General features: G+C 38.1%; 36 protein-coding genes, 1 tRNA gene and 1 other annotated feature. Of the genes, 30 read left to right on the forward strand and 7 right to left on the reverse strand.

Translation table 11 applies throughout. The annotated features are described in order from the left end of the window. Positions 1 to 100 precede the first annotated feature (100 nt). From RDN22_RS03660 to tnpA, 4 genes are all read right to left on the reverse strand, one after another. Entirely contained in the window at positions 101 to 3,067 is a 2,967-nt protein-coding gene (locus tag RDN22_RS03660; protein WP_308556018.1) for a sulfatase-like hydrolase/transferase, read from the reverse strand. Between the two features lie 34 nt (positions 3,068 to 3,101). Beyond that, complete coding sequence (locus tag RDN22_RS03665) at positions 3,102 to 4,184, reverse strand: LCP family protein (protein WP_374043087.1); 1,083 nt, start codon at positions 4,182 to 4,184, stop codon at positions 3,102 to 3,104. Positions 4,185 to 4,345: 161 nt separating this feature from the next. Beyond that, positions 4,346 to 4,732 carry a glycerol-3-phosphate cytidylyltransferase gene (gene tagD, locus RDN22_RS03670; protein ID WP_308556020.1) on the reverse strand — a complete coding sequence of 129 codons (387 nt, stop codon included), beginning with the start codon at positions 4,730 to 4,732 and terminating at the stop codon, positions 4,346 to 4,348. A gap of 41 nt (positions 4,733 to 4,773) precedes the next feature. Beyond that, positions 4,774 to 5,238, reverse strand: coding sequence for an IS200/IS605 family transposase (gene tnpA / locus RDN22_RS03675; RefSeq protein ID WP_308556022.1), 465 nt, complete (start codon positions 5,236 to 5,238; stop codon positions 4,774 to 4,776). A gap of 97 nt (positions 5,239 to 5,335) precedes the next feature. Between tnpA and RDN22_RS03680 the strand changes: the two genes are divergently transcribed. From RDN22_RS03680 to RDN22_RS03785, 22 genes are all read left to right on the forward strand, one after another. Further along, a complete protein-coding gene (locus tag RDN22_RS03680; protein ID WP_308556024.1) occupies positions 5,336 to 6,652 on the forward strand; it encodes an RNA-guided endonuclease TnpB family protein in 1,317 nt (438 codons plus the stop codon). A 282-nt stretch (positions 6,653 to 6,934) separates the two neighbouring features. After that, positions 6,935 to 7,663 carry a WecB/TagA/CpsF family glycosyltransferase gene (locus tag RDN22_RS03685; RefSeq protein WP_308556026.1) on the forward strand — a complete coding sequence of 243 codons (729 nt, stop codon included), beginning with the start codon at positions 6,935 to 6,937 and terminating at the stop codon, positions 7,661 to 7,663. A gap of 7 nt (positions 7,664 to 7,670) precedes the next feature. Beyond that, positions 7,671 to 8,759 (forward strand): glycosyltransferase family 4 protein, encoded by a 1,089-nt coding sequence (locus tag RDN22_RS03690; protein ID WP_308556028.1) that lies wholly within the window; start codon positions 7,671 to 7,673, stop codon positions 8,757 to 8,759. 81 nt (positions 8,760 to 8,840) lie between these two features. Then, positions 8,841 to 10,319, forward strand: a complete 1,479-nt coding sequence (locus tag RDN22_RS03695) for a nicotinate phosphoribosyltransferase (protein WP_308556030.1) — start codon at positions 8,841 to 8,843, stop codon at positions 10,317 to 10,319. Further along, a complete protein-coding gene (gene nadE / locus RDN22_RS03700; protein WP_308556032.1) occupies positions 10,316 to 11,146 on the forward strand; it encodes an ammonia-dependent NAD(+) synthetase in 831 nt (276 codons plus the stop codon). Before RDN22_RS03695 ends, nadE begins: the two co-directional genes overlap by 4 nt. Before the next feature lie 207 nt (positions 11,147 to 11,353). After that, entirely contained in the window at positions 11,354 to 12,136 is a 783-nt protein-coding gene (locus RDN22_RS03705; protein WP_308556034.1) for a CPBP family intramembrane glutamic endopeptidase, read from the forward strand. 184 nt (positions 12,137 to 12,320) lie between these two features. Beyond that, on the forward strand, positions 12,321 to 14,990 hold the full coding sequence (locus RDN22_RS03710; RefSeq protein ID WP_308556035.1) for a calcium-translocating P-type ATPase, PMCA-type: 2,670 nt from the start codon (positions 12,321 to 12,323) through the stop codon (positions 14,988 to 14,990). Between the two features lie 90 nt (positions 14,991 to 15,080). Beyond that, positions 15,081 to 16,232: a CDP-glycerol glycerophosphotransferase family protein gene (locus tag RDN22_RS03715; protein WP_308556037.1), complete on the forward strand. Its 1,152-nt coding sequence runs from the start codon at positions 15,081 to 15,083 to the stop codon at positions 16,230 to 16,232. Position 16,233: 1 nt separating this feature from the next. Next, positions 16,234 to 17,670, forward strand: a complete 1,437-nt coding sequence (locus RDN22_RS03720) for an oligosaccharide flippase family protein (RefSeq protein WP_308556039.1) — start codon at positions 16,234 to 16,236, stop codon at positions 17,668 to 17,670. Then, the gene (locus RDN22_RS03725) at positions 17,667 to 18,365 is read left to right on the forward strand and encodes a glycosyltransferase (RefSeq protein WP_308556041.1); all 699 of its coding nucleotides are present in this window, start codon (positions 17,667 to 17,669) and stop codon (positions 18,363 to 18,365) included. Before RDN22_RS03720 ends, RDN22_RS03725 begins: the two co-directional genes overlap by 4 nt. After that, the gene (locus RDN22_RS03730) at positions 18,362 to 18,817 is read left to right on the forward strand and encodes a SprT family protein (protein ID WP_308556043.1); all 456 of its coding nucleotides are present in this window, start codon (positions 18,362 to 18,364) and stop codon (positions 18,815 to 18,817) included. The genes RDN22_RS03725 and RDN22_RS03730 overlap by 4 nt, the downstream gene beginning before the upstream one ends. Positions 18,818 to 18,898: 81 nt before the next feature. Next, positions 18,899 to 18,986, forward strand: a tRNA-Leu gene (locus tag RDN22_RS03735). An 84-nt stretch (positions 18,987 to 19,070) separates the two neighbouring features. Further along, positions 19,071 to 19,718: a glycoside hydrolase family 73 protein gene (locus RDN22_RS03740; protein WP_308556045.1), complete on the forward strand. Its 648-nt coding sequence runs from the start codon at positions 19,071 to 19,073 to the stop codon at positions 19,716 to 19,718. A gap of 182 nt (positions 19,719 to 19,900) precedes the next feature. Then, the gene (locus RDN22_RS03745) at positions 19,901 to 21,445 is read left to right on the forward strand and encodes a transposase (protein WP_308556047.1); all 1,545 of its coding nucleotides are present in this window, start codon (positions 19,901 to 19,903) and stop codon (positions 21,443 to 21,445) included. A 233-nt stretch (positions 21,446 to 21,678) separates the two neighbouring features. Next, positions 21,679 to 23,925 carry a DNA helicase PcrA gene (gene pcrA / locus RDN22_RS03750; RefSeq protein ID WP_308556049.1) on the forward strand — a complete coding sequence of 749 codons (2,247 nt, stop codon included), beginning with the start codon at positions 21,679 to 21,681 and terminating at the stop codon, positions 23,923 to 23,925. Positions 23,926 to 23,960: 35 nt separating this feature from the next. Beyond that, complete coding sequence (gene ligA, locus RDN22_RS03755; protein ID WP_308556051.1) at positions 23,961 to 25,964, forward strand: NAD-dependent DNA ligase LigA; 2,004 nt, start codon at positions 23,961 to 23,963, stop codon at positions 25,962 to 25,964. 13 nt (positions 25,965 to 25,977) lie between these two features. Then, positions 25,978 to 27,126, forward strand: a complete 1,149-nt coding sequence (locus tag RDN22_RS03760; RefSeq protein ID WP_308556053.1) for a CamS family sex pheromone protein — start codon at positions 25,978 to 25,980, stop codon at positions 27,124 to 27,126. 11 nt (positions 27,127 to 27,137) lie between these two features. Further along, on the forward strand, positions 27,138 to 27,446 hold the full coding sequence (gene gatC, locus RDN22_RS03765; protein ID WP_308556055.1) for an Asp-tRNA(Asn)/Glu-tRNA(Gln) amidotransferase subunit GatC: 309 nt from the start codon (positions 27,138 to 27,140) through the stop codon (positions 27,444 to 27,446). Continuing rightward, positions 27,446 to 28,885, forward strand: coding sequence for an Asp-tRNA(Asn)/Glu-tRNA(Gln) amidotransferase subunit GatA (gene gatA, locus RDN22_RS03770; RefSeq protein ID WP_308556057.1), 1,440 nt, complete (start codon positions 27,446 to 27,448; stop codon positions 28,883 to 28,885). The genes gatC and gatA overlap by 1 nt, the downstream gene beginning before the upstream one ends. Before the next feature lie 4 nt (positions 28,886 to 28,889). Continuing rightward, a complete protein-coding gene (gene gatB / locus RDN22_RS03775; protein WP_025005412.1) occupies positions 28,890 to 30,320 on the forward strand; it encodes an Asp-tRNA(Asn)/Glu-tRNA(Gln) amidotransferase subunit GatB in 1,431 nt (476 codons plus the stop codon). 25 nt (positions 30,321 to 30,345) lie between these two features. Further along, positions 30,346 to 31,266, forward strand: a complete 921-nt coding sequence (locus RDN22_RS03780; protein ID WP_308556059.1) for a diacylglycerol kinase family lipid kinase — start codon at positions 30,346 to 30,348, stop codon at positions 31,264 to 31,266. 60 nt (positions 31,267 to 31,326) lie between these two features. Further along, positions 31,327 to 31,992 (forward strand): TMEM175 family protein, encoded by a 666-nt coding sequence (locus tag RDN22_RS03785; RefSeq protein WP_308556061.1) that lies wholly within the window; start codon positions 31,327 to 31,329, stop codon positions 31,990 to 31,992. A gap of 21 nt (positions 31,993 to 32,013) precedes the next feature. Here RDN22_RS03785 and RDN22_RS03790 read toward each other — a convergent pair whose 3' ends face one another. Next, positions 32,014 to 32,460 (reverse strand): MerR family transcriptional regulator, encoded by a 447-nt coding sequence (locus RDN22_RS03790; RefSeq protein WP_308556063.1) that lies wholly within the window; start codon positions 32,458 to 32,460, stop codon positions 32,014 to 32,016. A gap of 120 nt (positions 32,461 to 32,580) precedes the next feature. Between RDN22_RS03790 and RDN22_RS03795 the strand changes: the two genes are divergently transcribed. Beyond that, entirely contained in the window at positions 32,581 to 33,543 is a 963-nt protein-coding gene (locus RDN22_RS03795; protein ID WP_308556065.1) for an alpha/beta hydrolase, read from the forward strand. Between the two features lie 55 nt (positions 33,544 to 33,598). Here RDN22_RS03795 and RDN22_RS03800 read toward each other — a convergent pair whose 3' ends face one another. Together RDN22_RS03800 and nhaC are read right to left on the reverse strand one after the other, a co-directional pair. Further along, on the reverse strand, positions 33,599 to 34,312 hold the full coding sequence (locus RDN22_RS03800; RefSeq protein ID WP_308556067.1) for a Bax inhibitor-1/YccA family protein: 714 nt from the start codon (positions 34,310 to 34,312) through the stop codon (positions 33,599 to 33,601). Between the two features lie 92 nt (positions 34,313 to 34,404). After that, complete coding sequence (gene nhaC / locus RDN22_RS03805) at positions 34,405 to 35,790, reverse strand: Na+/H+ antiporter NhaC (RefSeq protein WP_308556069.1); 1,386 nt, start codon at positions 35,788 to 35,790, stop codon at positions 34,405 to 34,407. A gap of 378 nt (positions 35,791 to 36,168) precedes the next feature. On the opposite strand from nhaC, the gene rlmD reads away from it, so the two are divergent. The 7 genes from rlmD (at position 36,169) to RDN22_RS03840 (ending at position 44,536) form a co-directional block, all read left to right on the forward strand. Continuing rightward, the gene (rlmD, locus tag RDN22_RS03810; protein WP_308556071.1) at positions 36,169 to 37,515 is read left to right on the forward strand and encodes a 23S rRNA (uracil(1939)-C(5))-methyltransferase RlmD; all 1,347 of its coding nucleotides are present in this window, start codon (positions 36,169 to 36,171) and stop codon (positions 37,513 to 37,515) included. Between the two features lie 47 nt (positions 37,516 to 37,562). Next, positions 37,563 to 38,048, forward strand: coding sequence for a GNAT family N-acetyltransferase (locus RDN22_RS03815; protein ID WP_308556073.1), 486 nt, complete (start codon positions 37,563 to 37,565; stop codon positions 38,046 to 38,048). Positions 38,049 to 38,248: 200 nt separating this feature from the next. Beyond that, positions 38,249 to 39,235 carry a zinc-binding dehydrogenase gene (locus tag RDN22_RS03820; RefSeq protein WP_308556075.1) on the forward strand — a complete coding sequence of 329 codons (987 nt, stop codon included), beginning with the start codon at positions 38,249 to 38,251 and terminating at the stop codon, positions 39,233 to 39,235. A gap of 69 nt (positions 39,236 to 39,304) precedes the next feature. After that, entirely contained in the window at positions 39,305 to 39,892 is a 588-nt protein-coding gene (locus RDN22_RS03825) for a sugar O-acetyltransferase (RefSeq protein WP_308556077.1), read from the forward strand. A gap of 194 nt (positions 39,893 to 40,086) precedes the next feature. Beyond that, positions 40,087 to 40,333, forward strand: a binding site (T-box leader). A gap of 76 nt (positions 40,334 to 40,409) precedes the next feature. Further along, on the forward strand, positions 40,410 to 42,041 hold the full coding sequence (locus RDN22_RS03830; protein WP_308556079.1) for a peptide ABC transporter substrate-binding protein: 1,632 nt from the start codon (positions 40,410 to 40,412) through the stop codon (positions 42,039 to 42,041). Between the two features lie 17 nt (positions 42,042 to 42,058). Continuing rightward, a complete protein-coding gene (locus RDN22_RS03835) occupies positions 42,059 to 43,306 on the forward strand; it encodes an amidohydrolase family protein (RefSeq protein ID WP_308556081.1) in 1,248 nt (415 codons plus the stop codon). A gap of 24 nt (positions 43,307 to 43,330) precedes the next feature. Further along, positions 43,331 to 44,536 carry an amidohydrolase family protein gene (locus RDN22_RS03840; protein ID WP_308556083.1) on the forward strand — a complete coding sequence of 402 codons (1,206 nt, stop codon included), beginning with the start codon at positions 43,331 to 43,333 and terminating at the stop codon, positions 44,534 to 44,536. The last annotated feature ends 53 nt before the right edge of the window (positions 44,537 to 44,589 follow it).

The raw sequence follows: 44,589 nt of genomic DNA on the forward strand, positions 1-44,589 counted from the left end.
TTGTTCTTTATTAAATTTAGTCATAATAAAAGACCCAAAAGTGTCTAACTTTTGGGTCTCACTTCAATTTGAGTGGGATTGGGGTATTTTTTTGTTTAACTTATTTATAAAATCCTGGAGCCTTTAAGCTATAAGCTTTGCCAGCTGTCATATCATATTGAACAATTTCATAATCTTTAAGTAGAGCCTGTTGAGATGAGGTTAAAGTCTTTGCATCGACTTTTTGGCCTTTTTGATTAATGAGTTCAAAGCCCTTGTTACCAGCGTAATTAATAGTAATTGCTGGTAATTTTTCATGGATTTCAGTTAATAAAGCCTGATATGGCGTAACTTTAGAATCAGTTTGTTCAAGCATCATCGCAATAAAGTCAGAGCTGTTCACATAAGCACTCTTACTATTTAGTTTAGTCTTAGCACCATGTTCACGGGCATATTTATTTGAATAAATAAAGTAGCGGGTAGAGTGCATTTGGACCGGATATCTGCTGGTGTAAGTTTGTGACAAGACATCAGGGTAGTGGTCACCATAAAAGACAATTGTGATTGGCTTTTTAATCTTATTGATTTGACCGATAAATTGCTTCACTGCTTGATCAGTGTATTGAACACCTTTAACGTAAGTTGCCATTTGTTGCTTAACTGAACCGCCTTTAAATAGATCACCAGAGATCTTGCCCATATATTCGTTATGTGGGTACCAATTGTTATAAGGCATATGGTTTTGAATGGTAATTAGGTTAATGAATTGACCACCTTTTTGACTATTGATTTGTCTTAAACCATTGTCATAAGCAGTAAAGTCAGAATTGTATGGATCAGATCCGAACTTCTTTTGATCAATGATCTTATATTTAGAACCTAAGTAAACGAATTTATCGAACTTAAATCTCTTGAAGTCTTCAATTCTTGAGTAGTAAGTGCCGATGAATGGGTGGACTGCAGACTTGTAATTAAAGCCCATTCCAATGGTTGGGTAGTACTTGTAATTAGGAACAATTTGAACATAAGGGGTCAAAGTGGTCTTGAACATCCCCATATTAAAGCCGGTTAAAGTCTCCCATTCCATATTGGCAGTGCCGCCACCGTAGCCAGCACTAAGCATATAACCGTAAGTTGATTTATTCTTTAAACTTTGAATATATTTGACTGGATTTGGAGCAGATTTATCAATCTTAATAGTTGGGAAAGTATAAGGATCGACAAAAGCTTCACTTAAGTTAAAAATGATCGTTTGCTTCTTTAAAGGAACCTTTCTTGTTTTATTAATTTCAGCCGCAACCTTCGTGTATTTTTGATCTATTTGCTTGATTGCAGTTTCAGAATAATTTTCTGGCTGATTCATGATTTGCAAATCAATATAATTCAAGAAGTTTAAAACTGGACCATTGATTTGAATATCACGCTCAGGATTTCTGAATGATTGAATATTGTCAAAACCGCGGTTGAGGTAGTAAATCACGCTGCCGTCATGATTAAAGCGCATTGGCGTTAAAAATAACAATAAGCTGAGTAAAGCCCATACACCTCTTTTAATCAGCGAACTTTGCTTTTTAATAGGAACTTTGACTTCTAAGAAGATGTCTAAAAGAATAACCGCAATTAAGATGATGCCAACTGTGATCAATAAGCTTTGCCCCACCATTGGAACTAGCGTCTTAAAGTTGGATGCCTCGGATAATTCACTAGGATAGATTGGCTCACCACGTAAATTCAATTTAACTTTGTTAGCAATAGCCCAGCCGATGATTAAAACGCTGACTAAAGTAATAGAGGTCCAGTAGCGAGTAGTTACAAAATAAAGAATAGTGAATAAGGCATACAAGAAAATTGTCGTAAGGATGATTGCAAAGAATTTAGTTCCTAATAAGAAGACAACAGCATTGATATTTTTAGCGGTTGAAATTTGAATCCGAAGATTATTTGATTCAATTAAAAATGAAGCAAAGCTTATTAGATAAAGCCATGTCCAGGTTAAGATGGTGACTTTATGCTTGTTAAGCCAAAGCCCCAATTTTAGCCAGCTATCTTCAATAATTTCAATTAGATTGTTATGACTCTCAAAATACTGAAGCTGAATTCGAAATGACTTGATCTTGAAGAGATAGCGTTTGTAGAGCTGGTTTAATAAGTAGCTAACAATCATCATAATGACGATCATGATGAACTTATTGATGCCGGCACTAGGAGTTATTCGGAAAGAACTCATGAAATGTGCTGAAATGGGTGCTTGCATGAAAATAATCACCGGAATAAAGTAGCGCATTTCATGATCTGTTAAAATTGCAATTACCTTTTTGAAGATTAAGAAGGCTGCTAAAACCATGATGAGCATCAATGGTGAAGTTGGATTATTCAAAAATTCTCTGTTCCAAGTTCCGCCACTTCTTTGTGATAAAGCTTGGTACCAGAAAACACCATTAAAGCCCGGAACACCAATGAAGATAGCGATAAAGGAGACAATGCCAGCAGGGATTAGCCACTTGGCAGTAATTTGAGTTTTAGCTAAGAACATTCCCCAAGCAAAATAGAGAATCAAATAAATTCCATAGATAGAATATCTAAATGACATCGTCCCTGCACTTGTGGCAAAGCCTAATGTAGTAAGTAGACTGAGCAGTAGAAGATTTTGACGTGTGGTCAATTTTTGCTGTAAGTCAAAGATGTAAGGTTGAACCAGCAAGCTGAAAATGATAGCTGATAATAATACGGAAGTGCTGGTCAAGATAGGGAAGAAAACGCCCCATAAGTCCCACGTATTAAAATCATTGAGGTTGTGGCAGAAGAAGGTTAAATAGTAGAGTACTAAAGTCACAACTGCAATTAGCCAAAGTTTAAAGCTTTCGGCGGGATGCACTTTTTTCTTGCTGTAAACCGCTCCGAATACCATTGGTACGAAGATCAAAGTGGCATTCTTAGCCATATTTGGAACAAACCTTAATAGACTACCTAGAGGAAGACGACTGAAGCTGGCACTAAAATCAAATGCTTCTGCAATCATGAAAAAGCTAGCCAGAAGTAGGCAAATTATTTTGAAAATTGATAAGCTCTTGGAATTTCTTTGATTCATTGATAATCAGGTCCTTAGTAAAAATGTTCTATATTTAATTCTCACTTTCATAACTGCTGTAAATATGGAAATCTTGTAATTGATCGCTGCCAAATTCAAAACCAGCTTTGATATTGCGCTGATTTTGGTAAGTTTCATTATTTTCGATCGTCTCAGGCTTTAAGCCTAATTCGCTTCTGCAGTAGTCAGACACTCGTTGCAATTCTTTAGTAGGTTGAATTTGGTAAGCGCCATCGCCAATCATCGCACTGTAGCCATGGAGATAATCATTTTTAACGTTGTTAGTGCAAGAGCGGTAATTAACGGCGATTTGCTCTAATGCATTAAAAGGTAAATTAGTCCGGACGTTGTTAGAAACAGAATCTAAAATAGGCTCTAAATTAGTTAAGGAATTAACTGAATCGGCTTTTTGGATTAGCTTAGTAATTACTTGGCGCTGTCTTTGTTCACGGCCGTAGTCGCCTAGCGGATCCTGATAACGCATTCGTGAATATGCCAGAGCAGCCTTACCGTTAAGGTGGGTTAATTGACCTTTTTTAAAAGAAAAGCCATCGTATTTAAAACTTAAATTAGGTCGTAAGTTAATGCCGTTAACATAGCTGACCATTTTGGTAATTCCGCCCATGTTGATAATGGCGTAGTATTTGATCGGAACGTTGATTAGTTTTGAAACAGAAGCCATCGACATCTTTGCACCACCAATTTGGTAGGCTGCGTTAATTTTTTGTACTTCAAAATTTTTAGTTCCAATCATTTGGGCCATACTGTCTCGTGGAATTGAAACCAAACTATATTGTTTTTTTTGCGGGTTAACAATTGCCAGGATAATCGTATCTGTATTGCCAAACTTATCTTTTCGATTCAGCGCACCAGTGTCAGTCCCCATTAATAAGACTGCAAACTTATGCTGGCCGTTGAATTCTCCGCGCTTAATTGTGGTTTTATTTTGTGAATCATAAGTTTTATTGACAGCGGATTTTGTCTTGGAATAAAGGTTATTAAAGAAAACACCAATTCCTAATAAAACTAGCATGACTGCAATGAAGCAAAACCATTTATGCTTTCGAGCACGCATTTTGCTTAATTGCACGCGACTCTGATTTGGTCTTTTCTCCATGTTTAACACCTCTTTCGTAATTCATTAGTACTATAGTGCCCTCATAAAAGAAGATCCAATACATTAATTACATGAGAGATATTAAAAAAATAGATAATTAAAGCCCGAGAATACAAAAAAGCTAATAGTCATACAAGAAAATGACTATTAGCTTTTAGGTTTTACTTCAAATCTTCTTTAATTTTGGTAGTAGAAATACCAGGTGTACGTGGCAGGTAAACCACATCGCAATATGGCTTTAAAAAGTCGAATTTGCCTTTCCAGTCGTCGCCCATCACGAAAGTATCAATATCGTATTTCTTCACATCGTCGATCTTTTGATCCCAATCTTTTTCAGGGATGACCTTATCGACGTAGCGGATAGCTTCCAAGATGTATTTTCTTTCTGGATAAGTGTTGTAGGCTTCCTTGTGCTTTTTGAATTCATTGAACTCATCAGTTGAAAGACCCACGATTAGATAGTCGCCTAATTCTTTTGCTCTTTTAAGAAGGCGCACATGACCATAGTGAAGCAGGTCGAAAGTACCATAAGTAATTACTCGTTTCATAATATCTCCTTTAATTAAATATACCCAAAAATCCTCTCATTTTAATGTGGGGATGGATAGAACTTGCTGTCTTTGACTGTATTATAAACTTGATCATTGATGTATTTTTCAACGATTTCTTTTGACATGTTTCCTATGCTACCAAAGTAGTAAGATGGTGACCATAAATGTCCGCCCCAACACTTTTGTTTTTTGATTTCAGGATGCTTTTTCAAAAACATCAGGGCGCTTCTCCCTTTGAGTGCCTTAACTACACTAGAACCTGCTTTTGAAGGTCGAAAACTAATCAGGAGATGAACATATTCAGGCATTACTTCCATCTTTTCAATTTTGATGTCATTAAGCTCCGCTGTTTCAAGCAAGATGTCTTTCATTTCATTAGCTAATTTCTCATTATTAAAGATTTGATTGCGATATTTAGTACACCAAATCAAGTGATAATGAGTGTTATAGACGTAGTGTTTTTCATAGCCTGCGTCTTTTATTTTTTCTCTCTTCTTTCTCATAGTCTTGTACTCATGTCCTTACTATAATAAATATATTAGTTGAACACATTATAGTCATAGTCTATAATTAAAGCAAATAAGAAAAGAGGTGAAAACTATGGGTAAATTAAAGAGAATGAGCCAGTTGGAATATCATTTTGGGATAAAATTACGGTTTTATCCTAGCGACAAGCAAAAAAGAATTATTAAGCATAATTATGATGCGCAACGCTTTGTTTACAATCAATATGTAGGAATTAATCGCTTAGCTTATCGAGTACATGCAACAAGCCGTGTTAAGCAGCTAAATGGCCCGTTGCCCTTTGTGATGGGACAAATGAATGCTTTTGAAACTGCACAGGTTAACAATATGCTTGAACTGAAAAGCTCAATCGTTACTCCTAAAGCTTTGCGAGATAAATTCGCTTTTTTGCGTGTAAAAGATATTGATAGTCTTTCTTTAGCTAATGCAGTACAAAACTACAATAAAGCTTGGAAAAACTATCATAAGATTGGATGCGGTATTCCTACTTTTCATAAAAAGAGAAGCGACTGGTCTTATCAAACTAATTGCCAGTATATTGAACAAGATCAAGCCTATCTTGATAATGGAACAGTAAGATTTATTGATTTAAAGCATGTTAGAGTTCCTAAATTGGGAATCGTTAGAATATCGGGCTTACGTAAACTAGTTAGAGAGCGATTCAAAGCCCAAATTCCAACACGCATTGGGACTGTCACAATCAAGAAAACCGCTGACAATCAATTCTATCTAGCAATGCAGCTAGGGAGTGATACCCAATTTGTTAAGCCAAAAGTCCAAACCGGCAAGCAACTGGGTATTGACTTAAACTTAGATAACTTCTTGACTGATTCAAATGGTGCTGTCGTGGCTAACCCGCGCTTTTATCGCAAGAACAAGCTAAGAATTGCTAGGTTGCAACGTGTTCTTTCTCGCAGACAGCGCAGAGCCAAGAGCGAGGGACGTGCCCTAAGAAATTCTAGGAACTATCAAAAACAGCGCCAAAAGGTTGCTAGTTTACAGGCGAAAATTAGACGCCAAAGACAAAACTTCTTGCATATTCTCTCTACTGCATTGATCGAAAACCAAGATCTGGTGGTAGCAGAAGAATTAAGAAGTAAAAATCTTATCAAAAACCATGCCTTAGCCCTGTCAATATCTGATGTTGGTTGGCGTACTTTCCTAAGTATGCTTGAGTACAAAGCAAACTTGTATGGTAAGCAGTTTGCCACGATTGACCCTAAATATACTACTCAAAGATGCAATAACTGTGGGACAATCATGGGACGAAATGGTTATCGTAAATTAAGCTTGCGTGATCGAGAATGGACTTGTCCGCTCTGTCATACAAAACATATTCGAGATTGGAACGCAGCTAAAAATATTTTAGAAAAATACCAAGGAACTTGGTAAAGAAAAAAGTCGTAGGCAACCCACGACTTATGGTTTTGGTAATTAGATAGGCCTCTGCCTGACTACAAAATCGGGTAAGCTATGTCTGTATCTAAACTAGTTGAGATTCAGACTGGTCTAAGTATTAGTCTGCTCTCAAGCCCTAGAATTTGTTCCGGGGTGGTTGACTTAAAACAATCTTATCATGTTTAAAGAAAATGTGAAACTTGAACATCATTTCCATGCTTGTGTTTTCAAATGGTAAAATAGATACTAGATGAGAATACGCGTGAGGTGCAAAAAATGGACAAAGTTAATGTTTTAGGCGTTGATTTTGATAATAAAACTTTTAATCAATTTCAAAATGAATTTATTAATCGATTAAATAATCACTTGTCTACTTTTATAGTAACTGCCAATCCTGAAATCGTGATGGCAGCTAATGAGAATCCCGAGTTTATGAAAATTTTGAAGAACGACACGGATTACATTACTGCCGACGGAATTGGCATCGTTAAAGCAGCTAAGATGCTTAAGCAGCCTTTGCCTGAGCGGGTAACTGGCTATGATCTGTTTACTTGGCTAATGGATGTAGCTAATGAGCGCGGCAGCCGAGTTTACTTAATTGGTGCTAAGCCTCAAGTAATCCATGCAGTTCAAGCTAAGATCGCAAAGGAATATCCTAATATCAATTTAGTTGGAGCAGAAGATGGCTACTTCAGAGATGATCTAGACTTAGTTGCTCGCAGAATTGAAAAGACGCAACCTGATATGGTATTTGCGGCACTAGGATTTCCAAAGCAAGAAAAGTTGCTCGCAATTTTGCGTAAGAATGAAACTCCAGCCCTAATGATGGGAGTCGGCGGAAGTTTCGATGTCTTTTCTGGTCTTGTCAAAAGAGCGCCAGAAGCGTTTCAAAAGACACATTTAGAATGGTTTTATCGTTTAATTACTAATCCATCTCGCTTCAAGAGAATGTTGGTTTTGCCGCAGTTCGTTGTACGAGTTGGAAAATCGAAGAGAGGAAAATAAGCAGATAATGAAGGTTTTGCATGTAAATGCTGGTCTTGAAAATGGTGGCGGTTTATCGCATATTGTAAATTTATTAACTGAGGCCAAACAGGAAGGCAAGGACTTCGAATTGTTAACTTTAGCAGAGGGGCCTGTAGCAGAAAAAGCACGTGAGCATGGAATTACTACCCATGTTTTAGGTGCAAATAGCCGCTATGATTTGGCTAGTTTGAAAAAGTTAACAAGATTTATCAATGATGGACATTATGACATTGTCCACACTCATGGAGCTAGAGCTAACCTTTTTCTTTCGTTAATTCATAAGAGAATTCATGCAATTTGGTGTATTACAGTGCACTCAAATCCTTACTTGGATTTTGAAGGACGCGGTTTATTGGGCAATATTTTTACCAAATTAAACCTTCGTGCCTTAAAGAAGGCGGATTGCGTCTTTGCAGTTACTGAACGTTTTGCCAGATTATTAATCGACAAGACAAAGCTAAATCCTAAAAAGGTGCATGTCATTTACAACGGAATTGTTTTCCACAGCGATAGTGAAATTCCTGCTAAGTATGAACACACTTATTTCAACATCATTAACGTTGCTAGAACCGAAAAGATTAAGGGACAAGAACTTTTACTTAAGGCGGTTAAAAGGCTGAATGACCAACATATTCGCTTGCATATTGCAGGAGACGGTAGTCAGCTTGAACCACTTAAGGCCTTAACTAGACAATTAAACATGGCTCCACAAGTTACCTTCCACGGCTTTATGACTCACCATCAATTGAGCGGCCTTTACAAGCGAATCGACCTTGCCGTTTTGACTTCATATTCTGAAAGTTTTCCACTTGTGCTTTTAGAAGCAACCGACAATTTGATTCCAATTTTATCCACAGATGTTGGTGATATTCATAAGATGATTCCTGGGCCTGAATATGGCTTTATTGCTAAAGTCGGTGATATTGATTCAATTGCCGAACAAATTAGCTTAGCTGTAAACAAATCTAGTCAGGAATTACGTCAGATGGCTAATGCCGAAAAGCGCTACGCAGAGGGACATTTCTCAGTTAAGAATCAATTAGATGCAATTGAAGCAGTGTATCGCACTTTGTAAAGTTGGATTGTGGTCATCTACTGCTGATGGCTGTATAATTAAAAACGAAAATGTAATTTTTAATTAACAGAAAGAGAAACAATGTTTTACCCAGAATTAGACAAAGACGATTCTTTGGCATTACATACTGATTTATATGAAATTAATATGATGTACACCTACTTCAAGAAAGGTATTGCAGACCGCAACGCCGTTTTTGAAGCATTCTACCGCAAGGAGCCATTTGGCAACGGTTATGCCGTTTATGCGGGACTTGAACACATCATTGACTATTTGAAGAATTTAAAATTTAAAGAAAGCGACCTTCAATACTTAAAAGAAGAAGAAGGCTACGATGATGACTTCATTGATTATTTACGTAATTTGAAGTTGAAACTTTCAATTCGCTCAATGAAGGAAGGGGAGTTGGTCTTTGCTAACGAACCAATCCTTCAAGTTGAAGGACCACTTGCTCAATGTCAATTAGTTGAAACTGCTATTTTGAACATCCTTAACTTCCAAACTTTGCTTGCTACCAAAGCTGCAAGAATTAAGTTGGCTGTTAAAGATGATGGCTTAATGGAATTCGGTTCTCGTCGTGCTCAAGAAACTGATGCTGCTATTTGGGGTGCACGTGCCGCTTATATCGGTGGTTTTGATTCAACTAGTAACGTACGTGCTGGTAAGTTATTTGGTATTCCAATTTCAGGTACTCACGCTCACGCATTGGTTGAAGCTTTTGGTAGCGAATACGATGCCTTTAAGGCATATGCTGAAACACACAAGAACTGTGTCTTCTTAGTTGATACTTACGACACTGTAAGAAGTGGTGTGCCTAACGCAATTAAGGTTGCTAATGAAATGGGTGACAAGATTAACTTCTTGGGTGTTCGTATCGACTCTGGCGACATGGCTTACATTTCTAAGCAAGTTCGTAAGGAATTAGACGATGCTGGCTATACTGATGCTAAGATTTTTGCTTCAAATGACTTGGACGAAAACACCATCACTAACTTGAAGATGCAAGGTGCCAAGATTGATGTTTGGGGTATTGGTACTAAGTACATTACTGCTTATGACCAACCAGCACTTGGTGCAGTTTACAAGTTGGTTGCTATGGAAGATGAAGTTCATGCAATGCGTGATACTTTGAAGATTTCTTCAAACGCAATTAAGGTTTCTACTCCAGGTAAGAAGCAAGTATGGCGTATCAGCGCTAATACTGCTAAGAAAAATGAAGGTGACTGGGTATCTCGCTATAACGAAGACCCACGTAAATTTGACGCATTATTTATGTTCCACCCTCAATACACTTACATCAACAAGGTAGTTACTGACTATACTGCTATCCCACTTTTGCATGATATCTTTAAAGATGGTAAATTGGTCTACAAACAACCAAGTCTTGATGAGATCAAGAAGTTCTGTGCTGATAACTTGGACGGCTTATGGGATGAATACAAGCGTAGCTTGAACCCACAAGAATACCCAGTAGACTTGTCACAAAACTTGTATGAAAGTAAAATGGACCTTATTCAAGACATTCGTCGTAAGATTAGAGAAAGAAGCATTGGTCGATGAGAGAATTACAAAAAGAAATTATTGCCTATGAACATGTTTTACCTGAAATTGATCCTAAGAAAGAAATCAGACGTTCAATCGATTTCTTAAAGGATTACTTAAAGGCTAATCCATTCCTTAAGTCATACGTTTTGGGTATTTCTGGTGGTCAAGACTCAACTTTAACTGGAAAGCTTTGCCAAATGGCTATCGAAGAAATGCGTAAGGAAACTGGCGATGATTCTTACCAATTTATCGCTGTTCGTTTGCCTTACGGCGTTCAAGCTGATGCCAGCGACGCTGCAGATGCTGTAGCTTTCCAACACCCTGACCAAGATTTGATCGTTAACATTAAGGAACCAGTTGATGCAATGGTTAAGGTAGTTGAAGCAACTGGCCAAAAGATTACTGACTTTAACAAGGGTAATATTAAGGCTCGTCAAAGAATGGTTGTCCAATATGCTATTGCTGGTGCAAATAATGGTGCCGTTGTAGGTACTGACCACGCCGCAGAAAACTTCAGTGGTTTTTACACTAAGTATGGTGATGGTGCAGCTGACCTTACTCCATTGTTCCGTTTGGACAAGCGTCAAGGTAAGATGCTTCTTAAGGAATTGGGTTGTCCTGAACACCTTTATGAAAAGGCTCCAACAGCTGACCTTGAAGAAGAAAAGCCAGATTTGCCAGATGAAGTTGCACTTGGCGTAACTTACGAAGAAATCGATGACTACCTTGAAGGCAAGGAAGTTAGCGACAAGGCTGCTGAACAAATTGAAAAATTATGGAACAAGAGCAAGCACAAGCGTCACTTGCCTGTAACTGTTTTTGATGACTTTTACAAAAAGTAAAAAATTAAATAGATGTAAAAAAGCCTCACTGTTCGTACCAGTGAGGCTTTTTGAGTATAGTGTATAACTAATCTTCACAATTTTTGTCGCAACCTTAGTATACCATATTTGAATTAGTGAAATAGTTAAACCATAATTGGTCTCTTATATTACAAAACTAGTATAATTTGAATTAATAAAGCGCTTTTTTGTATTAGGGGTGTCGATATGAAAGACAATATTGAGCTTTACAGTAAAAAATATTCAAAACTTAAAATGCTGCTGGCATGGGCCATTTTGATGTTGGTCTATACTTATGTCGGATTCTTTTTCTCAACCACAGATGTTTTTAGAATTCCTAAGCCATGGAATACGGTCGTTGGATTAATCGTTGTCATTATAGTAGCCGTACTGTGTGTGCGTTTTAGCCAAACAACTAAAGTATTTTTTAGGCGGCCTAAATTGAAGAAGTCTACTCGGGCAATAGCCATTATTCTTTTGGCTTTCTTCGGCTTTATCGTAATTTTTGGCAAACTGGGCAACTGGATCGCAGTTTTCAAATTATCTAGCACGCCAATGATCATGACTTTTTGTGTAGCGTTATGCGCCGGAATTGGCGAAGAATTCTTGATGCGGAATTTAGCGTTTAATACTTGCTTAGCCTTTTTGAAAAATAGTCGCTATTCCATTTTCTGGAGCAGCGTAATTAGCTCTGCTGTATTTGGCTTAATTCACTTAGTTAATTTAACTCACCAAAGTTGGAACGCAACTGGTCAGCAGGTCTTCTATGCCTTTGCTTTAGGACTAATATTTATGTTGATTCACGTTTTGACCAACAACATGAAAGTTACACCGATCGTTCACTTTTTGTTTGATTTACAGCCTGCAATTCGTTCAATGTCAGTTGGAGAAAGCAGCTGGTCGAATATTTTAATTTTTTGGGGAATATTGATCGTTTTGTCACTAATTTCACTATGGCTGATTAACCGCGACTATCTTAGAAATAACTAGAAGAATTAACTTGTGAAACGATATAAAATTATCTATAATGAACTTGTCGTAAGGGAGTAACAGCAAGATGCTTGCGATAGGCTCAACAACCGAAGCTAATAACTTCTGGGCTTATCTTAATTAGTGAGACTTATGTGCGAGTGAGCATATGAGTCTCTTTTTTATTACTAAGGAGGAAAATAAATTGGCTGAAAAATATTACACCGAGTCGATACCCGATGTGGAAAAAGAGCTAAAAACATCCCTCGATACTGGATTGAGTGATAGCGACGCTAAAGCCAGACTAGAAAAGTATGGCCAAAATGCCTTAGCTTCCAAAAAGAAGCAAAGCATGTTCATGCGTTTTGTCGATCAATTCAAAGATTTCATGATTATCGTTTTGATTATCGCAGCTATTTTATCAGGGGTGGTTGCTAACGAATGGACTGACGCAGCCATCATCATGATCGTTGTTATCTTGAACGCCATTTTAGGTGTTTTCCAAGAAGCAAGAAGTGAAGCTGCTATTGAAGCATTGAAGGAGATGGCGACGCCAGATGCGCATGTAAGGCGTAACGACGCCATCGTAACGATTCCAAGTACTGAACTGGTGCCAGGCGACGTCGTTTTGCTTGAAGCCGGCGACGTTGTGCCAGCCGATTTGCGTTTGACCTTGGCTAGCAGCTTAAAAATTGAAGAATCAGCTTTAACTGGTGAATCTGTTCCAGTTGAAAAGAAGGTCGAAACCTTAACTGGCGATGACATTGCTTTGGGTGACCGGGTAAACATGGCCTACTCTAACACCAATGTTACTTATGGACGTGGTGAAGGTATTGTTGTGGGTACTGGGATGCACACTGAAGTTGGTAAGATCGCCACAATGCTTAACAATGCCGATGAAACTGATACTCCTTTGAAGCGCAACTTGAATCAACTTGGTAAGACTTTAACCATCATGATTTTGGCAATCTGTGTGATCGTCTTTGCCGTCGGCGTTTTGAAGGCTTCTCCAGCCGACCGTAATTCAACTTTGATGATCAACATGTTCTTGGTTGCCGTTTCACTTGCCGTGGCCGCAATTCCAGAAGGACTTCCAGCTATTGTAACGATTATCTTGGCTTTAGGTACACAAACGATGGCCAAGCATAAGGCGATCGTTAGAAAATTACCTGCCGTTGAAACTTTAGGTGCTACTGACATCATTTGTTCAGATAAGACTGGTACTTTAACCCAAAATAGAATGACCGTTGAAAAGGTCTTCTATGACGGTTCAGTACATGATGACAGTGAAAAGATTTCTGATACTAATCCTGCACTTTTATCAATGGTTTTGGCTAACGATACCAAAATTGAAAACGGTGGGGACTTGTTAGGTGATCCAACAGAAACAGCCTTAATTCAATTCGCATTTGATCAAAGTATCGATGTTGAAAAGATGCTTGATGAATACAAGCGTGTTCAAGAAGTTCCATTTGATTCAGAGCGTAAGTTAATGAGTACCGTAAACAAAGACGGCGATCAATATTATGTTGCCGTTAAAGGTGCTCCTGACATGCTTTTACAAAGAATCACTAAGATAGAAAAAGATGGCAAGGTCGAACCAATTACGGATGCACAAAAGCAAGCTATTCTTGAAAGTAACAAGAATATGGCTAAGCAAGCTTTACGTGTATTGGGTTTGGCATATAAGAAAGTTGATCAGCTTTATGATGATCCAAGTACTGACAATGTTGAGCAAGATTTGATCTTTGCTGGACTTGTCGGCATGATCGACCCAGAACGTGGCGAAGCTAAGGCCGCTGTTGCCGAAGCTAAGAGTGCCGGAATTAGAACCGTTATGATTACTGGTGACCACCAGACTACGGCTCAAGCTATTGCCGAAAGACTGGGTATTATCGACAAGGGTCAAGACAAACGCGTTTTAACTGGTGCTGAACTTGATAAATTAAGTGATGACTACTTTATTAAACACGTAGGCGACTACAGCGTTTATGCTCGTGTTTCTCCAGAACACAAGGTTAGAATTGTTAAAGCATGGCAAGCAAACGACAAGATCGTAGCCATGACTGGTGACGGTGTTAACGATGCTCCAAGTTTGAAGCAAGCCGACATTGGTATCGGTATGGGGATTACTGGTACTGAAGTATCTAAGGGTGCCAGTGACATGGTCTTAGCTGATGACAACTTTGCCACTATTGTTGAAGCTGTTAAGCAAGGTAGAAAAGTCTTTAGTAACATTCAAAAGGCTATCTTGTACTTAATGAGTTGTAACGTAGGTGAAGTTTTAACCGTCTTCATGATGACGATGCTTGGCTGGGACATTTTAGCTCCAGTCCAACTTCTTTGGATCAACTTAGTAACTGATACTTTACCAGCTATTGCCTTAGGTGTTGAACCAGTTGAAGATGGTATTATGAAGCGTAAGCCTCGTGGTAAGAAGTCCAACTTCTTCAGCGGCGGTGTTGCTAGCTCCATTATTTATCAAGGCATTCTAGAAGGTGCTTTAGTACTTGGTGCATATCAACTTGGTCTTCATGTTGGGCCACACGTAGGAAATCCAACTTTGCAGCACGGGGATGCATTGACGATGGCCTTCCTTACTTTAGGTCTTATTCAATTGTTCCATGCGATTAACTCCAAGTTCATTCACCAATCAATTTTCAGAAAGCACACTTTCTCAAACAAGTGGTTTAACTGGGCAATCATTATTGCAGCATTGATTATGTCGGCTGTTGAATTGCCATTTATGACTAAGTTCTTCGATGTAACTGAACTTGATGGTCCTCAATGGTTGGTAGTCTTACTTGCCGGCGTGGCCATGATCGTAATTGTAGAAATTGTCAAATTCTTCCAAAGAAAAATGGGGAAAGAATAAAGTTTGGCAAAAATAAAGAAAAAAGCTTGAGTTTGCTCAAGCTTTTTTTATATGCTTTATTCAATAGATTATTTTTTAGGAAGTTAATATATGAAAAGTTTTTTATTTCGTCTTTATTTGGCTTGGATGAAATTCCGTGCCCGTTTTACCACGATGGAAAACAACAATATCGTGATTTTGAATGGTTCAGGTCGTTCTGGCTCTAATGGCTATGCCTTTTATAAATGGCTACTGCTTAACCATCCTGAATACAACACTACTTTGGTTGAACCATGGCCATCCTCCCACCTTAAATGGGAAACTTGGCAAAAGATTGGTGCAGCGCGCTACGTTATTACTACGCATCAACCTTTTAAGGTGCGCAAACACCAAATTAATGTTCAATTGTGGCACGGCATTCCATTGAAGCGAATGGGCATTATGGCCAATAATACTAAGTACCGCGACAATAAGCGTAATGAAAAGTTGTGGCATAAAGCAGCTGATATTGTAGCTTCAAGTTCTGATTTGTACGAAACTCTAATGAGTGCCTGCATGGCAATTGAAACTAAGAAATACCATAAGATCGGTTTTCCTCGTTTAGATCTTTTATCAAATCCTACTATTAGCAAAAAGCAATTTTTAAAAGATATGTTCAATGTGGAAGATGATCAGGCACAGATTGGTATTTACATGCCTACTTTTAGATATGAGCTTGAAGACAAGTCGATCATGGACAAGATAAAGGAAGGTAACTTCTTTGCCTTTGACGACTTTGATGGTGAAAAGTTAAATAAAGAATTAAAGAAGCGTCATCAGTATTTGGTAGTGAAATTGCATCCCTACGAAATGCGCTTATTTGCCAACTTCAAAAGTAATTATTCAAACATCGCCTTTTTAAACAATAACTACTTGTTTGACAATAACTACGACTTATATGAATTACTAGTCAACACCGACTTCTTAATGACGGACTTCTCATCAATTTACTTCGACTACTTGCATTTAAACAAGCCGATTGTCTTCGTCACTAACTTCCTGCAGCAATATGAAAAAACGCGTGGTCTATTGATGGGTCCATACGGTGAAATTACCCCGGGAATTAATGTTAATTCTGAGCGCGAATTAATTGCCAACTTGGATCACTTAGATAACCAACAAATCGCTAACCGTCGCTTGTACTGGCTACATTTGACCAGCCAAGTGAAGGGAACATATTGCGAAAAAGTCTTTAAATTTATGACGCAAGAGTATAGAGGATAATATGCGAAAAACATTTTTAAATATTCTGTATAACGCGGTCTACCAGATTTTTATTGTCTTAGTGCCACTGATTACTGTGCCATATTTGTCTAGAGTTTTAGGACCAAAGACATATGGTATCTACAGCAGCGTTAATAACACTGTACAGTTTTTGATGATTTTTTGTATTCTGTCAGTTTCCTATGTCGGGATGCGGACAATCTCAAGAACGCGGACTTATGGTACACCAGAAGAATTAACTAAAGCTTTCTGGGGCTTGTGGTATTTTCAAGGCATTGCCGGCGTAATTACTATTGCATTGACCGTCTTTATTACGACTGTTTTTCACGTGCAATACTGGTTCTACATTTTATTAATGGTGCCATATTTAATTTCAGCACAAGTAGATATTTCCTGGTTCTTCCAAGGGCTAGCCGACTTCGGTAGAGTTGTGCTTAAAAATACAGCAGTAAAATTAGTCAGCGTAGTTTTGATCTTATTGTGGGTTAAATCACCAAGCGATTTGTGGAAATATTTGTTGATCATGTCTGTTTCAACAATGCTTGGGTCATTTGTCTTTTGGTTTGATATCCACCGCTACGTTGGCAAGCCTGTAGCTCATTTTTATAAATTTAAAAAGACAGCAATTGCTATCGGAACCTTGATGATTCCACAGATTGCCACCCAAATTTATACTTCGCTTGATAAGCCAATCTTGGGACTTTTTTCTAGTTCTACGCAAGTATCTTTTTATGATAACTCTCAGCGCATTTCCAACATGATTTTGGGTGTGATCACCAGTATTTCTTTGGTTATCATGCCTAAGATGGCTAGTGAAGGTAAAGATGCTCAAAAAGTTGTGATGAAAAAGTCACTTGAAGCTACCGTGATGCTAGGGACTTTGTTTGCTGTGATCATTATGGCTAACACCAAGCAATTCGTGCCGTTTTTCTTTGGTAATAAATATATCCCAATGACGCCATTAATGTTTTGGTTCACACTGACCATTATCATGATTCCAACCGGTGGTGTATTTGCCAATCAGTTTGCCTTGGCTAATCGCCGTGATAAGGACTATGCTGTACCTGTAGTGATTGGGGCTATTTTAGAAATTATCTTAAGCTACCTTCTCGACCGTCATTACGGCGCTATGGGCGCAATGATCGCCATCTTAATTACAGAAGCCGTAGTTTTGGTACTTCGTTTGTGGGTTGTGCGCGACGGCTACGAATTTAAGTATGTTTTCCACGACGTGCCTAAATACTTTTTAATTGCGATCGTTACCTTGGCGGCAGGGATGTTTATGCCTAACTTTATTCCTTCAGCCTTTTTCAACATGGTATTCAAATCAATTGTGATGCTGATTATCTACATGGCATTGATGTTCTTATTAAAGCTAGACTTCAACGAAGACATTATCAAGCTATGCAAGAATTTCTTTAAACGAGGTAGAAAATGATTCCAAAAACAATTCATTATGTATGGGTTGGGCATAATCCTAAAAGCAAGATCATCCAAGAATGCATTGCCACTTGGAAGAAAAATTTGCCTGATTTTAAATTTGTGGAATGGAACGAAGACAATTTTGATATGCATGAAAATAAGTATATTGAGCAGGCATATCACGCTAAAAAGTGGGCCTTTGTTTCAGACTATATTCGAGCACGCGCTATTTATGAGCAAGGTGGCATTTATTTAGACACTGATGTGCGAGTAATTAGTGATTTAACGCCATTGCTCAATGATCGTGCTTTTATTGGCTTTGAAAATAATGATTACTTGTCAGCTGCAATTTTTGGTGCAGAAAAAGGCCACCCATTTATGCAGGACATCTTGGACTACTACAAAGACCGCAACTTTGAATATGACGTGAACAATCAAATGGCAGGGGTAAACAGCATTTCTGTAACCGACATGTTGATTGATAAGTATGGACTAAAAATTGGCAACCAGGAACAAATGTTAAAAGAAGGCATCCATGTTTATCCTGACGGCGTTTTGTGCAACCCTTCAAAAGATTCTAAGAGTATTCACCTATTTACAGGAACTTGGATGAACGGTAAGCATTCTATTAAACATAAGATTGTGACTGACTTAAAGCGCCATATTAATACACCAAAAGGTGCAGGCATTTATGCGAAGTGGATTCGATGAAACAAGAAGAATTACAAAAGTTAACAGAAAAAATTTCAAGGGACTATTTTAACCGTCCCTTTTTGCATACAGTAAAAATTAATCGCAGGATGACCACAACAGGTGGCCGCTATCATTTAGATGACCATCATTTAGAAATCAACGCGCATTTTCTTGAGCCGCGATATCATGATTATTTAGTGGGCATTATTAAACATGAACTGTGCCACTATCATTTGCATTTACTGGGTTTAGGCTACCAGCACAAAGATCGCGATTTTAAAATACTGCTTAAAAAAGTGGGTGGCAGTCGTTATGCGCCAGATATTGGATTGAAAAAAGCACGGAAATATAAATATTTGTATGAATGTGAAAATTGCGGCTTGAAATATCCACGAATGCGAAAAATTAATACCAATCGGTATAGATGCGGTAAATGCAAGGGGCGCTTGCGATTAGCGCGCACTTTTTAAAGTAAATAATAAATAAAAATAAATTATTTTCAAATTTTACTTGCACATCACTCGATTTTAGTCTATTATAGTTACTGTTCCGCGGGCGTGGCGGAATGGCAGACGCGCAAGACTAAGGATCTTGTGATCGCTTTAGATCGTGGAAGTTCGAGTCTTCTCGCCCGCACCAATTAAGAAGTCGCAGTGAGCGACTTCTTTTTTTTACTCAAAAATCGGGTATACTTGAGTTAATTGTATTAAAGGAATTAGAACTATGGCAAAAAAGCGTAAATCAAGAATACCAAAAAGTGTAAAACTCGTTGTTCGTGTATTTATAATTTTATTTGTTTTGATGGTGGCCTTCGTCGGCTTTCGATACTATCGTCGCTACGCAATTCAATCTGAACAAATTAGACAAGCACAGCTTCAACGTAAACAAGAAGAGGCTAAACTGCTTAAGCAGAGAAAAGATTTCATTAAAAAGATTGGGCCAATCGCGCGTGAAGTGGATAAATCCTATGATCTTTTGCCAAGTATTACGGTTGCGCAAGCTTGCCTTGAAAGTAATTATGGTCAAAGTGATTTGTCACAAAAATACAACAACTTGTTTGGCGTAAAAGGAACCAACCCAAATACGTCTGCCGTAATGACAACTAAAGAATATGTCAAAAACAAGTGGGTCACTGTTAAGGCGCGTTTCCAAATATACGACTCATATGAGGCTTCTATTCGAGCTCACGCTAGATTGTTCCAAAATGGGACTACGTGGAACCACAAGCAATATCAGCACGTTTTAGCGGCAAAAGATTATAAGACGCAAGCTAAAGCACTAGTCACAGATGGTTACGCCACCGACCCAGATTATGCAGACAAATTGATTAATTTAATTGAACAATTTGATCTAGAAAAATATGACAAGTAATTTTTAAAGCAACGAATGTTCGTTGCTTTTTTGGTATGATTAAAGAAGAGTTTTTTGAAGAAATAATTTCTCTATTGCATTGTTTTGCTATGGGAGATTATTCTTCTAAGAAAAACTTAAAAAAACAAATTAAAGATTTAAGTAATAAATAACTATAAAAACTGAGAAAGGCGGTGAAAGCTATGACGAACAAAAAGAAAAAGGGCAGACAAGAACTTAAGCAAGAGCTTAAAGAAACTATGGCTCATCTTACTGTTTTGTGCGATAGTTACTACATTTACGACAATCCTATGCTGGATGAATTATTACACTGGAGTAATGACTGTTATAACGAACTCACTTATTTAGTGCGCAGACATTATTTCAATAATATCCGTGCTTTCAAGCATGAACTTCATATGAGCAAGGCACGTCATATAAAGCAAACACCTAAGTTTGGTAAGAGCTTAACGGCTACTGAATTAGCTAGAGCAATCAAAGAGCAGTCGCAAGAAGGGCAAAATACCCTTTATTTTGACTGTATTAATACTAAGATTATTAACTCAATTGTAAGAAACGTACAACATGCTTGGACTTCTTATTTTAAAGCCAAAAGTGATTTCAAGACACACCCTTATAAATATCTATCTGCACCTAAATTGCCCAGCTATCTAGCTAAAGGTAAACGACATTCTACTGAACTAGATACTCAGACGATTAAGGTTAAGGATGATTATATTGTCTATGACAAGCTGGGGTTAAAGGTGAAAATGTCGCCATACCTTAAAGAAGCGGTCTATGGTAAAAGTAATGATCTATGGCTAAATAAATTAGAACCCAGGAGAAGAATCAGAAGCTTTTGGCTCAAACCAATTACTAATGGTGTTAAGCTTTGTGTTTCTTATATAGTTTCTAATGAGCCTCTGACTACTTATAAGGGCTTGCCTGTCCCTAAAAGACAGAAAGGTATAATTGTAAGTGGCGATCCCGGTGTCGATAATCTTTTAGCCTTAGTGACTAATAATACGGATTTTGCTCCACTTATTATTAATGGAAAAGGTATTAAATCGGTTAATCACTACTATAACAAGCGTAAAGCTCTCTTACAGGTTAAAACTACTCAATGTAAGCAAAAAGGCATTACTGTTCATAAGAAAGATGGTACGATTCAAACCATTTACCATACCGGCAAGCGCTATAGTCGTTTAACCGAGTGGCGCAATAATAAAATCTTAGACGCAATCCACAAAGCAACCGATCGTGTCCTTGAATATGCGATTAGCTGTGGGGCTGAAAAGATTATTATTGGACGTAACAAGTATTGGAAACAAAAGACTAAGATGGGTAAACAAACTAATCAAAATTTCGTAGGTATTCCTCATCGGCAAGTTATCATGCTTCTTGAATATAAGGCGAAGCGTTATGGTATTGATGTGATTTCACAGCCAGAGGCTTATACCAGTCAAACCAGTTTCTTCGATTATGAAGAATCCATCTGGAAGAACGGCAATAAAAGCCGAAAGAGGCAAGGCAAAAGTCCAATAAATAGACGTATTCACCGCGGTCTGTTTAAGAGCAATCAAGGCATTCTAATTAATGCAGATATTAACGGAGCTTTACAGATTGCACATAAATATGATAATAATTTCAATTTACAGGTATTCCGCAATAGCAATGGCAAAAAAGCTACTGAAAAGCGGGTAATCGGGTTGGTGTCACACCCCGATAAATGGTCTCCTGTTTTTTAGGAGTATCAGTTTATAAATAATTTTGGTAAAAATGCTAAGCAGTTAGCTTGAATGATTATAGTTTAAGAACAGAAATTGAATGAATTTCTCGCCTTAGATGTTATGACTAATCATGATTGTTAGCTAGGCAGTATTTTTATAAAGATTGATATAATTTGTATCAACTTGAAACAAAATTTGTGACATAATATTTAAGTTGCAATCAATGAATTATTTTTGTGAAGGGGACAATAATGAGCGAAAAATCTATCTTAGCTGGTTTGAATCCGCAACAGAAAAAAGCTGTTGAGACAACTGAAGGCCCACTTTTGGTCGTTGCTGGTGCAGGTTCAGGCAAAACTTCTGTATTGACAAGGCGTATTGCTTACTTAGTTGAAGAAAATCAAGTGGCACCATGGAATATTTTGGCCATTACCTTCACTAACAAGGCTGCAACTGAAATGCGTGAACGTGAGCAAAAATTGCTTGGCCCAGCCGCAGAAAATATTTGGATGTCAACTTTCCACGCTCTTTGCGTAAGAATTTTGCGTCGAGATGCAGATAAGATTGGCTACAGCCATAACTTTTCAATTGCAGACTCAGCTGAACAATTGACTTTGGTTAAGCACATCGAAAAGGACTTAAATATCAATCCTAAGATGTATGACCCACGTGGCGTTTTAGCTGCAATTTCTAATGGTAAAAACGATCTGCTTGATCCAGAAGCTTTTGAAACTGCTGCTTCATCACCTTTTGAAAAGATGGCAGCCAAGATCTATAAGGAATATCAAAGAAGATTGCGCAGAGACCAAATCATGGACTTTGATGATTTGATCATGCAGACATTAGTTTTGTTTAAAAAAGATCCAGAAACGCTGCATTATTATCAAAATAAGTTCCGCTATATTTTGGTTGACGAATACCAGGATACTAACGAAGCACAATATCAATTGTGTCATGCATTAGCTGCGCAATATAAGAATATCTGTGTTGTTGGGGATGCCGATCAGTCAATTTACGGTTGGCGTGGCGCTAACATGGAAAACATCATGAACTTTGAGCATGATTACCAAAAAGACGGCGTAAAAACTGTTAAATTGGAACAAAATTACCGTTCAACTGGTCACATTTTGTCTGCCGCAAACTCAGTGATTAAGAATAATCAGAACCGTAAAGACAAGAACTTGTGGACAGATCAAGGCGAAGGACAAAAGGTTACTTACTACCAAGCTCAAAGCGGCGATGACGAAGCACACTACATCATTTCTAAGATCCAAGAAGAAGTTAAAGATAAAAAGCGTGCATACAAAGACTTTGCGGTTCTTTATAGAACTAACGCGCAATCACGTACAGTCGAAGAAGCCTTTGTTAAGTCAAACATTCCTTACCAAATTGTTGGTGGTCACAAGTTCTATGACCGTAAGGAAATTAAAGACATCATGGCTTATTTGAAATTAGTGGCTAACCCTGCCGATACAATGAGCATGAACCGAATTATTAATACGCCTAAACGTGGAATTGGTGCAGCAACTGTGGATAAGTTGTTAACTTTTGCCGATGATAATCACTATAACGTGCTAGATGCGATGGACCATGTGGCAGAAAGCTCAATTAGCACACGTGCTGCTAAGAAACTTAATGATTTCGGTGCAAAATTGCGTGATGCAATTGTTTATGCACAAACTAATGGCGTAACTGGTTTAACTGAAAAGATCTTACAAGACTTCGATTATACTGATGCTTTGAAGGCTGAAAACACTATTGAAGCCGAAACTAGACTTGAAAACTTGGACGAATTCTTGTCAGTAACTAAACGTTTTGACGACCATTATGAACCAGATGAAGATGAATCAAATCCACTAAGTGACTTCTTAGCTGAAGTATCTCTTTTGAGTGATCAAGATGATTTAGACGAAGACGATAACCAAGTAGCTTTGATGACTTTGCACGCTGCTAAAGGTTTGGAATTCCCAGTTGTCTTCTTGATTGGCATGGAAGATGGCTTGTTCCCACTTCAACGCTCAATGATGGATGATAGTCAACTTGAAGAAGAACGTCGTCTAGCTTACGTTGGAATTACCCGTGCTAAGCAAGAACTGTTTTTGACTAATGCATATTCACGTATGATGTACGGTAGAATGCAGAACAATCCACCTTCAAGATTCTTGGATGAAATTGATTCTAAGGACCTCCATAAAGAAGAAAATGAAGGCTTGAAGAACAGCTTTATTCAATCAAGCTATTCAGCAACATCGGCTCCATTTGCTAGAAAAGAAGAGCGTGCTCGTGCACAAGTTTACACAGCTAAAAAGGCTAGTGGTGCTGTTGGTGCTGAAAAGAAGGGCTGGAACGTCGGCGACCAAGTAGAACACAAATCTTGGGGCCGCGGCGTTGTAACTAAGGTTAGCGGTACAGGCGAAGACATGGAACTTGATATTGCCTTTACAGGTAAGGGTATCAAGAGGCTTTTAGCTGCGTTTGCACCAATTAAAAAGGTATAATTTGACTAAAAGATATTTTAATCAGGAGGCAAGAAATGGCAGAAATTACTCTTGATGAAGCCAAAAAAGAGGCTGCTTCACTTAGAACCCAATTGAATAAATGGGCTGATGCATACTACTCAAAGGATGCACCCGTAGTTGAAGATAATGTCTACGATCAAAGCTATGAACGCTTATTAAAACTAGAAAAAGATTTCCCTGAGATAGTCACACCTGATTCAATTACTCAAAGAGTTGGTGGACAAATCGACAGTGACTTTACTAAGGTAGAGCACCCAATTCCTATGCTTTCAATGGGGGATGTCTTTTCAAAAGAAGAATTAAAAGAATTTGACCAACGTATGCAAAAGTTAGTTGGTCATCCTGTGGAATACAATGTTGAATTGAAGATCGATGGTTTGTCATTGTCACTTGAATATGAAAACGGCAAGCTAGTTCGTGCTTCAACTCGTGGTAATGGTTACGTTGGTGAAGACGTAACGGCCAATGCGCACTACATTGCCGATATTCCGCAAACTTTACCTGAGCCTTTAACTATTGAAGTTCGCGGGGAATGTTATATGGGCAAAGAAGCCTTTGCCAAGTTAAATGAAGAGCGCGAAGAACAAGGCTTAAGCGTTTTTGCTAACCCTCGTAATGCGGCAGCGGGATCACTTCGCCAGCTCGATCCTAAGGTAACTAAGAAGCGCCAGCTAAGCACATTTATCTATACTTGGGTAAATCCGCCACAAGGCATTACTAGCCAGCACCAAGCAATTGAGCGCATGCATGAGTTAGGCTTTCACACTAACGAAACCGGCCGTAAATTAGCTACGCTAGATGAAATCTTTGCCTTTATTGATGAATATACAGCTAAGCGTAACAGCTTAACTTATGGCATCGACGGCATTGTTTTAAAGATCGATGATTTAAATATCGAGCAAACTTTGGGTAACACTGTTAAAGTGCCACGTTGGGAAATTGCTTATAAATTTCCACCAGAAGAACAAGAAACTATTGTCCGCGACATCGTTTGGACAGTTGGTCGTACCGGTGTTGTAACGCCTACTGCTGTGATGGATCCAGTTCAACTTGCAGGAACTACTGTAGCGCGTGCTTCTTTGCACAATCCCGATTACTTAAATGAAAAGGGTGTCCGCATTGGCGACACGGTTAAGTTGCACAAAGCCGGCGACATTATCCCAGAAATTTCTGAGGTTGTTTTAGCTAAGAGACCAGCAGATTCAGAACCTTACAAGATTCCTGATACTTGTCCTTCCTGTGGACAAAAGTTAGTTCACTTAGAAGATGAAGTTGCCCTTCGTTGCATTAACCCATCTTGCCCAGCTCAAGTAGAGGAAGGTATTACGCACTTTGCTTCCCGTCCTGCTATGAATATCGCTGGTTTGGGTCCCAAGATCGTTAAGCAATTAATTGCCCAAGATTTGGTTCATAACGTCGCAGATCTTTACCACTTAACTGCAGATGATTTAGCTCAACTTGACCACTTTAAAGAAAAATCAATCAATAATTTGCTTACTGCAATTAATAATTCCAAGTCAAATTCAGTTGAATTATTGATCACTGGTCTTGGAATTGACCACGTTGGTGCTAAAGCTGCACGTTTAATTGCCCAAAAATTTAAAAATCTGTCAAAGATTATGGCTCAAGGCGTGCAAGATATTGCTTCAATAGATACAATAGGCATGACGATTGCTGAATCGATGACTACGTATTTTGCTCAACCAGAAGTGCAAAAGTTAATTGAAGAATTACGCGAAAGCGGCTTGAACATGGATTATCTTGGTGAAGATGAAGAAGAAGCTCCTGACAATCCATTTAAAGATAAAACGGTTGTATTAACTGGTAAATTAGAGCATTATACAAGAAGTGAATTTACCAAGAAATTGCAAGCATTAGGTGCCAAGGTTACAGGTTCTGTTTCTAAGAAAACTAACTATGTAATTTATGGTAAAGATGCCGGATCAAAATTTAATAAGGCCGAGCAATTGGGAGTTCCACTTTTAACCGAAGAAGAAGCAATTGCACAAATTGAATAAAGGGACAATTATTGTGAAAAAATATTTGCAGATTATGGCTTTGGCTGGGGTAATGATTACCCTGAGTGGTTGTGGCCGATTAAAAGATTCAAGTTTAGCCAACAATGCGACAACTACTTCTACAACTAAGAAAAAGAATTATCAAACGACTAACACAGGCACTAGCGGCTACAGCGTTTTGTTAAAAAATGGTCGCTACGTTACTAGTCCTATTTCTGGTTTAACAGCTACTGATAACGATAATTCAGTAGATACCAGAGAATTAGAACGTGGTTTGATTCAAATCTCTAAGAACCAATTTTCAACTAACCAATATGTTTTCCAAGAAGGTCAATATCTAGATACTTCAACTGTTACTGATTGGCTGACTAGAAAATCCAAGAGCAATCCAAATGGTTTAAACCCTGCTAATAATGGCAAGACTGGTACAGACACCAGAAATCCAATTTATTTGGAAGAAATTGTTGAACAAGACTACTTGACTGGTTCTGGTTCTAAATATTCAATCGGCGGGATGAGCTTAGGCTTAGCCATGAATTCCGTTGACTATTACCAAAAGAAGCGTAACGGTGCCGAATTCCAAACCGATATTTCAAGAGCTGACCAACGTGCTCAAGGCGAAAAGATGGCCAATGAAATTGTCGCTCGTTTGCGTAAAAAGAAGGCTTTGAAGAATATTCCAATTACTGTTGGATTGTTCTCAAAGACCGGAAAAGATTCATTAGTTGGCGGAACTTACTTCGCTTACGGGACAGCGGCGTCTAATAGTAGTAAAATAACTAAATGGAAATCCGTGTCGGAAAAAATGCAAGTTTTGCCGACAACTGGTAATGAAAAGGCAATTAACAGTGACGATGCATCGCACTTTAATGATTTCAAGACGTCTATTCAAAATTATTTCCCTAATATTAGTGGGGTAACGGCAACTTTGCGTTATGATAATGGCAAGCTGGCTCAAGAAAATATTTCGGTAACGACCCAGTTTTATGGCTACGAGCAAATTCAAAGTTTTACTCGTTTAGCCTTGTCAACGGCAAAGAAGTATTTGCCTAATAATATTCCAATTGAAATTAGGATTGGATCGGTTGACGATGTACAAGCTTTAATTGCTAAGGAAACCGGCGATAGTGATTATCAAGTCCATGTTTATGGCGGCGAATAGGAGGTATTTGCGTGGAAATCACAAAAGATACTATTAAACACGTTGCGACTCTTTCGCGACTTGCGTTTAATGAGGAAGAATTAGATAAATTTACTGATCAAATGGGATCAATCATCAACATGGCTGATCAACTTAGTGAAGTTGATACTGAAGGTGTTGATGAAACTGTCCAAGTTGTTGATCGTGATACTGTCTTCAGAGAAGATAAACCTGAACACTGGCAAGGACAAACTAGAGAAACTTTGATGGAAAACGTTCCTGAAAAGGCTAACGGCTACATTAAGGTTCCTGTAATTATTAATAAGGATGAGGACGAGTAATGAATTACTTAAACGAAAATATTGATTCATTAAACAAAAAGCTTGCCAGCGGTGAATTGTCAGCAGATAAGTTGGCTAAAGACACTGTAGCAAACATTAAAGATACAGATAAGAAATTAAACGCTTGGATCACTGTTTTAGATGATGCAAAGCCTGCAGAAAACCTTGACTACTCAAAGAGCAAGTTAGCAGGTATTCCAATTGCTATTAAGGACAACATCATCACTAATGGTGTTAAGACTACTGCTGCTAGTCACATTTTGTACAACTATATGCCAATGTACGACGCAACAGTTATTTCTAAGCTTAAGAAGGCTGGCGCAACCTTTGTAGGTAAGACCAACATGGATGAATTCGCTATGGGTTCATCAACTGAACACTCATACTACGGTGCTACCCACAACCCTTGGAACTTAGACAAGGTTCCTGGTGGTTCATCCGGTGGTTCTGCAGCAGCAGTTGCCGGTGGTCAAGTAGTTGCAGCCTTAGGTTCAGATACTGGTGGTTCAATTCGTCAACCTGCCGCATTTAACGGTATCTTTGGTATTAAGCCAACTTACGGCCGTGTATCTCGTTGGGGTCTTATCGCATTTGGTTCTTCACTTGATCAAATCGGTGTAATGACTAAGCGCGTTAAGGATTCAGCAGAAGTATTGAACGTTATTGCTGGTGCAGACGAACACGATTCAACTGTTTCAACTCGTGAAGTTCCTGACTTTACTAAGTTCATCGGTCAAGATGTTAAGGGCCTTCGCGTAGCTGTTCCTAAGGAATACATGGAAGCAGTTGACGGCAAGATGCGTGAAGTTATCCAAAAGCAAATCGATGCTTTAAAGGATGCTGGCGCAATTATCAACGAAGTATCATTGCCACATACTAAGTACGTAGTTCCTGATTACTACATCATCGCTTCAAGTGAAGCTTCATCAAACTTGCAAAGATACGATGGTATTCGTTACGGCTACCGTGCAAAAGACACTAAGAACTTACTTGACGTTTACGTTAAGTCACGTTCTGAAGGCTTTGGTACAGAAGTTAAGCGTCGTATCATGCTTGGTTCATTTGCACTTTCAGCTGGTTCATACGACAGATTCTTCAGACAAGCTGCTAAGGTTAGAACATTAATTTGCGATGACTTTGACAAGATCTTTGCTGAAAATGATGTAATTGTTGGACCAACAACTACTGAACCTGCATTTGGTATTGGCGAAGAAGTTTCTGACCCAATCAAGATGTACAACAACGATATTTTGACTATTTCTGCAAACTTAGCAGGTATTCCTGCAGCTAGTGTTCCAGCTGGTTTAGTTGACGGCATGCCTGTCGGCTTACAAATTATGGCTAAGCGTTTTGATGAGGGTAATGTCTTCAAGACTGCTGACTTTATTGAACGTTCTAACAAGTTTTATGAAAAAACACCAACTGGAATGGAGGACTAATTGAATGAATTTTAAATCGACTATCGGACTTGAAGTCCACTTCGAATTAAAGACAAAGAGCAAGATTTTCTCTCCTTCACCAGTAACCTACGGTGCTGAACAAAACACGGAGACTAATGTTATTGACTGGGCTATGCCTGGTACTTTGCCAATGGTTAACAAGAACGTTTACCGTTTAGGTATTATGGTTGCCATTGCTACTCATGCTCACATTTTGCCAACTACTCACTTTGACCGTAAGAACTACTTCTATCCTGATAACCCAAAGGCTTACCAGATTACTCAGTTCTTCCAACCACTTGCTCGTGACGGTTATATTGAAGTTGAAGTTCGCGGCAAGAAGAAGAGAATCGGTATCCACGAAATGCACATCGAAGAAGATGCCGGTAAGAACACTCACGGAACCAACGGCTTTTCATACGTTGACTTGAACCGTCAAGGTGTTCCACTTCTTGAAGTTGTTTCTGAACCTGACATGGAAGACCCAGAAGAAGCTTACGCATACCTTGAAAAATTACGTAAGATTGTTCAATTTACTGGTGCTTCTGACGTTAAGATGGAAGAAGGTTCAATGCGTGTTGATACCAACATTTCTATCCGTCCTGCAGGTCAAAAGGAACTTGGTACTAAGGTTGAAATGAAGAACTTGAACTCATTTGACCACGTTCGTCGTTCACTTGCATACGAAGAAAAGCGTCAAGAACAAGTTCTTTTAGCTGGTGGTCACATCCAACTTTCAACTCGTCGTTTTGACGAAGCAACTGGTAAGACTGTTTTGGAACGTGTTAAGGAAGGTGCTTCTGACTACCGTTACTTCCCAGAACCAGATATTGCTCCTGATCACATTAGCCAAGAATGGATCGATCAAATTGCTAAGGAACTTCCAAAGAGCCCATTTGATCGTTACGATGACTATGTAAACAAGTTTGGTTTGAAGCCATATGACGCAAATGTTTTGCTTCAAACTAAGGAAAGTTCAGACTTCTTTGATGCAGCTGTAGCAGCTGGTGCTGATCCAACTCTTGCAGCTAACTGGATGAACACTCAAGTAAATGGTTACTTGAACGATCACCGTGTAAGTTTGAATGACATTAAGCTTACTCCAGAACACTTGGCAGAAATGATCAAGTTGATCAAGGATGGTACTATTTCATCCAAGATCGCTAAGAAGGTCTTTGCTGAAACTATTGCTAACGGTACTGATCCTAAGAAGTACGTTGAAGATAATGGTATGGTTCAATTATCAGATACTTCAGTATTGGCACCAATGGTTAAGAAGGTTGTTGACGATAACCCTCAATCAGTTGAAGACTTTAAGAATGGTAAGGACCGTGCAATCGGCTTCTTAGTTGGTCAAATCATGAAGCAAACTCGTGGTAAGGCTAACCCTAAGATGGTTAACAAGTTGCTTAACCAAGAATTGCAAAGTCGTTAATTTTTAGAACGTTAAGGTAGTAATTATGACTAGTAAAGCAAGATTAATTTATAATCCTGTATCCGGTCACGAGCAAATGCCCAAAAATGTGGCCGATATTTTAGATGTGTTAGAGCAAGCTGGTTATGAAGCTAGTGCTTTTAGAACTACACCTGAAGAAAATAGTGCTCGCAATGAAGCTACACGTGCTGCAAAAGAAGGTTTTGACTTAATTGTTGCAGCTGGTGGTGATGGTACAATCAATGAAGTTGTTAATGGAATCGCCTTTTTGGAAAAAAGACCTAAGATGGCAATTATTCCAGCAGGTACAACTAATGATTATGCCCGTGCATTAGCTATCCCACGTGATGATATTCCAAGTGCTGCAAAGGTAATCTTGAAGAATAAGACACGTAAAATGGATATCGGTAAAGCAATTTTTGGTGATCAAACTCAATATTTTGTAAATATTGCTGCCAGCGGTTCTTTAACAGAATTAACATATGGCGTGCCATCAGAAGTAAAGTCAGCTTTGGGTTATGCCGCATATCTGATTAAGGGTGCAGAAATGTTGCCTCACTTAACTGAAAATGAAATGCGCTTAACTTATGATGATGGTGTTTATGAAGGCAAGCTCTCAATGTTCTTGCTTGGGATGACCAACTCAATCGGTGGTTTTGAACAAGTTATGCCTGATGCACAACTTAGTGACGGACTTTTCCAATTGATCGTGGTTAAGCCTTCAGACCCTGTCAGCATGATGAAGTTGATGGCTTTAGCATTGAATGGTAAGCACGTTGATGATCCTAATATCATCTATACCAAGACTAGAAGCTTAAATGCAGAATTGATTGGTAAAAGCAAGGGACAAGATTTACCAGTTAACCTTGATGGTGAAATTGGTGGATATTGCCCAGTTGAATTCCATAATTTACAACAACATATTGAATTTTATGTTGGTAGATAAATTAGATAGACTAGAAAAGGGCATTGCCAATGCGGCAGTGCCTTTTTTGTGTGAGTGAGAATGAGAAATAGAAATTTAGAATCTTTGTCTTCAGAAGAAAAAGAAGAATTAGAGAGCGTAAAACAGCAGATCAAAGACTATCGCAAACATGGTCCACATAGCTTCAGAGAGCATTTGCAGAATTTCAATGACAGTGTCATGTCGATCATTGTGACGATCATCGTTTTAGAAATTAAGCCGCCTGAAAAAGCTGGTAGCTATCAACATTTTATTGCCGATATTGCGGTGTTTTTGATCACTTTTTTCATAATTGCTGAATTTTGTCATAGGTTGCATTCGACGTTTGTGACTTTTATTCATAAGCCGAATAAATTAGTAACTATTTTAGATTTTGCTTTTTTGGCAGATTTATCATTATTGCCTGTAATGACGAAGTGGATTATGGAAAAAGATACGACGTTTGCGGTAATGAATTTTGGGATTGTCTTTTTAATCGCGCAAATATTGCGAATGTTGCTGGCTTATTTTGGCGCGTTAGCTACTTGGAAGGATTCTAAAGTAGTAGAAGCAGTAATGTTTGAACGATCACGCTGGCGAATTCTTATGGTAACAATGTTAAATGTGGGGCTGATTATTCTAGCATTCTTTGAGCCAGAGCTTGCGATGATCATGTATATTGCTTTTCCGCTTATTTCATTTTTCACGCCGGATAGAGTTGTATTTTAAATATATCAAAAATGGTAGGATTTAAATCCTACCATCTTTTTTGTTTAGAAATTCATTTAAATTCATATTTTCTTTGACGTATTTCTCAGTTCCATCATTTACTGCTGTTTGATAATATTTGTATTTGAAATTAACTATGTCTAAAGTTCTTTGTAAATCCTGCATTTGTGCTTCGACTTGTTTACGCAATCTCTTGAACATAGCTAATCGTGCTGGCAAAGTTTCATCACCTTTTTGGGTTTGTTCCATAAAGACCTGGATATCCTTGATAGGCATCCCTGCCTTTTTGAGGCACTCAATCATTTGAATTGCATCAATGTTATCTTGGCTAAATTGACGGATGCCTGATTCAGTCTTTTGCAAATTAGGGATCAAATTCTCTTTGTCATAATATCTAAGAGTAGGGACAGATAAATTAAACATGTTGGCTACTTCGCCAATAGAGTAAGTTTTTGCATCTTTTAACATAATTTTCCTCGTATTTTTTATAAAAAGCCCTTGACCTAAAGTTAACTTTAGGTCTTATAGTAAAACCATCGACATAAGAAATCAAGATTTTAAAACGTAAAAGAAAGGAAAATTATAATTATGGCATACGGCTACATTACTAAGTTAGACAAAAATGTAAATCGTGATCATGTTACTTTTCACACTAGATATGGCGTTAAAGTAGCGGGTGACCTGTACTACTCAAAGGATGTTGATCCAGAAGCAAAAGTTGAATATCCAGCATTGATTGTTGGTGCACCTTACGGTGGTACTAAGGAGCAAGGACCAGCTGTTTACGGAAATGAATTGGCAAAAAGAGGCTTTATCGTTTTAACCTTTGACCAAGTTCACATGGGTGAATCAGGCGGATATCCAAGACACGTTTCTTCACCAGACTTGTTTGCAGAAAGCTTCTCAGCAGCTGTTGACTACCTTGGTATTCAAGTGCCATTTGTTGATCGTGAAAAGATCGGTGTAATTGGCATCTGTGGTTCAGGTGGTTTCTCACTTTCAGCAGCTAGTGTAGACACTAGAATTAAGGCAGTTGCTACTGCTTCTCTTTATGATATTACTGATATTCGCGGCATGGCTAACTTGACCAAGGAACAACTTGATCAAATGAAAGACAAGCTTTCTCGTCAACGTTGGACTGATTATGCTAACGATTATCCAGAATACAAGCCATTCTTCCCAGAAAAGCCATATCCAAATGAAGATGTACTTCCAGAAACTGATAAGGTAACCAATGTTTGGATGAGATTCTATGCTGTTCCTCGTGGTTACGCACCAAATGCTCGTGGTGGTTTCACTACTACATCAGACTTGTCCATGCTTCAATTTGATGCTTTAGCTCACGTTGATGAAATCACACCGCGCCCAATTCTTTTCATCTATGGCGATATTGCTCACTCACGTAGCTACTCAGAAAGAGCTTATGACTTAGCTAGTGAACCAAAAGAAAAGTACATCGTTAAAGGTGCAGAACACATCGACCTTTATGACAATAAGAAGTTCATTCCATTTGATAAGCTTGAAAGTTTCTTTAAGGAAAACTTGAAATAGAGGGCAAAATAAAAAGGACGAGATTTTTCTCGCCCTTTTCTTATACTTAAAATTATTAACGACGGTTGTCGCCCATACCAAAGATTTGTAAGAAGTACATAAAGATGTTTACGAAATCAAGGTAAAGTTGCAAAGCGCCGGCAGTTGCCAAACCAAGTTCTGAAGTTTGGCTAGCGTATTGTGAGTAGATTCTCTTCATTCTTTGAGCATCCCAAGCGGTCAAACCAGTGAAGATAATTACACCGATGTAAGAAAAGATGTAAGTTACCATTGGGTTTCTCAAGAACATGTTAACCAAGCTGGCAACTACTAAACCGATCAATGCAGCGAAGGCATATGAGCCGATGTTGGATAAGTCGCGCTTAGTAAATGAACCATAGATAGCCATTGTTACAAAGACAGCTGCAGCTGAAAGAAAGGCAGTTGCGACAGTACCAGTAGTATAAGCTTGGCAAATTACGGCAAATGTTAAACCATAGCTGACAGCCATAATCATTAACATTACGAAACTTGCGACTGGATTTCTAGTTGCTCTAAATGAAATGAAGAAAGTTAAAATAATTGGCAACAATAGAATCATCCAAGCAGAAGCAGCGTTGCTAAAGAGTGCTACCAATGCATGACTAAATACAGTAGTTGTTAAAAAGGCAGTTACGGCTGAAACTAAAACAGCTAAAGCCATAATCCAATATGTTTTTGCTAAAAAGCTATTTACAGCTGAAACATCTTGAACGGTTCTACGTTCAGGATTAGTTGAAAAATTATCCATAAAAAAATCCTTTCTGGTTTTTAATCTTATTAATAATAAGCTAACACAAAACCAGAAAGGACTAAAGGAAAATGATGTTTTTTAATGATTAATTATTTATTGTTTTTACCGTGGCCGTTCTTCCACTTAAGACCAATACCAGTGAATCCTGAAAGGATTGAGAAGACTGGTGAGAATAGGCTGAAGAATGCGAATGGCAAGAAGGCAAGAACTGGAACACCCAAGGTTGATGCGGCGAATGAACCGGCAACACCCCAAGGAATGAGGTAGTTAATAACACTACCACCATCTTCAAGCGTACGACTTAAAGCAAGTGGGGAAAGGCCCATCTTATCAAAGGCAGGCTTGAAAGCACGACCTGGTAAGATTACTGATAAGTATTGTTCACCAACGAATAGGTTGATGCCGATACCTGAAAGAATAGTAACAGTGATCAAGCTACCAGGAGTGTGGAGCTTCTTAACAAGTGGATCCATTGCACTTTGAACGATATTAAACTTCATAAGCATACCACCTAAAGATAAGGTAGAAATAATCAAAGCAACGGTACCCATCATGCTGGAGATACCACCACGAGAAAGTAAGGCATTAACAGAAGCATCTGAAGTTTTAGCAACGAAACCATTCATGATTAAGTTGTTTAATGAAGTGACAGCGTAGTGTGGATTTTCTACGAAGATCATTACGACTGTCAAAGCAATGTTTAAGAATAAGGTAGGAATTGCAGGGATTTTACGCCAAGCACAGAAGATCATTAAGATAACTGGTAAGATTGCCCACCAAGAAATAGTGAAGTTGTTTTGCAAAACTGACATGGTATGGTCGATCTTGCCCATGTCCATGTTGCCGCTGTTACCTAAGATCCAGAAAAGAATTAAGGAAACGATGAAGGCTGGAATAGTTGACCACATCATGTTCTTAATGTGAGCAAATAATTCGTCTTCGGCAATGGCACTAGAAAGGTTAGTTGAATCAGAAAGTGGAGACATCTTATCGCCAAAAACAGCTCCTGAAACAATGGCTCCGGCTACTAATGCAGGGTTAGCATTCATGCTGGCACCGATACCGAAAAGCGCAATTCCGACAGTGGAGATGGTAGTAAAACCACTACCGATGGCCATACCGATAACGGCACAAACGATGAAGACTGATGGAACGAAGACTTGACCACTAATTAAGTGGAAGCCAAGAACCATGATGGAAGGGATGATGCCGGCTTGAATCCAAACACCAATCAAAGCCCCGATCAAAATGAAGATAAAGATAGGAATAATCGCAACGCCGATACCTTCTTTAATTCCGTTTTGAATATCTTCCCAAGAGTAGCCGCGGAATTTTGCCCAGAATGTTAAAAGCAAAACCGTGAACAAAACGGGTACTTCAGGGGATAAGCCGAATTTGATTACTGAGAAGCCAAGTATTGCCAAAAGAATGATTAAGATAATAATGGCTTCTGAGAAGCTGACTTTCTTTTTCATAAAAATTCCTCCAAATAAAAAATCCCGCTGACTAAATAAATAGTCAACGGGACGATTGCAAAACCGTGGTACCACCCACATTGTAAGTCTAAGAACTTACACTCTTACAGATGATAACGGTTCTGGTTGTTTTCCGATACAAAATTATTAACGATGTAATTCATTATTTCCGCCTGACTGGTTTGCACCGACCACCAGATCTCTGAACGCTTAACGGAATAACTACTGTTTCGTTTCTTGTTGTGCATTATGATAGCAAGATTAAAAAATTAAGTCAATAGTTAATTTAAAATTTTTTTGGATAGACGATCTTGCTCTTTTTAGTTAAGATTATCTATGTTAGAAAAAATCATTATGTTTGTAAAAAAGGACAATGATATGCAAAAGAATCAAATTATTGAGTTGGAAATAACGGACTTGTCTTACGAGGCAATGGGAGTTGCCCATTATGAAGGGATGACGGTCTTTGTTAATAATGCTCTTCCTGGTGAAATTGTGAAGGCCAAGATCTTGAAAGTGAAGAAGAACTTTGCTTTTGCCAAGATTGAAGAGATTGTTAAGGAAAGCCCTGATCGAATTAAGGTTAAGTTGAACCAATGGGTCCAAACTGGTTTGGCATCCCTTGCTCATATTAAATACGATAAGCAACTAGAATTTAAGCGTAATCAAGTGGTTAATTTGCTTAAAAAGGCGCACTTAGATAACGTTGAAGTAGGTCAAACTTTGCCTAGTCCTGAACAAGTTGGTTATCGTAATAAGGCACAAGTTCCAGTACGTGAAATTAAGGGTCAACTTGAAATCGGCTTCTTCAGACGTCATTCACATGACCTAGTACCACTGACTAACTTCTTTACCACTGATCCTGAGATCGATCGCGTGTTGGTTGCCGTACGTGATATTTTGCGTAAGAATCATGTGCCAGCTTATGACGAAGTAAACAACAAGGGTGAAGTTCGCTATCTTGATGTTCGCCGCAGTAAGGCTACTGGTGAAATTATGGTAATTTTGGTATGTCTTCATAAAGATTTCCCGGCTTTACCAAGAGTGGCTGCAGAAGTTAGCCAAATTCCTGGTGTATCAGGCCTCATCTTGAACCACAATCCTAAGAAGACCAACGTAATTTTGGGTAAAAAAGATTACGTTGTCTTTGGCAATGATCAAATTACTGATGAAATTGGTGACTTGAAGTTTAGAATTTCACCACAAAGTTTCTTCCAAATTAACTCATTGCAAACGCCACGACTTTACAACTTGGCAATTGAAAAGGCAGATTTGAAGCCAAGCGATGTTGTGATCGATGCTTATTCTGGTATTGGAACAATTGGCTTGAGCGTTGCTAAGCATGTTAAGGCTGTGCGCGGTATTGAAGTGGTTAGGGATGCGATTAAAGACGCCAAGGACAATGCGGAATTAAACGGCATTACTAACGCTAAGTACTACTTGGGCAAGGCTGAAGAAGTTATGCCTCGTTGGGCTAAGGAAGGTCTTAAGACTGACGTTGTATTCGTTGACCCACCAAGAAAGGGATTAACGCCTGAATTTATTGATGCGACAGTCAAGACTGGTCCTAAGAAAGTCGTTTATATTTCATGTAATCCAGCAACGATGGTTCGCGACTTGCAATTGTTCCAAGAGCAAGGTTACGAATTTGATCGAATTGATCCAGTAGATATGTTCCCACAGACTCCACATGTGGAAGCCGTAACGGTGTTGGAGAAGAAGTAAATAACATAAAAGATGCTCATACTCATATAAGAAAGTACGAGAAAAGTATGAAATTAATTAAGGTTACTCAATTAAGTGATGAACTTGCAGAAATGGTTGCCTTGTTTCGGGTAGAGCTGCGTTCCTATAAAGGGATTGTGTCGAAACCAGACATAGAAGCAGGACGTAAAGAAATGGAAGAATATCTTTCTGCTAATTTTCCAGTGTTTGCTGCTCTTGTGAATGGAGAATATGCAGGCTATGTTGTTTGCCGTATTGATAGCAAGGTAGTATGGGTAGAGTCAATTTTTGTAAAAGAAAAATATCGACGTCATGGAGTAGCAACTGCTCTGCATAATAAAGCGGAGAAAATTGCCTTTTCTTATGGTAACGATACTGTTTATAACTATGTCCATCCTAATAATCACCACATGATAGAATTTTTGAGGAAACGCGGTTATACTGTTCTGAATTTAATTGAGATTCGCAAACCGTACAAAGACGAAAAGTTGACGCAAACAATTTCTGTTGGTGAACATGAATTTGACTATTGATTAGATATTGTTGCTATGTATGGATGATAATTACTGAATAATTTAGTGCAAATTTAAAAAGTGTACTATTTCTTTTAAAGAGAAGTAGTACACTTTTTAATTACTGTTTTTAGTACACGAGACTGGCATATTAACTGAAGAATTATTACATATGATATACTAATAAATAATAAGTGAAATGCAATTAAGGAGCAGTAAAAATGAAGGCATTAGTAGTGAACGATCCCAATCATCGGTCAATTGCAGAATTAGAATTTGGCGATTTGACCGTACCAACTCCTGAAAAAGACCAAGTTCTAATCAAGGTTTATGCAGTGGGGTTAAATCCAGTAGATTATAAAATTGTTGAAAGTGGAGTTAGTGCTTGGAAATATCCGCACATCTTAGGACTAGATGTGGCCGGAAAAATTGTTAAAGTTGGTGATCAAGTTAAAGACTGGAAAGTTGGAGATCGTGTGTCAGGACATGGTGATCTAACTAAAAATGGATGTTTTGCAGAATATGTGTCGGCACCAACTTATGAATTAGCCAAGATTCCTGATGATATTACTTACGAAACAGCGGCAAGCATTCTTTGCGGCGGGCTAACTGCATATGAGGCAATCGAACGAAAGGCAAACTTTAGTAATGTTAAAACAGTCCTTGTTCATGCAGGTGCTGGTGGAGTAGGAAGTATTGCTGTGCAGCTTGCTAAACGTCATGGCTGCCAGGTTTTCACTACAGTGTCTACTAATAAGATAAAGTATGTTAAAAAATTGGGCGCTGACGTAATTATTGATTATCGCAAACAAGATGTAACAAAAGAAATCAAAAGATTAACTAAGGGATTAGGTGTTGATTTAATTATTGATACTGTTGGAAAAGCAGAGGCTGAAAAAGACTTGGCACGCCTTGCTTATAATGGACAATTGGTAACAATTGTTGATGTTCCCGATATTACTCGGACACCAATGTTTAATCGTGCTTTGGGGATGGCTGTTGTTAATCTGGGTGGTGCTCATCTTAGTAAAAATCCTTTTCAGCAGACCGATCTTGGTCGAATGAACGGGGAACTACTCGATTTGGTTAAAAATGAAGAAGTTAAACCGTTGATTGAAAAAGTAATTCCGTTTGATCAAATTATTGAGGGACTGAATGAGATTAAGGAAAGAAAAGTGATTGGCAAGATTGTGGTTCGGATGGCTTAAAATTTGATGAAGTAGCAATTTCCGGAATTGTGACGTGTTATATGATGTTCTTTAAGAAAGATATTTACTATGAAGAAAACAGAACATGAAAAATTATTAGCTGGTGAAGACTATGACTACAGGGATGCTGAAATTCAACAAATGTTAGCTAATGGTCGCAAGTATTGTGCACAAGTTAATACCGAAACTAATCCAGCTAAACGACAAGAAGCAATTAAGAATTTGTTTAATAAAGTAGGCAAGGATTTAGCAATTAATGGTCGTATTGATGTACTTTACGGCAATCACACTTCATTTGGCGATAACGACTTTATCAATGATAATTGTCGTTTGCAGGATTCGAATTTGATTACTTTTGGCGACAGAGTAATTGTGGCACCAGATTGTAAATTCTATTGTGGTGAACATGCTATTGATGCCAATAAGCGTTTTGGCACGCGCGAAGACGGCACTAAATATTTAATTAGTTATACCAAGCCAATTACAGTAGGTAACGACGTTTGGATTGGCGGTAACGTTACAGTCATTGGCGGTGTGCATATTGGGAATAACGTAATTGTAGCGGCTGGCGCTGTTGTAACTAAGGACGTTCCTGATAACACAATTGTTGGTGGAGTTCCTGCAAAGGTAATTAGATCGCTACCTGCTTTGAAATAGTTAAGTAATCACCATCTTTGAGTATCACCACACTTGAAGATGATGATTTTTTTACATCCAATCAATTATGGAAATATCTTAGAGTAACAAGGGAAAACGATATGTTTATTAATCACTTAAATTAAAAAATACTAAATTTTTGTTGACATATCATGAAAATGAGATTAATATCATTTTCAACAAATCAAATAAGAAAGTTAGCTTTGATAAGGAAAAGTAATTTTGAATCATACTTTCAGAGAGCCTTTGGTTGATGAGAAAAGGTAGTAAAATTCAAGATGAAAATCACCTTTGAGCAGGAGTTACGATATTTAGTAACTTCAGGGACTGCCCTTTATAGCAGCGATGTATCGCCCATTTTTTAATGGGCCGCACATGCAAGAGACTAGGATTCTATTCTAGTAAATTTAGGTGGTACCGCGTTTATGAAACGCCCTATTGGATCAATATGATCCGGTAGGGCGTTTTTTGTTTATCTAAGCTAACGTTTAATTTTTTAGAAAAAGAGGACGTTATTATGAAAAACTGGTTAAAATCATTATCATTTGGAGCTTTAACAGCTGGTGTCGTTGCAACTTTATCTGCTTGTTCTAACAATTCTACAAGTGGAGCAAGTCAAAGTTATAAAAAGTCGATGTCATGGATGACTACTTCCGAAGTTCAAACTCTTGATCCTGATAAAATGGTTGACACTGCTAGTGGTGAACAAGCAAACAACGTTTTTGAAGGCTTAAATCGTTTGAACAACAAGAACCAAGTTGTTCCTGGTGTTGCTACTACAACTACCCAAAGTAAAGATGGCTTAACCTGGACTTTCAAGCTTAGAAAAAATGCTAAATGGAGTAATGGAGATCCCGTAACAGCGCAAGATTTTGTTTATTCAATGCGAAGAAAGTTAGATCCAAAGACTAAATCTCAACAGCAAAATCACTTCGATTCAATCGTTAATGCACCTGAAGTTATGAAAGGAACTAAAAAGCCATCATCTTTAGGTGTTGAAGCTAAAGATAAATACACTTTAGTTGTTCATCTAACTCACGCTACTCCATACTTTAAGACTTTAACTGCAACTGGGTGGAATCCAGAAGACGAAAAGGTAGTTAAAAAATATGGTGATAAATATGGTACCGCCTCAAAATATATGGTTTATAACGGTCCATTTACAAGTAGTGGTTGGACAGGAACCAACTTAAGCTGGAAGCTTAAGAAGAATAATCAATATTGGGGCAAGAAAGCTGTCAAACTTGATACGGTTAATTACAGTGTTCAAAAGACTCCATCTACTGACTACAATCTTTATCAAGCAAATAAACTTGATGGAGCTTATCTCGATACTCAAGGTTCAAAGCAATTAAAGAATCAATCAGGCTACCACGTATTTAAACTAGATAGAACTGAATATCTTACTTACAACGTATCCAAGAATAAGGATTTAGCTAATGTTAATTTGAGAAGAGCATTCTCAATGGCTTTGAATCGTAAATCACTTGCTCAAACTGTAGGAGCCGCAAATACAGTTGCCACTACTTTCTCTGGACCACAAGAAACAGTCGGCAATACCAATTTCAACAATTACGCTGAAAAGCATCTAAATAATCAATATGTTACTTACAACAAGGATGAGGCAAAGAAATCATTTGATAAAGCCTTAAAGCAATTAGGAAAATCAAAAGTTAGCTTCACTTTAACTGGCGATGATGATGACGTTTCTAAGAAAGTTACTGAATTTGTTCAAAGTGCATTAGAAGAAACTTTTGGTAAGAAAGTTGATGTTCAAGTTAGAAATATGACTAAGACTACACGTGTAAGCAACATGCTTAATGGTAATTACGATGTTGACTACACCGGTTTATCAACTGACTTCAACGATCCATATGCAATGCTCAGCGTTATGATGACAGGCCAAAGTTACAACTTTGGTAAATGGTCAAACAAGCAATATGATCAATATTTAAACGATTCGAACAAGGAATTAAATAATACTAAACGTTTGGACTACTTCCTTAAGGCAACTCAAGTTATGAATGATGAACAACCATTAACTCCTTTGTACCATGATGGTCAAGCTTGGATGGTTAGAAATTCTGTTCATAATTTAGGCTTTACTTCAAGCAGTTTTAACTTCAGAGATACTTATGTAACTAAATAATAAGTGGGGTACTAAAAATGACGAAAACAGCTTTTTTAAATTGTAATTTATTTGTTGGTAATGAAAATGATTTAGTCTCAAATGCATGGTTTGTTGTTGGTAATGAAAATGATTTAGTCTCAAATGCATGGTTTGTTGTTGATGATGAAACAGGTAAATTAACAGCGCAGGGTTCAGGAAAGTTTGATGAAAAAGTAGATAAAACAGTTGATCTAGATGGGCAATATGTGATGTCGGGTTTAATTAATGCCCATACTCATATTGGCTCTGATCGAGTGGCAAATCGAAACTTCCCACAAACGGAAACTACTGTAACATACAATGCTTTGCATAATTTAAAAGAAGGTTTGCAAGGCGGAGTTACTTATATTCGTAGTTGTGGCGTGCCATTTGATGTAGATATTAAATTGAAAAGAATGCGAGATCAACTTCCCTTTGAGGGACCAGGTTTACGACCAGCAGGGATGCCGATTTCAATTTTAGGTGGCCACGCTGATTTGCCTATAGGTGAAAACAATGAGCAAAATGCAGCTCATTTAGTTAATTCTCCAGATGACGTACGCAAAGCAATTAGAGAACAATTTAAAAAAGGTGCTGAAAATATTAAATTAATGGCAACTGGTGGCATTATGTCACAAGGTGATCAAGTTGATGATACCGAATTATCTCTTGAAGAAATGCAAATGGCCGTCAAAGAAGCACATTCTAAACATATGACAATTTGTGCACACGCAGAAGGTCGCTTAGGAATTCATTATGCTGTGGTTGCTGGTGTAGATTCTGTTGAACATGGCTTTTATGTCAGCGATGAAGATATTGAATTGATGAAAAAGCAAGGAACATTTTTATCACCAACTTTAACTGCAGGAAACCAAATTGTAGTAAATGGTAAAGGCAAGCTATCGGATTTCTCATATCAAAAGATGTGTGATAATGTTGAAGCCTTTTATGAACATGTAGGTAAAGCAATCAAGGCAGGAGTTAAGTTGGCTTTAGGTACTGATGCTGGTACTTTTAATAATCCATTAAAAGATACATATAAAGAATTGGTTGAACTTGTTAGAGCAGGAGCTACTAATTATCAGGCACTTCATGCTGCTGGTTTAGGTTCTGCAGAGTTATTAAAGATTGATAACGAATACGGTTCTCTTGAAGTAGGAAAATATGCAGACTTTTTAGTTTTAAAGAATAATCCACTAGATGATGTAGCTGCAGTCGGTCAAGAAGATAAGCAAGTTTATCAACATGGTGAAAGAAAATTTTAGTAGTGATTTAGAAAAGAGATTAAAATGACAACTACTTTGTATAAAAATTTCAATTTGTTTGATGGTACTGAAGATAAAGTAACTGATAATGCCTGGTTCTTGGTTAATGATGAAGCTGGACGCTTAGAAAAAGTCGGAACAGGCGATAGCACTGAAACTGCAGATAAAACTGTTGATTTGAATAATCAATATGTTATGCCAGGCTTAGTTGATGCACATACTCATATTATGATGAATGCTTTTACTAATAAGCTCTATTACCTGACTGAAACCGAACTAACCTTGCAAGCTTTGGAGAATTTGCGTGAAGGGTTGAAAGCTGGATTGACCCTTGTTCGTGATTGCGGTGCAGCATTTAATGTTGATGTTAAGTTGCAAAAATATCGTAAGGATCATCCCTTCGATGGACCAGAAATCGTTCCTTCAGGTCGACCAATGTCAATGACTGGTGGACACGGCGATTTTGTTGAAGGAGAAAATGGTGAAGCAACTTGGGGCTACTTAGTTGATTCACCTGATGAAATGAGACATGCCGTTAGATGTGCATTTAAAGCAGGTGCAAAAAATGTAAAATTGATGGCTACTGGTGGTGTTATGTCAGCTACTGACCAAGTTGATGACACTGAACTTAGCCTTGAAGAATTGCAGATGGCTGTCAAAGAAGCTCATTCTAAACATATGACAGTTTGTGCTCATGCTGAAGGAGATCGTGGCATTCATAATGCGGTTGTAGCTGGGGTTGATTCAGTTGAACATGGTTGTTATGTCAGAGATGAAGATATTGAATTAATGAAAGAGAAAGGTACATATTTAACACCTACTTTGATTGCTGGATATACTATTCCTAAATATGGTGAAGGCAAGTTGCCACAATATATGTTGGATAAAGCAAATGCATTTTTAGATGATTTCTTTGAACATGTTGGAAAGGCAATTAAAGCTGGAGTGAAGTTGTCATTTGGAACTGACTCGGGTACTCCATTTAATCCGTTTAGGGATGCACCTGTAGAATTAAGCTTAATGGTTAAAGCAGGAGCAACTAATTTTCAAGCATTGCAAGCTGCCGGAATGGGTTCAGCGACGCTACTTCGGATGGAAAAAGATTACGGTAGTTTGCAAGAGGGTAAGTTTGCTGATTTCTTAGTCTTGAAAAATAATCCATTAGAAGATGTGGCTGCAGTTCAGCAAGAAGATAAGCAAGTTTATCAACATGGTGAACGTAAATTTTAATAAAATATTTGACTTCCTATAAGAAATCCTGTTGATGAAGGGTAAAAGATTAG

The sequence above is a fragment of the uncultured Lactobacillus sp. genome, assembly GCF_902491705.1.
GTDB lineage: Bacteria > Bacillota > Bacilli > Lactobacillales > Lactobacillaceae > Lactobacillus.

Excerpts from the sequence above, each read along its gene's own strand:
- RDN22_RS03660 (WP_308556018.1), bottom strand. The coding sequence starts at position 3,067 with ATGAATCAAAGAAATTCCAAGAGCTTATCAATTTTCAAAATAATTTGC.
- RDN22_RS03665 (WP_374043087.1), bottom strand. The coding sequence starts at position 4,184 with ATGGAGAAAAGACCAAATCAGAGTCGCGTGCAATTAAGCAAAATGCGT.
- tagD (WP_308556020.1), bottom strand. The coding sequence starts at position 4,732 with ATGAAACGAGTAATTACTTATGGTACTTTCGACCTGCTTCACTATGGT.
- tnpA (WP_308556022.1), bottom strand. The coding sequence starts at position 5,238 with ATGAGAAAGAAGAGAGAAAAAATAAAAGACGCAGGCTATGAAAAACAC.
- RDN22_RS03680 (WP_308556024.1), top strand. The coding sequence starts at position 5,336 with ATGGGTAAATTAAAGAGAATGAGCCAGTTGGAATATCATTTTGGGATA.
- RDN22_RS03685 (WP_308556026.1), top strand. The coding sequence starts at position 6,935 with ATGGACAAAGTTAATGTTTTAGGCGTTGATTTTGATAATAAAACTTTT.
- RDN22_RS03690 (WP_308556028.1), top strand. The coding sequence starts at position 7,671 with ATGAAGGTTTTGCATGTAAATGCTGGTCTTGAAAATGGTGGCGGTTTA.
- RDN22_RS03695 (WP_308556030.1), top strand. The coding sequence starts at position 8,841 with ATGTTTTACCCAGAATTAGACAAAGACGATTCTTTGGCATTACATACT.
- nadE (WP_308556032.1), top strand. The coding sequence starts at position 10,316 with ATGAGAGAATTACAAAAAGAAATTATTGCCTATGAACATGTTTTACCT.
- RDN22_RS03705 (WP_308556034.1), top strand. The coding sequence starts at position 11,354 with ATGAAAGACAATATTGAGCTTTACAGTAAAAAATATTCAAAACTTAAA.
- RDN22_RS03715 (WP_308556037.1), top strand. The coding sequence starts at position 15,081 with ATGAAAAGTTTTTTATTTCGTCTTTATTTGGCTTGGATGAAATTCCGT.
- RDN22_RS03720 (WP_308556039.1), top strand. The coding sequence starts at position 16,234 with ATGCGAAAAACATTTTTAAATATTCTGTATAACGCGGTCTACCAGATT.
- RDN22_RS03725 (WP_308556041.1), top strand. The coding sequence starts at position 17,667 with ATGATTCCAAAAACAATTCATTATGTATGGGTTGGGCATAATCCTAAA.
- RDN22_RS03730 (WP_308556043.1), top strand. The coding sequence starts at position 18,362 with ATGAAACAAGAAGAATTACAAAAGTTAACAGAAAAAATTTCAAGGGAC.
- RDN22_RS03740 (WP_308556045.1), top strand. The coding sequence starts at position 19,071 with ATGGCAAAAAAGCGTAAATCAAGAATACCAAAAAGTGTAAAACTCGTT.
- RDN22_RS03745 (WP_308556047.1), top strand. The coding sequence starts at position 19,901 with ATGACGAACAAAAAGAAAAAGGGCAGACAAGAACTTAAGCAAGAGCTT.
- pcrA (WP_308556049.1), top strand. The coding sequence starts at position 21,679 with ATGAGCGAAAAATCTATCTTAGCTGGTTTGAATCCGCAACAGAAAAAA.
- ligA (WP_308556051.1), top strand. The coding sequence starts at position 23,961 with ATGGCAGAAATTACTCTTGATGAAGCCAAAAAAGAGGCTGCTTCACTT.
- gatA (WP_308556057.1), top strand. The coding sequence starts at position 27,446 with ATGAATTACTTAAACGAAAATATTGATTCATTAAACAAAAAGCTTGCC.
- gatB (WP_025005412.1), top strand. The coding sequence starts at position 28,890 with ATGAATTTTAAATCGACTATCGGACTTGAAGTCCACTTCGAATTAAAG.
- RDN22_RS03780 (WP_308556059.1), top strand. The coding sequence starts at position 30,346 with ATGACTAGTAAAGCAAGATTAATTTATAATCCTGTATCCGGTCACGAG.
- RDN22_RS03785 (WP_308556061.1), top strand. The coding sequence starts at position 31,327 with ATGAGAAATAGAAATTTAGAATCTTTGTCTTCAGAAGAAAAAGAAGAA.
- RDN22_RS03790 (WP_308556063.1), bottom strand. The coding sequence starts at position 32,460 with ATGTTAAAAGATGCAAAAACTTACTCTATTGGCGAAGTAGCCAACATG.
- RDN22_RS03795 (WP_308556065.1), top strand. The coding sequence starts at position 32,581 with ATGGCATACGGCTACATTACTAAGTTAGACAAAAATGTAAATCGTGAT.
- RDN22_RS03800 (WP_308556067.1), bottom strand. The coding sequence starts at position 34,312 with ATGGATAATTTTTCAACTAATCCTGAACGTAGAACCGTTCAAGATGTT.
- nhaC (WP_308556069.1), bottom strand. The coding sequence starts at position 35,790 with ATGAAAAAGAAAGTCAGCTTCTCAGAAGCCATTATTATCTTAATCATT.
- rlmD (WP_308556071.1), top strand. The coding sequence starts at position 36,169 with ATGCAAAAGAATCAAATTATTGAGTTGGAAATAACGGACTTGTCTTAC.
- RDN22_RS03815 (WP_308556073.1), top strand. The coding sequence starts at position 37,563 with ATGAAATTAATTAAGGTTACTCAATTAAGTGATGAACTTGCAGAAATG.
- RDN22_RS03820 (WP_308556075.1), top strand. The coding sequence starts at position 38,249 with ATGAAGGCATTAGTAGTGAACGATCCCAATCATCGGTCAATTGCAGAA.
- RDN22_RS03825 (WP_308556077.1), top strand. The coding sequence starts at position 39,305 with ATGAAGAAAACAGAACATGAAAAATTATTAGCTGGTGAAGACTATGAC.
- RDN22_RS03830 (WP_308556079.1), top strand. The coding sequence starts at position 40,410 with ATGAAAAACTGGTTAAAATCATTATCATTTGGAGCTTTAACAGCTGGT.
- RDN22_RS03835 (WP_308556081.1), top strand. The coding sequence starts at position 42,059 with ATGACGAAAACAGCTTTTTTAAATTGTAATTTATTTGTTGGTAATGAA.
- RDN22_RS03840 (WP_308556083.1), top strand. The coding sequence starts at position 43,331 with ATGACAACTACTTTGTATAAAAATTTCAATTTGTTTGATGGTACTGAA.